At 51.2% G+C, this 56453-nt stretch carries 59 protein-coding genes (2 of these 59 running past the window's edge); 40 read left to right on the top strand and 19 right to left on the bottom strand.

Annotated elements, in window-relative coordinates; genetic code table 11:
- Nucleotides 1-50, top strand: partial view of a hypothetical protein gene (locus M4D81_RS22650; protein WP_260068126.1) — the end only. Its footprint begins 841 nt before the window's first position; only the last 50 of its 891 coding nucleotides appear in the window; its start codon lies beyond the left edge, outside the window; it ends in the stop codon at nucleotides 48-50.
- Between the two features lie 81 nt (nucleotides 51-131).
- Here M4D81_RS22650 and M4D81_RS22645 read toward each other — a convergent pair whose 3' ends face one another.
- Complete coding sequence (locus M4D81_RS22645; protein ID WP_220684079.1) at nucleotides 132-1049, bottom strand: molecular chaperone DnaJ; 918 nt, start codon at nucleotides 1047-1049, stop codon at nucleotides 132-134.
- 270 nt (nucleotides 1050-1319) lie between these two features.
- Between M4D81_RS22645 and M4D81_RS22640 the strand changes: the two genes are divergently transcribed.
- From M4D81_RS22640 to M4D81_RS22620, 5 genes are all read left to right on the top strand, one after another.
- Nucleotides 1320-2069: a DeoR/GlpR family DNA-binding transcription regulator gene (locus tag M4D81_RS22640; protein ID WP_260068125.1), complete on the top strand. Its 750-nt coding sequence runs from the start codon at nucleotides 1320-1322 to the stop codon at nucleotides 2067-2069.
- On the top strand, nucleotides 2069-2980 hold the full coding sequence (pfkB, locus tag M4D81_RS22635; RefSeq protein ID WP_260068167.1) for a 1-phosphofructokinase: 912 nt from the start codon (nucleotides 2069-2071) through the stop codon (nucleotides 2978-2980). The genes M4D81_RS22640 and pfkB overlap by 1 nt, the downstream gene beginning before the upstream one ends.
- A gap of 86 nt (nucleotides 2981-3066) precedes the next feature.
- The gene (locus tag M4D81_RS22630; protein WP_260068124.1) at nucleotides 3067-5034 is read left to right on the top strand and encodes a PTS fructose transporter subunit IIABC; all 1968 of its coding nucleotides are present in this window, start codon (nucleotides 3067-3069) and stop codon (nucleotides 5032-5034) included.
- A 146-nt stretch (nucleotides 5035-5180) separates the two neighbouring features.
- Nucleotides 5181-6032 (top strand): MBL fold metallo-hydrolase, encoded by an 852-nt coding sequence (locus tag M4D81_RS22625; protein ID WP_260068123.1) that lies wholly within the window; start codon nucleotides 5181-5183, stop codon nucleotides 6030-6032.
- Between the two features lie 122 nt (nucleotides 6033-6154).
- A complete protein-coding gene (locus M4D81_RS22620) occupies nucleotides 6155-6760 on the top strand; it encodes a YitT family protein (protein ID WP_071217891.1) in 606 nt (201 codons plus the stop codon).
- Between the two features lie 96 nt (nucleotides 6761-6856).
- On the opposite strand, the gene M4D81_RS22615 is transcribed toward M4D81_RS22620, so the two are convergent.
- The 3 genes from M4D81_RS22615 to M4D81_RS22605 all read right to left on the bottom strand — a co-directional run bounded on the left by M4D81_RS22615 (nucleotide 6857) and on the right by M4D81_RS22605 (nucleotide 8916).
- Entirely contained in the window at nucleotides 6857-7525 is a 669-nt protein-coding gene (locus M4D81_RS22615) for a bifunctional 2-keto-4-hydroxyglutarate aldolase/2-keto-3-deoxy-6-phosphogluconate aldolase (protein WP_260068122.1), read from the bottom strand.
- Nucleotides 7526-7586: 61 nt separating this feature from the next.
- The gene (locus tag M4D81_RS22610; protein WP_071217893.1) at nucleotides 7587-8549 is read right to left on the bottom strand and encodes a sugar kinase; all 963 of its coding nucleotides are present in this window, start codon (nucleotides 8547-8549) and stop codon (nucleotides 7587-7589) included.
- 160 nt (nucleotides 8550-8709) lie between these two features.
- Complete coding sequence (locus tag M4D81_RS22605) at nucleotides 8710-8916, bottom strand: DUF1657 domain-containing protein (RefSeq protein ID WP_071217894.1); 207 nt, start codon at nucleotides 8914-8916, stop codon at nucleotides 8710-8712.
- A 161-nt stretch (nucleotides 8917-9077) separates the two neighbouring features.
- On the opposite strand from M4D81_RS22605, the gene M4D81_RS22600 reads away from it, so the two are divergent.
- Nucleotides 9078-9938: a DUF421 domain-containing protein gene (locus M4D81_RS22600; RefSeq protein WP_260068121.1), complete on the top strand. Its 861-nt coding sequence runs from the start codon at nucleotides 9078-9080 to the stop codon at nucleotides 9936-9938.
- Between the two features lie 170 nt (nucleotides 9939-10108).
- On the opposite strand, the gene M4D81_RS34865 is transcribed toward M4D81_RS22600, so the two are convergent.
- The 6 genes from M4D81_RS34865 to M4D81_RS22575 all read right to left on the bottom strand — a co-directional run bounded on the left by M4D81_RS34865 (nucleotide 10109) and on the right by M4D81_RS22575 (nucleotide 15189).
- Complete coding sequence (locus M4D81_RS34865) at nucleotides 10109-10192, bottom strand: putative holin-like toxin (protein WP_223260591.1); 84 nt, start codon at nucleotides 10190-10192, stop codon at nucleotides 10109-10111.
- A gap of 228 nt (nucleotides 10193-10420) precedes the next feature.
- Nucleotides 10421-11536 carry a spore germination protein gene (locus M4D81_RS22595; protein ID WP_260068120.1) on the bottom strand — a complete coding sequence of 372 codons (1116 nt, stop codon included), beginning with the start codon at nucleotides 11534-11536 and terminating at the stop codon, nucleotides 10421-10423.
- A gap of 62 nt (nucleotides 11537-11598) precedes the next feature.
- Entirely contained in the window at nucleotides 11599-11802 is a 204-nt protein-coding gene (locus tag M4D81_RS22590) for a hypothetical protein (protein WP_071217897.1), read from the bottom strand.
- A 12-nt stretch (nucleotides 11803-11814) separates the two neighbouring features.
- Nucleotides 11815-12990 carry a Ger(x)C family spore germination protein gene (locus tag M4D81_RS22585; protein WP_260068119.1) on the bottom strand — a complete coding sequence of 392 codons (1176 nt, stop codon included), beginning with the start codon at nucleotides 12988-12990 and terminating at the stop codon, nucleotides 11815-11817.
- Complete coding sequence (locus M4D81_RS22580) at nucleotides 12990-14450, bottom strand: spore germination protein (protein WP_260068118.1); 1461 nt, start codon at nucleotides 14448-14450, stop codon at nucleotides 12990-12992. The genes M4D81_RS22585 and M4D81_RS22580 overlap by 1 nt, the downstream gene beginning before the upstream one ends.
- Nucleotides 14451-14661: 211 nt before the next feature.
- A complete protein-coding gene (locus M4D81_RS22575) occupies nucleotides 14662-15189 on the bottom strand; it encodes a DUF2062 domain-containing protein (protein ID WP_216530561.1) in 528 nt (175 codons plus the stop codon).
- Nucleotides 15190-15414: 225 nt separating this feature from the next.
- On the opposite strand from M4D81_RS22575, the gene M4D81_RS22570 reads away from it, so the two are divergent.
- The 21 genes from M4D81_RS22570 to M4D81_RS22470 all read left to right on the top strand — a co-directional run bounded on the left by M4D81_RS22570 (nucleotide 15415) and on the right by M4D81_RS22470 (nucleotide 36538).
- Nucleotides 15415-15783, top strand: coding sequence for a PadR family transcriptional regulator (locus M4D81_RS22570; protein ID WP_260068117.1), 369 nt, complete (start codon nucleotides 15415-15417; stop codon nucleotides 15781-15783).
- Nucleotides 15767-16447, top strand: a complete 681-nt coding sequence (locus M4D81_RS22565; RefSeq protein ID WP_071217902.1) for a permease prefix domain 1-containing protein — start codon at nucleotides 15767-15769, stop codon at nucleotides 16445-16447. The genes M4D81_RS22570 and M4D81_RS22565 overlap by 17 nt, the downstream gene beginning before the upstream one ends.
- A complete protein-coding gene (locus M4D81_RS22560) occupies nucleotides 16444-17016 on the top strand; it encodes a DUF4825 domain-containing protein (protein ID WP_260068116.1) in 573 nt (190 codons plus the stop codon). Before M4D81_RS22565 ends, M4D81_RS22560 begins: the two co-directional genes overlap by 4 nt.
- A gap of 42 nt (nucleotides 17017-17058) precedes the next feature.
- On the top strand, nucleotides 17059-18381 hold the full coding sequence (locus M4D81_RS22555; protein WP_260068115.1) for an LLM class flavin-dependent oxidoreductase: 1323 nt from the start codon (nucleotides 17059-17061) through the stop codon (nucleotides 18379-18381).
- A gap of 166 nt (nucleotides 18382-18547) precedes the next feature.
- The gene (locus tag M4D81_RS22550; protein ID WP_260068114.1) at nucleotides 18548-19528 is read left to right on the top strand and encodes an aldo/keto reductase; all 981 of its coding nucleotides are present in this window, start codon (nucleotides 18548-18550) and stop codon (nucleotides 19526-19528) included.
- Nucleotides 19529-19605: 77 nt separating this feature from the next.
- Nucleotides 19606-20946 carry an LLM class flavin-dependent oxidoreductase gene (locus M4D81_RS22545; RefSeq protein WP_260068113.1) on the top strand — a complete coding sequence of 447 codons (1341 nt, stop codon included), beginning with the start codon at nucleotides 19606-19608 and terminating at the stop codon, nucleotides 20944-20946.
- 5 nt (nucleotides 20947-20951) lie between these two features.
- Nucleotides 20952-21728 (top strand): ABC transporter permease, encoded by a 777-nt coding sequence (locus tag M4D81_RS22540; protein ID WP_260068112.1) that lies wholly within the window; start codon nucleotides 20952-20954, stop codon nucleotides 21726-21728.
- 40 nt (nucleotides 21729-21768) lie between these two features.
- A complete protein-coding gene (locus tag M4D81_RS22535; protein ID WP_260068111.1) occupies nucleotides 21769-22782 on the top strand; it encodes an ABC transporter substrate-binding protein in 1014 nt (337 codons plus the stop codon).
- Between the two features lie 21 nt (nucleotides 22783-22803).
- Complete coding sequence (locus M4D81_RS22530; protein ID WP_260068110.1) at nucleotides 22804-23577, top strand: ABC transporter ATP-binding protein; 774 nt, start codon at nucleotides 22804-22806, stop codon at nucleotides 23575-23577.
- A 36-nt stretch (nucleotides 23578-23613) separates the two neighbouring features.
- The gene (locus M4D81_RS22525; protein ID WP_260068109.1) at nucleotides 23614-24456 is read left to right on the top strand and encodes a sulfurtransferase; all 843 of its coding nucleotides are present in this window, start codon (nucleotides 23614-23616) and stop codon (nucleotides 24454-24456) included.
- Nucleotides 24457-24587: 131 nt separating this feature from the next.
- A complete protein-coding gene (locus M4D81_RS22520) occupies nucleotides 24588-25367 on the top strand; it encodes a helix-turn-helix domain-containing protein (protein ID WP_260068108.1) in 780 nt (259 codons plus the stop codon).
- A 163-nt stretch (nucleotides 25368-25530) separates the two neighbouring features.
- Nucleotides 25531-26427: a phytanoyl-CoA dioxygenase family protein gene (locus tag M4D81_RS22515; RefSeq protein ID WP_260068107.1), complete on the top strand. Its 897-nt coding sequence runs from the start codon at nucleotides 25531-25533 to the stop codon at nucleotides 26425-26427.
- Nucleotides 26428-26628: 201 nt separating this feature from the next.
- Nucleotides 26629-27477 carry an AraC family transcriptional regulator gene (locus M4D81_RS22510; protein ID WP_260068166.1) on the top strand — a complete coding sequence of 283 codons (849 nt, stop codon included), beginning with the start codon at nucleotides 26629-26631 and terminating at the stop codon, nucleotides 27475-27477.
- A 288-nt stretch (nucleotides 27478-27765) separates the two neighbouring features.
- Nucleotides 27766-28536 carry a beta-glucanase gene (gene bglS / locus M4D81_RS22505; protein ID WP_260068106.1) on the top strand — a complete coding sequence of 257 codons (771 nt, stop codon included), beginning with the start codon at nucleotides 27766-27768 and terminating at the stop codon, nucleotides 28534-28536.
- 223 nt (nucleotides 28537-28759) lie between these two features.
- Nucleotides 28760-29638 (top strand): AraC family transcriptional regulator, encoded by an 879-nt coding sequence (locus M4D81_RS22500; protein WP_260068105.1) that lies wholly within the window; start codon nucleotides 28760-28762, stop codon nucleotides 29636-29638.
- Nucleotides 29639-29766: 128 nt separating this feature from the next.
- Complete coding sequence (locus tag M4D81_RS22495; protein WP_071217916.1) at nucleotides 29767-30726, top strand: ABC transporter permease; 960 nt, start codon at nucleotides 29767-29769, stop codon at nucleotides 30724-30726.
- 22 nt (nucleotides 30727-30748) lie between these two features.
- Nucleotides 30749-31642, top strand: a complete 894-nt coding sequence (locus M4D81_RS22490; protein WP_260068104.1) for a carbohydrate ABC transporter permease — start codon at nucleotides 30749-30751, stop codon at nucleotides 31640-31642.
- Between the two features lie 73 nt (nucleotides 31643-31715).
- Entirely contained in the window at nucleotides 31716-33383 is a 1668-nt protein-coding gene (locus M4D81_RS22485; RefSeq protein WP_260068103.1) for an extracellular solute-binding protein, read from the top strand.
- A gap of 104 nt (nucleotides 33384-33487) precedes the next feature.
- Entirely contained in the window at nucleotides 33488-34480 is a 993-nt protein-coding gene (locus tag M4D81_RS22480; RefSeq protein ID WP_260068102.1) for an N-acetylglucosamine kinase, read from the top strand.
- Nucleotides 34465-35781 carry a 6-phospho-beta-glucosidase gene (locus M4D81_RS22475; RefSeq protein WP_260068101.1) on the top strand — a complete coding sequence of 439 codons (1317 nt, stop codon included), beginning with the start codon at nucleotides 34465-34467 and terminating at the stop codon, nucleotides 35779-35781. Before M4D81_RS22480 ends, M4D81_RS22475 begins: the two co-directional genes overlap by 16 nt.
- A 238-nt stretch (nucleotides 35782-36019) precedes the next feature.
- A complete protein-coding gene (locus tag M4D81_RS22470) occupies nucleotides 36020-36538 on the top strand; it encodes a DinB family protein (RefSeq protein WP_260068100.1) in 519 nt (172 codons plus the stop codon).
- Between the two features lie 83 nt (nucleotides 36539-36621).
- Here M4D81_RS22470 and M4D81_RS22465 read toward each other — a convergent pair whose 3' ends face one another.
- A complete protein-coding gene (locus tag M4D81_RS22465; RefSeq protein WP_260068099.1) occupies nucleotides 36622-37650 on the bottom strand; it encodes a LacI family DNA-binding transcriptional regulator in 1029 nt (342 codons plus the stop codon).
- Between the two features lie 326 nt (nucleotides 37651-37976).
- On the opposite strand from M4D81_RS22465, the gene M4D81_RS22460 reads away from it, so the two are divergent.
- Complete coding sequence (locus tag M4D81_RS22460; RefSeq protein WP_260068098.1) at nucleotides 37977-39026, top strand: 2,3-butanediol dehydrogenase; 1050 nt, start codon at nucleotides 37977-37979, stop codon at nucleotides 39024-39026.
- A 219-nt stretch (nucleotides 39027-39245) separates the two neighbouring features.
- Here the strand turns inward: M4D81_RS22460 and M4D81_RS22455 are convergent, their stop codons facing one another.
- On the bottom strand, nucleotides 39246-40250 hold the full coding sequence (locus M4D81_RS22455) for a FecCD family ABC transporter permease (protein ID WP_260068097.1): 1005 nt from the start codon (nucleotides 40248-40250) through the stop codon (nucleotides 39246-39248).
- 2 nt (nucleotides 40251-40252) lie between these two features.
- Complete coding sequence (locus M4D81_RS22450; protein WP_260068165.1) at nucleotides 40253-41293, bottom strand: FecCD family ABC transporter permease; 1041 nt, start codon at nucleotides 41291-41293, stop codon at nucleotides 40253-40255.
- Nucleotides 41294-41444: 151 nt separating this feature from the next.
- Here M4D81_RS22450 and M4D81_RS22445 point away from each other — a divergent pair, with 151 nt between their 5' ends.
- The 3 genes from M4D81_RS22445 (at nucleotide 41445) to M4D81_RS22435 (ending at nucleotide 43782) form a co-directional block, all read left to right on the top strand.
- Entirely contained in the window at nucleotides 41445-42461 is a 1017-nt protein-coding gene (locus M4D81_RS22445) for an iron-hydroxamate ABC transporter substrate-binding protein (protein ID WP_071217926.1), read from the top strand.
- A gap of 144 nt (nucleotides 42462-42605) precedes the next feature.
- Nucleotides 42606-43313 carry an RNA polymerase sigma factor gene (locus M4D81_RS22440; RefSeq protein WP_235612954.1) on the top strand — a complete coding sequence of 236 codons (708 nt, stop codon included), beginning with the start codon at nucleotides 42606-42608 and terminating at the stop codon, nucleotides 43311-43313.
- Nucleotides 43314-43407: 94 nt separating this feature from the next.
- Nucleotides 43408-43782 carry a VOC family protein gene (locus tag M4D81_RS22435; protein WP_071217928.1) on the top strand — a complete coding sequence of 125 codons (375 nt, stop codon included), beginning with the start codon at nucleotides 43408-43410 and terminating at the stop codon, nucleotides 43780-43782.
- A gap of 150 nt (nucleotides 43783-43932) precedes the next feature.
- On the opposite strand, the gene M4D81_RS22430 is transcribed toward M4D81_RS22435, so the two are convergent.
- Nucleotides 43933-44076, bottom strand: coding sequence for a hypothetical protein (locus tag M4D81_RS22430; RefSeq protein ID WP_009595787.1), 144 nt, complete (start codon nucleotides 44074-44076; stop codon nucleotides 43933-43935).
- 251 nt (nucleotides 44077-44327) lie between these two features.
- On the opposite strand from M4D81_RS22430, the gene M4D81_RS22425 reads away from it, so the two are divergent.
- The gene (locus tag M4D81_RS22425) at nucleotides 44328-45092 is read left to right on the top strand and encodes an exodeoxyribonuclease III (RefSeq protein WP_071217929.1); all 765 of its coding nucleotides are present in this window, start codon (nucleotides 44328-44330) and stop codon (nucleotides 45090-45092) included.
- A gap of 97 nt (nucleotides 45093-45189) precedes the next feature.
- On the opposite strand, the gene M4D81_RS22420 is transcribed toward M4D81_RS22425, so the two are convergent.
- The gene (locus M4D81_RS22420) at nucleotides 45190-46089 is read right to left on the bottom strand and encodes a LysR family transcriptional regulator (RefSeq protein WP_071217930.1); all 900 of its coding nucleotides are present in this window, start codon (nucleotides 46087-46089) and stop codon (nucleotides 45190-45192) included.
- Nucleotides 46090-46233: 144 nt separating this feature from the next.
- Here M4D81_RS22420 and M4D81_RS22415 point away from each other — a divergent pair, with 144 nt between their 5' ends.
- Together M4D81_RS22415 and fabV are read left to right on the top strand one after the other, a co-directional pair.
- A complete protein-coding gene (locus tag M4D81_RS22415; protein WP_071217931.1) occupies nucleotides 46234-46983 on the top strand; it encodes an SDR family NAD(P)-dependent oxidoreductase in 750 nt (249 codons plus the stop codon).
- Between the two features lie 225 nt (nucleotides 46984-47208).
- On the top strand, nucleotides 47209-48399 hold the full coding sequence (gene fabV / locus M4D81_RS22410) for an enoyl-ACP reductase FabV (protein ID WP_071217932.1): 1191 nt from the start codon (nucleotides 47209-47211) through the stop codon (nucleotides 48397-48399).
- Nucleotides 48400-48517: 118 nt separating this feature from the next.
- Here fabV and M4D81_RS22405 read toward each other — a convergent pair whose 3' ends face one another.
- On the bottom strand, nucleotides 48518-49210 hold the full coding sequence (locus tag M4D81_RS22405; protein ID WP_071217933.1) for a GyrI-like domain-containing protein: 693 nt from the start codon (nucleotides 49208-49210) through the stop codon (nucleotides 48518-48520).
- A 94-nt stretch (nucleotides 49211-49304) separates the two neighbouring features.
- On the opposite strand from M4D81_RS22405, the gene M4D81_RS22400 reads away from it, so the two are divergent.
- Nucleotides 49305-49796, top strand: a complete 492-nt coding sequence (locus M4D81_RS22400; RefSeq protein WP_260068096.1) for a GyrI-like domain-containing protein — start codon at nucleotides 49305-49307, stop codon at nucleotides 49794-49796.
- A 135-nt stretch (nucleotides 49797-49931) separates the two neighbouring features.
- Here M4D81_RS22400 and M4D81_RS22395 read toward each other — a convergent pair whose 3' ends face one another.
- A complete protein-coding gene (locus tag M4D81_RS22395; protein WP_260068095.1) occupies nucleotides 49932-50786 on the bottom strand; it encodes an AraC family transcriptional regulator in 855 nt (284 codons plus the stop codon).
- Between the two features lie 152 nt (nucleotides 50787-50938).
- Nucleotides 50939-52036: a DUF3626 domain-containing protein gene (locus tag M4D81_RS22390; protein WP_260068094.1), complete on the bottom strand. Its 1098-nt coding sequence runs from the start codon at nucleotides 52034-52036 to the stop codon at nucleotides 50939-50941.
- Nucleotides 52037-52262: 226 nt separating this feature from the next.
- Between M4D81_RS22390 and M4D81_RS22385 the strand changes: the two genes are divergently transcribed.
- Together M4D81_RS22385 and M4D81_RS22380 are read left to right on the top strand one after the other, a co-directional pair.
- Entirely contained in the window at nucleotides 52263-53024 is a 762-nt protein-coding gene (locus tag M4D81_RS22385; protein ID WP_260068093.1) for an SDR family NAD(P)-dependent oxidoreductase, read from the top strand.
- Nucleotides 53025-53075: 51 nt separating this feature from the next.
- Nucleotides 53076-53525 (top strand): YdeI/OmpD-associated family protein, encoded by a 450-nt coding sequence (locus M4D81_RS22380; RefSeq protein ID WP_260068092.1) that lies wholly within the window; start codon nucleotides 53076-53078, stop codon nucleotides 53523-53525.
- 181 nt (nucleotides 53526-53706) lie between these two features.
- Here the strand turns inward: M4D81_RS22380 and M4D81_RS22375 are convergent, their stop codons facing one another.
- Nucleotides 53707-54438 carry an MORN repeat-containing protein gene (locus M4D81_RS22375; RefSeq protein WP_260068091.1) on the bottom strand — a complete coding sequence of 244 codons (732 nt, stop codon included), beginning with the start codon at nucleotides 54436-54438 and terminating at the stop codon, nucleotides 53707-53709.
- A gap of 173 nt (nucleotides 54439-54611) precedes the next feature.
- On the opposite strand from M4D81_RS22375, the gene M4D81_RS22370 reads away from it, so the two are divergent.
- Both M4D81_RS22370 and M4D81_RS22365 read left to right on the top strand, forming a co-directional pair.
- Entirely contained in the window at nucleotides 54612-55673 is a 1062-nt protein-coding gene (locus M4D81_RS22370) for a suppressor of fused domain protein (protein ID WP_071218141.1), read from the top strand.
- Nucleotides 55674-55823: 150 nt separating this feature from the next.
- Nucleotides 55824-56453 carry the 5' portion of a diaminopimelate dehydrogenase gene (locus tag M4D81_RS22365; RefSeq protein ID WP_071217940.1) on the top strand. Its footprint extends 354 nt past the window's final position, so only the first 630 of its 984 coding nucleotides appear in the window; the start codon lies at nucleotides 55824-55826; its stop codon lies beyond the right edge, outside the window.

Raw genomic sequence — 56453 nt, 5'->3', positions numbered from 1 at the left:
GATTTGCCACGCATGCCTTTACATCTTTGAGCTCGATCGTTAATCAATAATGTTCGCAAAAACAGCCTCTGCTGTTTGGCCATAAGGCTAAGCAGCGAGGCTGTTTTGTTATTCATATCGGATGGATGCATTCATTGTTGCTTGGACGTCTCCAAATATTGCTTAATAAAGCGCAGTGCATTTGCGTCACGTTCCGTGCCTTCACGAATGCCCGCAAACATTTCTTTCTTAAGGACAGGCAGTTGTTCGCCAAGCGGGCTGCCCATAATATCCACGGCATACACATGCTCCGAACCGTCTTCCTCATTTTTACCCTTTACCAGCATCTCCGGCGTGAGCAGTTCCTTCAGCTCGCCTTCAACCTCGGCTTCGAGGGGGCGCACCATCCCTTGATTGCCAACCCAATCAAAGGCGGTCTGATCCATAATGTACAGGTCCGGGCGCTCTGTGGACAGTACAAGCAGTGCCTTTTGCAGCATGGCTGCGTCCTGCGGATTGTTGGAATCCAGAGGCGGTACATAGTTAATGTTAACGGTTACGCGTTTCCAATCGGGGAATTGCGCCAGAATCGCATCCTCGATTGGTTTGAGGTCCTGTCCACCATCCTGGTTCATATAAGATCCGAGGAACATGACTTCCAGATCAACCGGGGGCAGATTGGCCAACCGTTCTTTCTCGGCCTGATGGTTGAAAATACTGATCACGATATAAATGAGGACGCCGACTAGAGCAATACCGCCGAGCACATGGAATTTATAATAACGGAAGAAATGATCGGTTTTCTCCGCTGTCCCGGCAAACCTTTTATATTTGCCGTACCGTTTCTGATTCATCTCTTCCAAAGCTTTACGGTTCTCTTCTTCCAGGATGAATTTATAGGCTTTGGTGATGTCGGCAAACTCGGCTTCGATCTCCTCCGCCCGGTCCGGCTCCCGCCTTTGATGTGAGCGGGTTTGGCGCATGAGCAGCGTGTACCGGTCGTCGAGCTGTTCCTTGGTTGCATCCTCCGGTAGACCCATTCGCTCATAGGCTTCTTTCAGTTGGTCCATTCATGTCACCTCTTCTATACTGTGAGAGTTTCCTATTTACCAGTATATAGTGTAGAGGCGGCAGGTTACAAACGTTTATGTGATGTTTCGACACGAGTTGTCTTGATAATGGGTAAACTGTCAGGAATAAGGAAGAAACGCGAAAATGGATATCATGGCGTATGGTAAATGATTCATTGTCTTCCTGAATGATTGTGAATGTTTTTGAAAGTTTTAGATTGTTTTTTGATATGTTTATGTTACTATATGCTTTGAGGGGGAATTCACATTATGCTGACGGAAGAAAGATACCGAATCATATTAGAGCGCTTGCAAGAACGTGGCGTCGTGAAGCTGCAGGAATTGGTTGAACTCCTTGAAGCTTCGGAATCAACGGTACGGCGTGATTTGATCGACCTTGAAGAACGTCAATTATTAAAGCGCATTCATGGCGGAGCTGCGTTGCCGAGCCCAAAGATACAGGAACCTGGAATTGAGGAAAAAACGTTCAAAAACATTCAACAGAAACATACCGTTGCCCGGTTAGCGGCAGCACAGGTGGAGGATGGAGAAAGCATCTACCTCGATGCGGGAACGACCACGCTGGCGATGATACCGTTCATCGACGCGAAGGACGTTACGGTGGTAACGAACGGTTTATCCCATATCGAAGCGCTGGTAAGCAAACGAATCAAAAGTTATCTACTGGGCGGCATGATGAAAATTCATACCAAAGCCGTCATCGGAAGCATAGCGCTTCAAAATATGGACAACTTCCGCTTTGACCGCTGCTTTCTCGGCACGAACGGTGTGGATGTAGAGATGGGCTATACCACGCCCGATCCGGAAGAAGCCTTGATTAAGCGGCGAGCCCACCAGCTGTCCGCCTCCAGTTATGTCCTTGCGGATTCAAGCAAAATAGGTGAGGTTTCCTTCGCCAAATTACTGGATCTGAACGAAGCGACGCTGATCACGGAGTCCTTATCGGAATCCTGGAAGAAGGCTATTTCACAGAAAACCAAAATAATTGAGGGATCATGATGATATATACGGTAACACTGAATCCTTCCATCGATTTCATCGTGGAAGTTGAGCATATCGAGCTCGGCGGTTTGAACAGAATGACCCGGGACATGAAGTTTCCGGGCGGTAAAGGAATTAATGTATCGCGGGTGTTGAACCAGCTTGGAGCTGATAATACGGCCATCGGTTTCCTGGGCGGATTCACCGGTCGTTATATAGACGAGATGCTGGGCAAGGAAGAAATCCGCACCGATTTCGTGAATATCGCGGATGATACCCGCATCAACGTCAAACTTAAGCATGGCGACGAGACCGAGATTAACGGCCTGGGTCCTGTCATCCGCGAGGAAGAAACGAAAGAACTGCTTCATAAGTTGTCACAGCTTCAAGCAGGGGACATCGTGGTGCTGTCCGGCAGCGTTCCGCCTTCGCTGGGTCCTGACTTTTATGGCCTTCTTATCGAAACGTGCCGGAAGTGCGGCGCCGAATTCGTGATGGACACCACTGGAGAGGCGCTGATGAAGGCTTTGGCCTGGAAGCCGCTCCTCGTAAAGCCGAACCATCACGAACTGGCCGAATTATTCGGCGTTGTTATCGATTCAAGCGAGAAGCTTGTGGAGTACGGCCGAAAGCTGCTCGAGGAAGGAGCGAAGCATGTTCTTATCTCCATGGCCGGCGAAGGGGCGCTGTTCATCACGGCAGATCGGGTATATCACGCGAGCGTACCGTCAGGTACAGTCCGTAATTCCGTCGGGGCCGGTGATTCGATGATTGCCGGATTCGTCGGTACGCTTGCGATGGGCAAGGATCCGATCGAGGCATTCCGGACAGGGGTCGCCTCGGGTAGCGCGACGGCGTTCTCGGACGATTTGGCTGTGCGGGAAACGATTGATCGACTTCTTCCGCAGGTTAGGATCACGGAGTGGTAAGCCGCTTTACATCGATTACGCGGTTATGATGCGGCCGGCTATGGCGTGGCAGTCATCACGAGGATATCAAGGGAGTGTGAACCAGCATGAAAATTACGGATTTAATGATACAAGAAACGATGATCATGGACCTGAAGGCGGTCACGAAGGAAGCAGCCATTGATGAACTGATCGCAAGCCTGGCTGCAAGCGGGCGGATCAACGATCCGGTCTTGTTCAAAGAGATGATTCTGAAGCGTGAAGCCGAATCCAGTACGGGGATCGGAGGCGGCATCGCGATGCCGCACGCGAAGACAAAAGCGGTTAATGAACCGACCGTCGTGTTTGCCAAGAGCAGTCAGGGCGTGGATTTCGAAGCGCTGGATGGAGAGGCGGCGTATGTGTTTTTTATGATCGCAGCTCCGGAAGGAGCCGGAAATACCCATCTCCGCACGCTTGCCGCACTATCGCGGCTGTTGATCGATACCGAATTTATCGCACAATTGATGAATACGAAGACGCCCGGGGAAGTAACGGCGTTATTTGATTCGAAACAGGCAGTAGAAGAAGCTGCCAAGGCGGAGAAGGAAGCGGCCAAGAGAAGGGAAGCGGCAAAAAAGGAATCGGAGAAGGCTCCGGAATCCGATGTCATTTCCGAATCTGACCCCATGAAGGTTCCTGACGGAACCTCGGATGCTTTTGTTGTTGCCGTAACGGCGTGTCCGACCGGTATTGCCCATACGTTTATGGCTGAAGATGCCCTGAAGAAGAAAGCTCAGGAAATGGGCGTCGAGATCCGGGTGGAGACCAATGGCTCGGAGGGTGCGCAGAACGTGTTGACGGAAGAGGAAATCCGCAGGGCGGCAGGCGTCATCATTGCCGCCGACAAAAATGTGGAAATGGCCCGCTTTAACGGAAAGCCCGTGCTCCAGCGGCCGGTCAGCGACGGTATCCGCAAATCGGAAGAGCTGATTCGCAAAGCGATGAGCGGTGATGCCCCCATCTACCGGAGCGAAGGCGGCAGTGAGTCGCAGGCGAAGGACTCGGAGAAGGGCAGCATAGGTACGAAAGTGTATAAGGACCTGATGAATGGTATTTCGCATATGCTGCCATTCGTCGTGGGAGGCGGTATTCTTCTGGCTATCTCCTTCCTGATCGAGCAGCTTGCAGGTGACAATCATCCCCTCTTCCAGCTGCTGCAGACGATTGGCGGGGGAGACGGCGCCTTCCACTTCCTCATTCCGGTTCTGGCCGGATTCATTGCGCTCAGCATAGGTGATCGTCCGGCATTGATGCCCGGCATGGTCGGAGGGCTAATGGCCCTGAATTCTAATTCGGGATTTCTTGGCGGGCTTGCGGCAGGTTTCTTGGCGGGTTATGTGGTGATCCTGCTGCGCAAAGCCTTTGCCGGTCTGCCCAAAGCGCTTGACGGCTTAAAGCCGATTCTGTTGTATCCGGTTGTCGGCCTTCTTGTCACCGGAACGATCATGTTCTACCTGTTTGATCCGTTCTTCAGCTGGATCAATCTCGGCCTGATTGATATTCTGAACAATCTGGGTACCGGCAACGCGGTCATTCTCGGTCTTATTCTGGGTGGAATGATGTCGATCGACATGGGCGGACCCTTCAATAAAGCGGCTTATGCATTTGCGATCGGCGTCTTTACATCCAGCGGCAATACGAACGGAGCCATGATGGCCGCGGTTATGGCCGGCGGTATGGTTCCTCCGCTTGCTATTGCGCTGGCGACGACGTTTTTCAAGCATAAGTTTACGGAGCAGGAACGAAAGTCCGGCGTGACCAACTACGTGATGGGTCTTTCTTTCATAACAGAGGGCGCGATCCCGTTCGCCGCTGCCGATCCGCTGCGGGTGCTGACATCTTGTATCCTCGGCTCGGCGGTTGCCGGCGGGTTGACGCAGCTGTGGAGCATCAACGTCCCCGCTCCTCACGGGGGGATTTTTGTTGCCGCTCTGGCCAACCATGCGCTTCTGTTCTTGCTGGCCGTCCTGATTGGCGCGGTGATATCAGGCCTGCTGCTTGGTCTGTGGAAGAAGCCGCTTGAGCGTAAATAGATTCATACAGATGAGACAATACGAGTTTGGAGTGGGCATTTCTGCTACTTCGGACTCGTTTTTTTCATAGTCGGTTGGATCATTTCTGCAGATGACCGCATGTTATAATCTAGTCATGATCGAAAATGGAAGGAGAGAGAATAGAGATGATGGAACAGAACAGCAAGGGTCGAGGTCCCGAGCGGCTTATCGAAGAAATCAACCGGACATCTACAGCCGAAGGGATGGCGGCGGTATGGTTTCTGGGGCAGGAGAGCGTTGTCTTTAAAGGCGGGGAGGTTGTCATCTATATCGACCCTTATATGTCCGATGATCTGGAACGCAAAGCGGGATTCAAGCGCGCATTTCCTGCACCGTTGACCCCGGAGCATATCACGAATGCAAACGTGGTACTGATCACCCATGAGCATGACGATCATATGGATCTGGGTACGATTGCGGTCATAGCCAAACAGAATCCGGAGACAGTTTTTGTCGCACCGGCTTGCTGCCATGAAGCGATGAGAGAGGCTGGCGTCGAGCCGGAGCGTTTGTACGCGGCGGAGTGCGATGAATGGCAGCAGTTTGAGGGCTTCCGTCTCATGGCAATTCCGGCTGCCCATGAAACCTTGGATGAGCATGAACAGTTTGGGCACCGATATGTCGGATATCTAGTGGATATCCAGGGTGTGTTGATTTATCATGCAGGAGATACCGTCGTTTATCCTGGTTTGGTTGAAAGGTTACAGGCACATTCGATAGATATCGGGATGGTGCCGATCAACGGGGGAGATGCCTTCCGCCGAAACGACGGGATCGTTGGGAATATGGGTTTTCGGGAGGCAGCGGAGCTTGCCGCGTCATCGGGATTCGATCTGACCATTCCGATGCACTACGATATTTTCCCTTGGAATGGAGAGAAGCCGGGGTATTTTGTGGATTATTGTTATGAGAACTATCCATATATGAAGACCAAGGTGATGGCACGGACCGAGCGTTTGATTTATGTAAAAGATTAATAGCGAAAGGTATCCGAATCGAGCTCGGTGGAATTTTTTTCAAATGCAGGACAGCAAGTCCGCAATTTTTCGAAATGACAAGCATATAAATGAGACATGCCCTTATAAATGGAGATGGGGAAATGGTGTCATTTCGAAAACATGTCATTATCGTGATCGGTAGTTTTCTGATCGCGATGGGGACCAATTTTTTTCTTGTCCCGCATAAAGTTTTGGATGGTGGAGTTATCGGCATCGCTCTGATAGCTAACTATGTGTTTGATCTACATATCGGATTCGTCATCATTTTGTGCAGCATTCCCATGTTTATCGCAGCCTGGATATTAAATCGCGAAATTTTTTACAATAGTCTGTCAGGCATGCTGATATCTTCATTTATCATCGATCTGCTTTCACCGCTGCAATCGGATTTTTTGCGATTTTTTGCCCCGAATGTCATCCTGAGCGCGCTCCTGGGCGGGGCTTTGATCGGAGCCGGACTTGGATTTATGCTAAGACACAATGCAAGCACGGGCGGAACGGATCTGCTGGCGCATTTCCTGGCTAAATATTTGCCGTTAAATGTAGGCGTCATTATTTTGCTGATGGATGCCGTGATCATTGGTTTCGGAGGTTTCCTGCTGTCTGGAAGCACCTTCATGTATTCTGTTCTGACGATCGTAGCGGGCGGCTTTACGACAGGAATGTTCACTCAGAAGCGTTGGTTCAAAAAGAGACGGATTAAATAAACAGACAAGCCTATCAAGTCGACTCTTGATAGGCTTGTCTGTTTATGAAAATAGCGACATTCGGAGAAATCCTATACGAAAACCGTACAGCATTTTTTATCTTTGCGATTGAGCTTCCTTAAAGGCGTTGATATATGCGCGTGCCTTTTCTGTTATCAGATTGTAGTCACCGCTCTTCAGTGCGTCCTTGGTCAGATCCGATCCGATCCCGACCGCAAACGCGCCGGCCTTGATCCATTCATGCAGATTGTCCAGATTTACGCCTCCGGTTGGCATGATGTTGGCCTGCGGGAGCGGACCCTTCAGAGATGGAATGACGGATGGAGAGTACAGATTGCCCGGGAAGAGCTTGATGACATCGACGCCAAGCTCAAGAGCGGCAACGATATCATGAACGGTTACGGCGCCCGGCATAACCGGGATGCGGTAACGATTGCTGAGCATAATCGTATCGCGGTCGAAGCCCGGCGAGACTACAAACTCAGCACCGGCAAGAATGGTGATTCGAGCTGTTTCAGCATCGAGAACCGTGCCTGCGCCAATGATGGCATAGTTATCCGCTTGCGGATCTTTAGAGGAGTACATTTTGGCCAGCGTCGTAATGGCTTCGGTAGCGAACGGTACGGTCATGGTTACTTCGATAATCTTGATACCGCCTTCAATCGCACGTTTGGCAATCTCGACAACCTCTTCGGGGGAATCTCCGCGAAGGACAGCGACGACACCCGCATGATGAATTTGTTCGATCAGTCTTAGCTTTTTCATGTTACACACTCCTTCTCGTCTATGAATGGATTAGAAAGATGGCTCGTTTAAAGAACAGGAGTTAACGCTCGATATGAGCAGCATTTCCGCGCCGCTGTTGTACCTCTTCCCAGGTCGGAAGTGCTTCCCAATCACCTGGTGCTTGGATCACCAGCGAACCGGTTAAGCCGCCCAGCGAGAGAGCCTCTTCAGGTGTCCAGCCCTTGGCGATACCAGCAAGGAAACCGGCACAGAAGCCGTCGCCTGCTCCCACGGTATCCACCACTTGATCCACCTGTTCAAAAGGAAGGGAGTAGGTGTGGCTCTTGTGGACAATGACATTGCTCCCATTGAAACTTTTGATAACGGACATTGCGGGAAGCTGTCGCAGGCGATCCAGGATCGCCTGCTCGTCCTCTGTTTCGAACAGCAGCTTGCATTCATCATAGCCCGGAAGAAAATAATCACAGGCTTCCGCAAGCTCCAGCAATACAGGGCGAGCTTCCTCGATATTCCATAGCTTGAGCCTGAGGTTAGGGTCAAAGCTGATCAGGACGCCATGCGCTTTGCATACGGAAATGACATGCCGTATCGTCTCCAGGCAGCTGCTGCTTAGAGCTGCGGTGATGCCTGTAAAATGAAGGATGCGGGCATTGGCTATGTATTCGGAGTCTACATGGTCCGGCGTCATGTGACTGGCCGCGGAGCCTTTACGGTAGTAATAGACGGAGGATTGACCGCGAACGTTCTGGCGCAGCATAAGTCCGGTCGGTGCAACATCCGTTTGTCTGGCGGCGGAAATGTCGACACCTTCTCCTCGAAGCGTTTTCAAAATACCGGTTCCGATCGGATCGTTACCGAGTTGACCGAACCATCCGCTGCTGCAGCCAAGCCTGGAAAGTCCGATGGCGAGATTGCTTTCGGCACCGCCGAAGGATTGTGCCATGCTTCCTCCTTGTCCTATGCCCCGTGTGCCTTCCGGATATAGTAATCCCATCGATTCACCGAACGTGATGACATCGATAGGACGCGTAGCATTCTTCATAGAATCTACCCCCTTATATTCAGTTCTCCGTTATTATCACTTTACCCTGATGGGGAGGATAACTCAATAATAAATAACACAATATAAACAACCTCCTATCAGGGTAGGATAGGAGGTATGCATGGGTTTACATGTTATGGAGCAAACAAAAAACTAATGGTTAGAAACCTTTATACTGAGGCTCTTCCTGTTCAAGCTGCTGAACCCGCTGGGTCACTTGGTCCACGACTTGTTGTGTTTGTTGTGCTGCCGCCGTAAACAAATCTTTGGCATTTTGATCTTGCGTGGACAGTGCAAATTGCTCCAGGCTGGCCTGGGCGCTTTTTAAGGATGAGAGACATGTTTTGACGTCTGATGCTACGGTCATTGGTTTTTATCACTCCTTTCATGCGTAATAATGTACGCATTTTGCAGAAGAACATGCATGGAGCATGGGCTGGGAAATAATGGTGTGATTTCTAAAGGGATATTTGACAATAATCTATAGAGTGATCATCAAGTCAAGACATCAAATAAGGAGGCTTTATTGTGGCCGAGTGGTTGGAAATTGTACTTAGAACCTTATGTGCTGTGGTTGTGTTGTTTCTGATGACAAAACTGCTGGGCAAACGGCAGGTTACGCAGCTTTCTTTTTTTGAATATTTAACGGGGATTACGATCGGCAGCTTGGCGGCTTATATCTCCTTGGATCTTGATGCGAACTGGTATTTAGGATTAGTAGCGCTGGGCGTATGGGTAGCCTGTTCATTACTTATTGAAGTCCTGTCAATCAAGAGCAAAAAGGCCAGGGACTTTATCGATTTTAAGTCGACCGTGCTCATCAAAGATGGCAAGATATTAGAAGATAATTTAAAGAAAGAAAAGCTGTCTGCCGATGAGTTAATGCAGCAGTTGCGGCAAAAGAACGTATTTCAGGTCGCTGACGTGGAATTTGCCATCATGGAGTCAAGCGGAGAGATTAATGTTCTGCAGACGCGTGAGAATCTGCCTTTAACTCCTAAAGATCTTGGTATCCAGGTAGCGCCGGAAAAGCCCGGACAGGTTGTCGTCATGGATGGTGAAGTCATGGATGAACCGCTGCGCGTCGCAGGCTTCAATCAGGGATGGCTGGTGGAAGAACTGGACAAGCAGGGCGCTAAGATCAAGGATGTATTTCTCGCCCAGGTAGACACTTATGGACAATTAACCATCGATTTGTATGATGATCAGATTCAGGTTCCCCAAAATGAGGAGCGGAAACTGCTTTATGCGAATTTGAAAAAATGTCAGGCGGATTTGGAGTTGTTCAGTCTCAGTACGAAGAGTAAGAAGGCAAAGAAAATGTATGAGGAAAGCTCCAAACAGATTGAGAAAATTATAGCCGAGGTAAAGCCAATCCTAAATACTTAATTTGGGAGCCACCGAGTCATAATTCCGTAAAAATCGGAATAGGATATTTTTGTGTATTACAAAAGGAGCCGGTTGCCGCCGACTCCCCGCACAGCAGATCATCACCTGCAAGGTGGATATTTGCTTGCAACCAGACGTAAGAAATAGATTCATCTGTACAAGGGACGGGTCTATTTCTTATTATGGAAGGCAAGGATCGAGACGACCAGAGTGGCGAACGATATCATTAAAGCCAAAGCTTCATTCACGCCCATGCCTATCACCTCCTGCTGCCACCCTGCCAGCTGGTCTACTGTACTATATAATATGCCAATTGCTTACAATAAAAGAACCTTTTTGTAGGAAGCGCTTTCATAAAATGTTGATTTTTTGACGAGATAAATATGTATATACTTCAAGTAGGTTTGATCGAGAGGCTAAGAGAGCGGCAAATGCAGCTCTCTTATTTCGTTTTCATTAGGATATCGATACAGTTTCAAGATTCAAGCGGGTTTATGATTGGCTTTAGGTTTTTGTTTACGCTTGGGTTTGCGTTTGCGGAACAGGGAGACAATCCAGTAGAAAATAGGGATAAACTCCATAAGAATAAAGAACATCGCCATCCCGAAAGAATTGAAGTCCTGGAGAAAGAGGATCGGATTTTGGGAATATTGAAATGCAATCACGATAGCCGTTCCCCCAATGATGGCAATCAGCGGCCCATCCATTTGCTTCAGATGAAGCAGTTTGGCAAGACATCTTACACTTACATGGATGAGAAAGGCGCTATGGAAAAACATCGAACTGCTCCATAATCCGATGATAAGCGGATCAGAATTGCCAAGAAACCCACTGGCTGCACGCATTAATTCAACAAGTGGATATTGCATCTCCCGCCCTAAATAAGGACCGAAATTCAGTAAAGCCGAGGCCCATTGGAGCAATATGCCTATAGTTACCAATATCCCTGATGCGGCGAGGTTTCGAAACGATTTCCGATTAAATTGGATATAGGGAGCGAGAAAGAGGAAGACGATCCATTCCGCAAAGAATGATAAACAGAACAAGGCATCCTTAACTGCCGACTCATAATTGTGATGCCTGACCATCGCAATCATCATATCAAAATGGGCTTCCTTGAAGAAAAACATGTTCATGGACACGATCGCAAGGACAATGACGAGAAACAGCCCGTCCGAAATATAAATCATCGTCTCCATGCCCCATCTGGCGGTGATCATAACAACCAGACCCACGATCAGGAGCACGAACCATTGAGGAGACTCCCGCATGTAATTGGTGTCGAAGAATAAGGTGAAGCTTTCGATATCCATTCCTATGTAATTGATCGACCAGAAGAAAACCAAAGCGACGACCGGGATATGAATCCATTTGCTGACAAGTTTACTGCCGAAGTCGATCCAGGGTTTCCGAGTATCCCACAGCGCGAGCTTTACCGTAAACCACAGGAAGATTAAACTCATGGCATAGCCTCCCAGAATCGCAGCCCATCCTAAATAAGCAGAGTTCCACAATAAGGGACTGATCAGAAATCCGGTAGGTATGGCGTTAAGGTAGACAAATCCGAAACGGAACAGCTGCCAGGGAGTATTGCGCATGTTGGGTTCGTACATCCTTTCCGTTATTGATTATAGTAAAAGTACGCCGATAGGTGTTTACATTATATGTTTTCAAGCCAACCGAACAGCAGCATAATCAGATGGTTGGGGGTCAGCCGCTCGTAAGAATACAAGGCGAATAAATTCCAGACGGTAAACGCAAGAATTAGAAGGAGAACCGTCCATTTTTCACGAGGTGCTTTTGCCTTTTTCTTCGCGAAATACCATTCCACCAAGGAGTATACGAGGAACAGAAGAGCGAGCATGGGCATGCCTCCTTATTTGGGATTCATTTTAAGCACTGACCCGAAGTTTCGAACTTTGATGTCGGTAACCACCTGAATCTCAACTTCGTTTTTGTAATAATCGGGCCAGTTGGCACTAACCTCGTGCCAATGATCCGGATAGTTCCAATCGACCAGCATGCCAAGCTGCAGGATGTCTGCTCCTGTTTGTTGCGATGTACGAAGAGCCTTCCTTAAATGTCCGGCGATTTGATCATTGAGCTCACGCTCGATGAGCTCTTTCACCTGAAGGGTATCAAGCTGCTTCTGCTTTTGTTTATATATGACATCACCCGTTCCGTATAGTTTTACCGTAAATACCGGATGGCCCGAAACCATGCGAACGGACTTCTTGGAGCTTGATGTGATGATAAACACGCTTGCCTTCTCTCCTTCTTTCCATGAAACGGTATACAGAGGACCCTTTACTTCGTTTACTGCCCAACTGACAGCAAGCGACTCCTTCATCGGGAGTGTGGCCACGAGTTTATGATGACGGAAAAGCGCCGTGCCCTGAATGCCTGCCCAGGGTTTCAGTTTCTCTTGTTCGGCCACCATAGGCTTCAAGCCTGCTGACAAATAGTTCAAAGCATAACCCTGATTGCCCGATTCGGCGTAGAGGCAGTCCTTTAAGTTTGTTGTGATCATGTTGTGTTGGTCCGCAAAACGGATGAGTACCTCCGAGGGCATCTGCTCAAAGATTGGCGTCAGCTCCGCCACTTTTTTGGCGTCTCCGGGCGCGACCATTAAATAAGTACTCAGGTTGGTTGTCGGCTCTCGCTGCAGCCAGTCCGTAAGCTCCTCTAATCCCGCCTCAGCGTAGCTTTTACCGACGACAACGACCTTGGTGTGACTGAAGTCAAAACGTCTGGAAAGATCCCGTTGAATCAGGTGCAGGGCATCCTGCACGGTACCGGATGACTTGGTTACCATCGCATAAGGGTCGCCACCGCCTTTGCCGCCTGCTTGGCTTCCAGACGTGAGCCGATTTGGCAGGGGGGCACTGATCGTAACTTCTACGGTGTCTTCTTGCTGACCTTTATTCACATACATGGCAAATACAAAGGTTGATTCATTGATTTCAACCTTGGTCATCGTGAAACCGCAACCTGTCAACAGAGTCAGGGGAAGCACTAATTTGAATACGTTAAACAATTTGAGTAGAGGCATTATGGCTTTCTTCTCCTTAAATTGTTGGATGACGCATAGGTCTTAGGCCGTTTCTTCATCAGCATGGATGGCGCTCGCAAGAAGGTATCCTTCCATTCCGATAACACAAGCGGTGCAATGGGCTGTAAATATGGCGTATTAAACGACTTTAGGGAAGCCAAATGGCCATACACAAGGAAGGCAGCCGCAAATACGCCAATGAGACCGAGTGTCCCCCCGAGAATGAGAATGGGGAATCGCAGCAGGCGGAACGCAAGCCCGAGCTCGAAGTGCGGAATGATGTAAGAAGCGATACCGGTTATGGACACCACGATGACCATCGGGTTGGACACCACACCGGCTTCTACTGCTGCCTGACCAATGACGATGGCGCCGATAATGGATATGGTCTGCCCGACGGGCTTCGGGATCCGGGTGCCGGCTTCCCGCAACGCTTCGAAGGTCAGCTCCATGATCAGCGCCTCCATTAAAGCGGAGAACGGAATATTTTCTCGCGATGCCGCAAGGGTGATCAGCAGATCGGTTGGTATAATGGATGGTTGAAACGTCGTGATCGCCACATATAACGAAGGCATTAGTAATGAAATAACCGCGAACACGAACCGGACGATCCGAATCCAGCTGGAGGAGAAGAAGCTGTGATAATAATCCTCGGACGATTGCAGCAGGGAAAATAAAGTGACGGGCACGATAAGTGCCGACGGCGTTCCATCCTGCATGATGCCGACCCTGCCTTCAAGCAAAGAAGCGGCTACGGAATCCGGTCGCTCCGTGTATTGGAACTGTGGAAAAGGGGATTTCACGCCCTCCTTCATTTGTTCGGACAAGGTGCTGATCCCGAAGGTGCCATCGATGGATATGCTATTCAGCCGACTGTCCACTTGAGCGACAACTTCGGGTTTGCATAAGCCGTCGATATACACCATATATACGGCGGTCTTGGAATAGTCACCAATCTGATAACGCACAGTTTTGAGATCCGTATGCTTGATTTTGTGCCGGAGCAGCGATAAATTCGTGCCAATGTCTTCGATAAAGGCTTCCTGCGGCCCGTTCACCACCAGCTCGTTCTGGGATTCCGATACCGCCCGTTTTTGATACAATGCGATGTCGAATAGATAAGCCTCTGCCAACTGCTCCACAACCACTACGGCTGTGCCTTCGACAATCATATTAGCGATATAATCCGCCGAGGAAGAGCGCTGAAATGGAACCGACAGTATATCACCGCGATCCATGCGGTCAATGAAGTCGTTAAAATTATGCTGAATCAACGCGGCTTCCTTAATCAGCGGTTTAACGATATGTTCGTGCAGGGTGCTGATATCTACGATGGATTCAATGTAGATAACGCTGCAGGTAGATCCATGAATACGTAAGGATTGATAGATGACGTCCTCGCAATTCGCCAGCCGTTCTTTAACAGGGTCAAGCAGTATGTGCTGCGCCTTCGGTTTCATTTTCGTTCTCTCCCTCCTTTGCCGGTACGTAGTAAAGGCTCATCCTTTTTAGAATGCCGTAATTTTAGCAACTTATACCGGATTTTCCAGAGAAACCGGTCAGGGACTGAAGAAGAGTTGAGATCCGGCAGGGACAGAACAACTTAATTCTGAAAAATAAAAAAGCGCCTGGGATGAGGGTTCCAGGCGCTTTTCAATGTGAGTTTTTTAATTAAGACTTCGATTTACCTCTTCGAACGGATTCTTTGATTTTGTGAAGCAAGGGTCTGCGGTAAAAGGAGAGCAAGATGCGCAGTAAAATATAGAGGATTAATGTAGAGAGGATGCTATTGATGAGGGCACCGACAAGAAAGTTGACGCCCATATCGCCTAATCTGCCAAAATGGTTCGTCTCAATCCTATAATCCGTCTCAGGGACAGGTACCGAGAGAGCATCTTCGATTTCAAAGGTTTTGGGAAATGTGGTGAACAGATGCACAAATACCCCGATTCTATAGTTTAAATAGAACAGGATCGGCCACAAGACGGAGCCTGCCGAAGCTGCAAGGAAGGCGGAAGGAATGTTAGCCCGAACCATGCGAGCGAGCAGCGGAGCCAGCAGCAGATCAATGCCGAAGGTTGGATACCAGCAAGGGAAGAAGCCAACGGCAAAACCGAGCGCAATTCGATGATCGCTATTTTGCATGCGGAGAGTCCGGAGAATATAGTATTTCAGTCGTCGAATGTATTTATGAAGCAAAACCGTCTCCTCCTGCACGTACTAAAAACAATAATGAAGCGATTGGAACCCATATCGAATCGTAGGGATTCTATTTATAGTAGTAAGAACTTTCAAAATTATATAGTAGTGCTTGTAAACCGTCAATCGAGGAAAGAAGAAATATATGTATGTAATATTACTTTGACATGCATAGTAATGTGCGTTATATTATTCCCATTCGTTACGTTAAGGAGGTCCGGGTATTTGATAGAATCCATACATAACAGCGATTTGATACGTGGAAATATTGATACCTTTATTTTGCGTGTGTTATCGGACGGAGATAATTACGGTTATCAGATCATTAAAGAAATCTCGCTGCGAAGCGGGAATCGATTTGAGCTGAAGGAGCCTACATTGTATTCCAGTCTGAGAAGGTTAGAGAAACAGGGACTGATCCTATCCTATTGGGGCGAAGAAACCCAGGGCGGAAGGCGCAAATATTACACCCTCAGCCAGGAGGGACAGGGGCGCTTGCGGCACAATCAGGAGGAGTGGAAGGCTGCGCGCGAGATTATTGATGTTCTGATCGGAAACGGAAAGGAGCTGACAGACAATGACCAACAGGCATGACTTAGAGATCTTTGTGGACCGTCTATTTGCGAATCAACGCAAAACCAAGGAAGTGGTAGAGCTGAAGAATGAGGTTCTCAGTAATTTGGAGGCTCGGGTTACGGATTATATGGAGAATGGGATGGAATATCAATCGGCCATCAGTCTGGCCATCGATAACATCGAAGATATTGAAGCCCTCATTGACGATAATCAAAAAGTTTACAGCTACCGTTTCCGCTATGAACTGGTTCAGAGCGCGCTTATTTATTCCTTGCTGGCGTGGATCGTCACGATCCCGGCCCGATTTTTGCCAAGCGGTATAGGGGTGAACACCCTTCTGTTATGTCTCGTTGTCTTATCCGGTGCGGTGTATCTTTCCATGTCACGGCATCTGAAACGGTATGAGAAGCAGACAGCTGTGATCAACGCAGGCAAATTGGCCAAATGGAGCAAAGGGGCATGGTGGCTGTGGTCGATATTTATCGTAGTTGTATCGATGTACTCCTTCCTGATTCAATATGGCAGCGATCTATGGTTTGGGCGAGAATTGCGGATCGATGGGCCCTATTCGTTCTACGTGACCGTCATGCGATATGCCATCCCGATGACGTCGGTCATCATTCCGCTGCTTGTCCAAAAAGCTTGTAAATTAACTCTTCAACTTGAGGTGAATGAACCATGAGCAAAAAAAATGGGCTGATCGTTATACTGCTGCTTATCGGCGTAGTGGGTATGGCTGCACTGGAGGGTTTCATCAAGCCCAAGGCAGACGAACAGGCCGTTCAATATGAAGCGGAGCAGAATGATCCGTTGACGCATGATATCCGGAATTCGTTAAGCTTTGCGAGCCCGTATATGGGGAATGCCGGGAACCTGATCAATTTGAATGCATCGCTTCCCATGCGTGACATCGAACGTACATTTCAGCTGTACCCGGAGGAATTGACGGCCGAGATCCGATTCCAGGCCAGGGCCGTCGATCTGCAAGAGGAAAAGCTGAAGCAGCTGCTGGTCTATAATTCCACTGCTAATTTTGCCATGATTGATAATTTGGAGAAACTGATATTCGCCTTTGAAGACCAAACCTTCACCATCAGGCGGGATGAGGTGGAGTCGTGGTTTGGCAATCAGGTCACACTTGCTTCACTACGGGATGCCGGGACATGGGAGAAGGAGGTTCAATCCCGTCTTGATGATATGAAGTTTGTCGGTGATTACGTAGAGAACCTGGTTGAGCGTAAGTTTCTGTAGAGGTGAAGCTTTAGAAGAGATAAAGCGAAGGGGAGTATAGAGATGGGTGCGGAGCGACGCCAATTAAGTCTGGGTGCTTTTCTAATGAATTATGGCCATCATATTGCCGCTTGGCGGCATCCTGGTTCGGCGGGGGTCGGAGCCGTGGATTACGATTTCTATAGGCGCTGCGCTCAAGCAGCCGAACGCGGGAAATTCGATATGGTATTCCTTGCGGACAACAACTCGATTCCGTTGATCGAGGATTTGCGGACGAATGTCAGCTTTCTTCAGCCTGAAGCGCTGACCATGCTCAGCAGTCTGGCCGGCGTCACGGAGTATGTTGGATTAGCCGGCACGGCATCTACCACATTCAACGAGCCCTACGCATTGGCAAGGCGCATGTCCACGCTGGATCATATCAGTGGCGGCAGAGCCGCGTGGAATGTGGTGACCTCCACGAAGGATGCCGAGGCGCGCAATTTCGGCTCGGTGGAATTAATGGAGCATGGAAAGCGATATGAACGGGCGGAGGAGTTTCTGCGGGCTGTGATGGCATGTTGGGACAGCTGGGAGGACGATGCCCTTGTGTTGGATCGGCAGAGAGCTGTTTTTGCGGATACGACCCGGATTCATCGGGTTCATCATGAAGGAGCATTTTTCAGGGTGGAAGGCCCATTGAACATGCCCAGATCTCCGCAAGGCAGGCCCGTTATCATTGAAGCGGGAACCTCGGCAGCGGGAAGGAGGCTGGCCGCCCAAACAGCCGATGTTGTGTTCACGGCCTGTGAGAGTAAAGAAGATGCGATAAGGTATTACCGCGAGTTTAAGGAGTTGCTTAAGGAGTATGGACGGGAAGGGGGAGAGGTGAAGGTTCTCCCGGGATTGCTGATCTTCCTCGGAGAGAGCGAAGCCGAGGCTTTGGCGTATCACCGGGCATTCAGCGAGCTGATCTTGCCAGAAGCAGGGGTAAAATATCTATCTCAATTGCTGAATACGGATTTGACTGAATATCCGGTAGAGGGTCCGCTACCTGATCTGCCGAGGGAAGGGAACAGCAGCCGGGCGATTATGATTATGGATATGGCCGCGAAATCAGGCATGAGCATTCTGGAGCTTGGCAGGCATTACGCGGTCGCCAGAGGTCATATGACGATGATCGGAACCCCGCAGCAGATTGCCGATCGGATCGAGGATTGGTTTCGAAGCGGGGCTTGCGACGGATTCAACATTATGGCCCCTTTGCTTCCGAGTGGTCTCGAACAGTTTGTGGATAGCGTAGTGCCGCTGCTCCAGCAGCGCGGACTGTTTCGCGAGGACTATACAGGCAGAACGTTACGGGACCACCTTGGTCTCAACCGGCCGGAAACCCAACATGAAAAATAATTGACGACAAAATTAGACGGTGCTATAATCCTACTTAACATATCGGAAAAAATAGGATTTATGCATATTCTACCGGACAGCCGGAGATGCATCCTTGGATCAACTAGTGATCCGAGGTGTGTCTTCGGCTGTCTTTTTTATGAATCTTATGAGGAGGCTGCAATGTATGAAGTATAGACCACTGGGCAGAGCGGGAGTTCAAGTGTCGGAGGTGAGTCTCGGGACCATGGCTTTCGGGCGTTGGATCGATGAGAGGGCTTCGGCCGCCGTATTGGATGTGGCGCTTGCTTCTGGAATCAATCTGATCGACACGGCTGACGTATACGGCACGGGTATGGATAACGGGAACGTAAATCAGCTTGGGGAGTCGGAAGAAATTCTGGGAAGGCTGCTGAAGGAGCGAAGACAGGGCATTCTCCTGGCTACGAAGCTGCATAACCGGACCGGGCCCGGCATCAATGACCAAGGCCAAAGCCGTTATCATATTTATCGCGCGCTGGAGAACAGCCTTGTCCGGCTCCAAACGGATTATATCGATCTTTATCAAGTGCACCGGTTTGATGAGCTTACCCCGCTGGAAGAGACGCTGGAGGCGCTCACGGATCTTGTGCGACAAGGCAAGGTCCGCTATATCGGCTGCTCGAACTACGCTGCCTGGCAGCTGGCCAAAGCTCATGGCATTAGTGCGCTCCATGGTCTTCGCAGGTTCGAAAGCGTACAGCCGGAATACAGTCTCATTACAAGAGATATTGAACGTGAATTAATTCCCTTTGCCCAGTCCGAACACGTTGGGGTTATCGTGTACAGCCCTCTGGGCCGGGGCATATTGTCAGGGAAGTACCGGGCGGGGGAAGCTCCCCCATCGGACTCGCGCCTTGCTGCAGGCGAACAGAGACTGCAATTGCTGCTGAACCAGCGGCATGCGCTTTCCATCGTCGAAGGGATCCGGCCTTTGGCCGAGCAGCGGGAATGGACGCTTCCGCAGTTCGCTCTGAACTGGGTGCTTAGCCGCCCGGGCATCACGTCAGCCATTGTCGGAGCATCCAGGCCGGAGCACATTGCAGATACCTTGGAATACTCGGATGAGCGGCTGACAGAAGAAGAACTGAAGGAAATTGATCGTTTATCGGAGGAAATCCGTGGATAAAGCAGATATAGCGAAATACCTATACGGCACGATAATGATCAATCGTAACCAATATGGATCAGGAAGGTGACACAACTATGAGTTCAAAACGTCGTCAATTGCATCTTGGATTGTTTTTATTCGGGACAGGCTATCATCCCGCGGGCTGGAGACTGCCCGAAGGCAAAACGGACGGGGCTTACGATCCCCAGTTCCTGAAGGAAGTCGCCCGGAAGCTTGAAAAGGCCAAGTTCGATTTCTTCTTCCTGGGGGACCGATTGGCCACGAGCGCGGACATGCAGCATTTATTCCCTTCGCAAATGACGCGGCTGGAGCCGTTTACGATGCTGTCCTATCTGGCGGCGGCAACGGAAAAAATCGGTTTGATCGGCACGGTGAACACCACCTATGCCGAGCCTTACAACATCGCACGCTTCACGGCATCACTGGATCATCTTAGCCAGGGCCGTGCCTCATGGAATGTCGTGACGGGCTCCGATCCGCGGGCAGCGCTGAATTTCAGCCGGGAGAAGCATTGGGATAACGCCAAGCGGTACGACTACGCCGAGGAATTCATCGAAATTGTCAGCGGGCTGTGGGACACCTGGGAGGACGACTCCCTACCGCGGGATAAAGCAAGCGGCGTATTCGCCGACGGAAGCAAGGTGCACACTCTGGACCATGTCGGTGAGCACTTCTCCGTTGCGGGTCCGCTGAACATTCTGCGCCCGATTCAGGGGCAGCTTCCGTTGATCACGGCGGGAACCTCCCTGCGCAGCCAAATGCTGGCGGCCAAATATTCCGACATGGTCTTCACCGGAACGAATGTGAAGGAGGTTGCCGTCAAATTTTACAAGGATGTGAAAGGCCGACTGCCGGAGTATGGAAGGGCAGCTTCGGATTTGAAAGTTCTGCCGGGGCTGGTTCCGATCGTGGGCAGGACGGAGGAAGAAGCACGGGCCAAATATGCGGAGCTGAATGAACTGGTTGTGTCCGATTACGATCTGGGTCCGCTGTCGGATAAGATCGGGATCGATCTAAGAGGATTCTCATTAGAGGATCCTCTGCCGGATGTATCGGCTTCGGAAACGGCCCTACACTGGGCCGACTTGGCCAGAGCGGCCAACGGGCGCGAGGATATTACGATCAGGGATCTGTTCTATTTCTTTACCGTCACGGTCCGCGGGCATCTGCTTGTTGTCGGCAGTGCGCAGCAGGTGGCGGATATCATCGAGGAATGGTTCCGGGATGAAGCGGCCGATGGATTCAATGTGTGCCCGCCTTATATGCCGGGTGGACTGGATCTGTTCCTGGAGCTGGTGGTACCCGAGCTTCAGCGTCGTGGCTTATTCCGCATCGAATATGAAGGCAGCACCTTCCGGGAGCACTTGGGACTAAGCCGCCCGGGGAACCGATATGATCTGATTGCGAAGGGGTGAGCCTGATGGGAACGAGGCATGCCAGGAAATACCGCGGCATCTGGGCGGGGCAGGCGGCTTTGCTGCTGATCATATTGGGGATTTGCGAGCTCCTGGTTCGCGCGGAGATCATCAGCAGCCTGTATCTGCCTGCGCCATCGCAGGTATTCCGTGAGCTGTTCAAACTGTTCGGTGACGGGGAGATTTGGAAGCACCTGTACGTCACGCTGGCCGAATTCGTTACGGGCTACAGCATTGCTGCCCTTGGCGGTTTGGCCGTCGGCACGGCTCTGGTGCTGATCCCTTGGGCGGAGCAGTTCTTCCGACCGTATCTTTCGGCGCTGATGGCGATTCCGAAGGTGACGATCGTGCCGCTGCTTGCGCTCTGGCTCGGGATCGGGGTTACGCATAAAATATCGATTGTGTTCCTGTTCTGTTTCTTTACGATCACGGTCAATACGATGACCGGGATCAAACAGACGGCGGATAATCACCTGAAGGTCGCCCAGGTGTTCGAAGCGACGCGGAATCAGACCATCATGAAGGTGATTTTGCCATCGGCTGCGCCGACTATTTTTGCGGGTCTTCGTTTATCGGCTGCAACCGGACTGGTTGGGGCTCTGTTCGGGGAGATGCTGGCGTCGAAGGATGGCCTTGGCAATATACTCGTGAAGGCGACATCGCTGTATAATACCGCGCAGGCCTTTGCCATTGTAGCGCTGGTTACCGTCGTATCCGTACTTATTATTTCATTGATCGATTTGTTGGAACGCAATGTGTTTTTGAAATGGAAATCATCATAATCCATCAGAAAGAGCGTCACATACAAGGGGAGAGATTCATATGTACAGAAGAAAAATACGTCCATACATCATAGCGCTTGCGGCGTTATGGTTAATCGCCATAACGGCCGGCTGCGCAAGCGGCACGGATAGCGGCAAGGGAGCAACCCCCACAGAGGCCGGAGAAAGCGCTGCGGGAACCAAGCTGGAGAAGATCCGTTACGCGCCGCTTAGCGGCGTCAGCGGATTGGCGGTGTCCTTCGGGGCGGAGAAGGGATTCTTTGAGGAGGAAGGACTCGACGTCGAGTTCATTACCACCAAGGACCCGATAGCCGGTCTGACCAGCAAGGACATTGACGTGGTTGACGTAGCCACGACGACAGCGATTGTGGCAGCGGGCAAGGGTGCTCCCGTCAAAATCGTCTCCTCCATGTTCCGGACCAAAGGACCGTTCTACCTGATTGCCTCGCCGGAGATCAAGACGGTGGAAGGCCTGAAGGGCAAGAAGGTGGGCATCGCCGTGTTTGGCAGCGGGCTGGAGGTGTATGCACGAGTCATTCTGAAGGAGCATGGCTTGAAGCCGGAGGATGTAACCTTCATTGCTAACAGCACGCATCAGGCGGCTTATGTGAGTTTGGAAACCGGACAGGTTGACGCCACCATCATCCATGAGCCGTTCGCTTCTCTCGCGGAGAAGCAGGGAAAAGGCCATATCATCGCTACAGGTTGGGATTACCTGCCGACCTTCCACACCGGAGTACTGGCGGCGCGTGACGGCATATTGAACGAGAAACCGGAATTGGTCGAGAAGCTGCTGCGGGCCTATTTTAAATCGCAGGAATATGCGAAGAGCCATCCTGACGAGTATAAGGCGTACTATCTGAACCATATCGAGATTGATCCCGAGGTGCTGGATCTGGCGCTGGAACGTGAAGAGGTGCTGTGGGAGAACAACCCGGACGTGGACATCAGCGCGCTGAACGATACTCAGCAGATTCAGAAGGAGTTAGGCTTCCAGGATGAGATTTACAAGGTGGAGGACATTCTGGACCTGAGGTTTATTCCGAAAAAATAAAGTGTGGCAGGAGGCGTTCATATGTCCGGATTTACGGTGGAAAATGTCTCAAAGGTCTATGACGGTGATCTTCCTACGATCTCGCTTCAACATATTAACTTGCAGGTCCGTGATGGCGAATTCCTGTGCATCCTCGGGCCGAGCGGCTGCGGGAAAAGCACGCTGCTCGAGCTGCTGGCGGGGTTGCAGCTTCCGACGGAGGGCGAAATTTTGCTGGATGGCGCGAAGGTTCAAGGACCCACGCGGAGCTCAGGTGTCGTATTCCAGGATGCATCCCTGTATCCGTGGCGTACCATCTCGCAGAATGTCGGCCTTGGGCTGGAGCTCGCAGGTATGAAAAAAGCGGAGCGGCAAACGCTCGTAGACAAATATTTGAACATGGTCGGTCTGCAGGGATTCGGTTCCAAGTATCCCCATCATCTGTCGGGAGGCATGCGGCAGCGGGCAGGGATCGCTAGGGCGCTTGTAAGCAGCCCCAACATCCTCCTAATGGACGAGCCTTTCGGCTCGGTGGACCATTTGACCCGGCTTCAGCTCCAGCAGGATCTGCTCCGCATATGGCAGGAGGAGAAGAAGACGGTGGTGTTTGTGACCCACGACGTATCCGAAGCCGTTTTTCTTGCAGACCGGGTCGTCCTGCTATCCCCGCGTCCCGGGCGCATTCACCACATTTTCGACATTCCCCATGAGCGTCCGCGCAAGCGGGAGGATGTCGGTCTCCTGAAGATTCAGAACGAGATCTACTCTGCGATCTATGACGTAAAGACAGAAGAGGATTTGGAGTTTACGATTTAAAAACAGCCGCTGGAAATCAGAAGGGATGTGGAGCTATTGTCAAATCTCGTAAGCAAGGAATGGGTGCTGAAGCAGCTGGAGTCGAACCCGGATCAGCTGGTTATCGCGGATGTCCGATTCAGCCCGGGCAATGAGGGATACGGCCTCGAGGCTTATCAGCGTGAACATGTGCCCGGGGCTGTATTCATTGATTTGAAAAAGGATCTGATGGATCCGCCAGGTGAGCATGGCGGCCGGAGTCCGCTGCCGCAACCGGATGAGCTGGCCAGGCGACTCGGCAATCTCGGAATCGATACAAATACGCCTGTCGTTGTCTATGACGATGACCTCCGCCCGGAAGGAGCGCGGTTATGGTGGATTTTGAAATACCTGGGCCACGGTTCGGCCTTTATATTGGATGGAGGTTACGCAGGCTGGAAGTCAGCCGGATATCCGCTTATCTCGGGTAAAATCGAGGTGACGCCGCGTTCTTTCCAGGCAAGCGTGCAGGAGGATTGGCTGGCTGATGTGAACGAGGTAAGGGTGAAGCTCGGCGCAGCTGGCGTGACCCTGCTCGATTCAAGGGATTGGAAGCAGTTCACGGGAGAAACGGCGCCGCTGGATCCGGTAGCCGGACATATTCCGGGGGCGGTGCACGCCTATTGGAAGGATGGGGTTGATGAAGACGGGACGCTGAAGGGAGCTGAGCGGCAGCGGGAGCGTTTTGCGGGAATAGATCCAGATCATGAAGTGATTGTGTACTGCGGCTCCGGGCTGTCCGCGTGCCCGAACGTGCTGGCTTTGCGAGAAGCGGGATACCGCAATGTGAAGCTGTATGCAGGTAGCTGGAGCGACTGGATCAGCTATAAGGAGAATGAGATTGCAGCAGGTGAAGCTTGATCATGCTGAGTTTACCTGAGTCAAGGTACATCTCGCAGATTTCCCCCGACTTGACGTAAGGTTTATCGACGGTATAGTTGAAATCATAATCGTTCGAAAATCACATGCGGCAAGGGGGAACACCGACCTAGATGGAATGTAAAAGTTTTATTGGCGCACATGATGAACATTGGGAAGACGACGGCTTGAGAAGCCATCAGGAACTGGAGATCACGCTGATCATGGAAGGAAGCGGTCGCTTTTGCGCGCACGACAGGGAAGCGAGAGTGGAGCCCGGAAACGTGATTCTCATACCGTCTGAAGTGCCCCATTCGTTCCACGCTTTGTCTCCCATACGATTCGGCGTGCTCTTGGTCGACGGCATTCCGCCCGAGGTGAGAGAGCTGTTTGACAGACTTATTCAGGATGACCGCACTCGTATTATTGCCTTATCCCATCTGGATCGGGATCGTTATGAACGGTTGTTTCGCGAATGGCTGAGAATCCATTCGTCCCCGTTGAAAGACCCGCTTCGGAATTATCTGGTTTGGGTGGAACTGCTGCTATTATTTCTGAGCGAACACTCCCATTCCGATCATCAAGCGTTGTCCATCTCGTTTATCGGCGACTTCATTCGTCAGCATATCCGGGATCCAATGCATGTCTCTACCCTGGCGGAGATGGCGGGACTGTCCGAGGACGGGTTTCGCAAGCAGTTTGCCAAAATATACGGCATGACTCCGAAGCAGTACCAGCAGCAATGCCGGCTTGCGGAAGCGAAATGGCTCCTAAGCTCCTCCGATAAAGACCTCCAGACGCTTGCCGAATCGGTCGGCTTCTCCCAGCTTCACTCGTTCTCGCTCTGGTTCAAAAAAATGGAGGGCTGCCCCCCATCGGAGTGGAGAAACCGGCAGCGCTTATATCATCACTGATTCGCTAACGATACACCTACCGCAAAGGCAGACGGGTTATGCGTAAATTTGGTTCGGTTTTCAGTAACGACTTCCTCTTCCGGATCCTCTAGGATAAGGATACATGAAGCGTGAATGTTTTCGCTTCAGGTTGATCCTGACGGACAAGAAGGGGAGGTTCGCTATGAAGGTGACCATCGGACAACGGGAATTGGAGTGGGGTGGCAAATATCTCACGGAATTAAGAGACTGCAATGACATTCTGGAGGAACCGGAAGCGCTGCGAAATCGGCTGCAGGAGGATGGATATCTCCTGATTCGCGGATTCCATAAGCGGGATCAGGTCATGAACGCAAGAATGGAGTTTTTGCGTAAGCTGGAGGCCATGGGCAGGCTGGATCCCCATGCCCTTGTCGAAGACGGCGTCATCGGAGCGGAGAATAAGAGCGGAATGTGGGGCGGCGGTACCGAGCAGTTGCAGCCCGACTTCCCTCAGTTTTTGGACGTTGTCAATTCGCCGGCGGTGCTGGACTTTTTTGGACGATTGCTGGGCGGACCCGCGATGACATACGACTATAAGTGGCCGCGCGCTGTCGCCCACGGAGGCAATACCGGCGCTCATTACGATGTTGTGTATATGGGCAGAGGCACGAAGAATCTGTACACCATGTGGACGCCGTTTGGGGACATCCCTCTTGAAATGGGAACGTTGGCGATGTGCCTAGGCTCCCAGCATTTTACGAAAATCAAGCAGACCTACGGGGAAATGGACGTTGATCGTGACAATATCGCTACGGGCTGGTTCTCCGAGGATCCCGTCGAGATTGTGGACCGTTACGGCGGGCAATGGGCGACGACCGCTTTTGAAGCCGGCGACGCCATTATATTCGGAATGTATATGATGCACACTTCGCTGAATAACAGCACCAACCGTTACCGTATCAGCGCGGATACCCGCTATCAGCTTGCATCCGAACCGGTGGATGAGCGATGGATCGGCCGCAAACCCAAAGGGCATTATGCTTGGGGACGCACACCCCAGAAGTCAGTTGCTGAAGCGCGCAAGGAATGGGGAGTATAAGCGATCGAATGGCTTAAACTCGGATTGCGAGTGGAGTACAACGCAAAAAAGAACGCAAAGCTCGTCGACCAGATCACTGGAGGCATGGCCATGAAGCCGTGCCTCTTTGTTGTTTTTATGCGGTGAAGGCAGGCGTATCATGCCAGGGTTCCAAGGTAGCAGGAAACATTTTTTGTAAGGGAGGGATATCGTGTGAAGGAAATGGTCTTCGAATATGCCGATATGAAGTACTCCATACCTTCGGATATGGAAAAAGGGGGTGGAATCTGGATTCTGCGTACAGGCCGGAACCGGGTCAAACCCCACTATTTCGTAGGCCCTAAAGTATCCGAAAATTATGCGCTGCATTTTGTTCTGAACGGAATGGTTTCACTGGCTTACGGGGACGAGGAGGTTACGCTGTCGGCAGGGGATGTCTTTTGCCTGTTTCCTCATACGAGGTACAGCTACTGGGAGCCGAACGGCCATCTCGAACCGGCGCTGCGCATGCAGTGGGTCGTTTTGGATGGAGGATTGACCGACATGGCTTTGAGCCGGATCGGGCTGCATGCGTGCAAGCCATATGTGCGTAACGCGATGAAGGGTGAGCTGCAGGCGGTGCTGGATCAAATGAACAGGTGCGTTGACAACGAAACCGTCGGAAACGAGTTTGCACGACAGAAATGGTTATACCGTCTGTTTGAGCTGCTGGCGGGTGCCGCGGTCCAAAAAGGGAGTAAATCGAACTGGCTTGAGCAAAGCGTCTATTATATGGATTCCCATTATATGGAGGGGATCACCGTTACGGATGTGGTCGAGCATGCCGGCGTACACCGGACGCATCTGTACTGTGAATTCATTCGAATGTACGGCATCAGTCCAAGCCATTATCTCATGAAGCTGCGGATGGAGCGGGCAGCGGTGCTGCTGACTGAAACCGATGTATCCGTCACGGAGGCGGCTTTTTCGCTGGGATACTCCAACCTCCACACGTTCTCGAGAGCATTTGCTAAATATCACCACGTGTCGCCTACCTCGTATCGGCAGCAGCATGTGCCGGTTCCGATTTAGTAGTACATAGGAGAGGATATGCATAACAAGACTGTAACAGGGAGAAGCAAAACCTGCTGCAGTCTTTTCGCTTGGAAAGGCAGCAAGTGCCGTTAAATAGTGTCGTTTTATCCTTAAAATGGCTGAGATTTCCAAAATATTTGTGTGTACGATAGAATTGATCCACCATTCCCGGTGGTTATTTACACCCATTTGATGGAGGGAGGTCTTAAAGAGATCAGAGATTACGGAGGCACGAATTTTCTTGCTTGCATTCACTCACTACATTTCAAGAAAGAGGTGTTGTTCATGAAAAAGCTAAGTGTGTTCAGAAAGAAAATGACGACTGTACTTATGGCTGGCAGCTTGTTGTGCGGATTGTTGGTACCGATTCAAGCGTCGGCTGCCGACGTTGCATTTAATGAGCCGCTGAATGGCACAAACCCTAATCTGTTCTACACTTCCGATGGATGGGCGAATGGTCCGGATTTCGGGGTGGGCTGGAAGGCGGCAAACCAGGAGTTCTCAAACGGAATTATGGCTTTACGACTGGACAATGCGGGATGTCCTGCGAGCTGCTCGGGCAAATCCTATGCTTCCGGTGAATATGCGACACATCTAAAGTACGGTTACGGCCGTGTTGAAGCGCGGATCAAAGCGGCCAAGGGAACGGGCTTGGTTACGAGCCTTTTTACGTATTCCGGTCAAGCCACAGGCACGTCCAATGACGAAATTGATATTGAAATCCTGGGGAAAGACACCACGAAGATGGAAACAAATTATTTTACCAATGGGGTAGGTCAGCACAGCACCATCATCAATTTAGGGTTTGATGCGTCGCTCGATTTCCATAACTATGCGTTCGAATGGTCGCCATCATCCATCAAGTGGTATGTAGACGGCCAACTGGTCCACACGGAGAATGGCTCACGCGGGGCGCTTCCGACTAGCCCGGGCCATATCATGGTTAACCTATGGTCGGGATCGGGACCGGCCGAGATATGGACCGGGAAGTTCAATTACCCGGGTTCGCCGGTCCGTGCGTACTATGACTGGATCAAATTCACGCCGGCCAACTAGTTTATCGGGTATTCAGCAGGTTTTGATCAGGTATGTTGAAGTTTCCTTGATCAGCATCCGCTTATTGTTCTGGAATCATCGCACCAACAAGCTGCCCCAGGTCAGAAATGACATTTGGGGCAGCTTTTTATTTACAACTATGGAACATAGATGATAGAGTCTTTCACAAGAAATGTATGGATGCAACGCTTACAAAAAAATATCGGTTATGGAGGGATTTATCATGCCATCGATCATGCGGGAAGAAGCGATACCGAAGGAAAAAGTAATATTAGCCAAGAATTATCCGGTTTTTGTCGCCGATACGATTGGCGTGACCAGCCCCTATCAAAAGCTTCATTGGCACAATGTGCTGGAGATAAATTACATTAAATCCGGTACGGGTTACTACATCATCAATGGGCAAAAATTCGAATTCCAGCAAGGGGATGTACTGCTCATCAACTCGAATGATCTTCATTGCGCTTACGAGACGAAGGATCTTGTCATGACCGTCATTTCATTCGATTCGACTTGGTTTATCCATAACCTCCGGTTCGATCCGGAGCTGTTCAGCCCGTTCCGCGAGATGGGCAAGCATTACATGAACCTGATCCCCCGCGACCACCCGGCGATGGGTAAGCTGCGTTCGCTGCTGTTTGAGCTGCAGAAGGAGCATGTGGGGGAACAGCGGTCTTACGCTACGGTAGTTTACTCGCTTCTGCTTCAATTTTTGGCCACTGTAAACCGGGAGTGCCGGATCGAAGGGGAGGGCGGGAGCGAACCCAGCATCAGCGAACGGCAGCTGGAGAAAATGCGTCAAGTCATCATGGTGATGGAGCAAAATTTTGCCCACCCCTGGACGCTGGAGGAATTGGCTTCCTTGGTCTATCTCAGTCCTTCCAGGTTCAGCGAAATATTCAAGCGTGCGGTCGGCATGCCGCCGCTCTTGTACCTGATCCACATTCGGCTGGAGCAGGCGGTTACGATGCTGGAAGGAGGCCATATGAAAGTGATGGACGTCGCCCTGGAATGCGGCTTCCGTACGCTGACCAACTTTAATCGGCTGTTCAAAAAGCACATCGGCATGACGCCGAAGGCTTCACAAAAGCAACATTCCTAAAAACCAGTGAAATAGTGCTGGTTTTTGCTTGTTTTAGCAGAGAAATGAGCCTGGTCAGGCGATACAATAAAGTGGCAAGCATCTCAAGAATATGTCAATAAACCTAACACAAAATATTAAAGGGGGAGATGCCAGTGCCGCAAACCGGGATCGACAGCAGGGCGGAGACGCATGTGAAGAAAGGGCGCTTGCGCCGCTTTCTGAAGCAATGGGATATACAGCTGATGGTGCTTCCGGCCATGATGTTCATTCTGGTTTTCAGCTACATTCCCATGTACGGGGTGCTCATGGCGTTCCAGGACTACAGTTTGTTCAAGGGGTTTCTGAACAGCCCGTGGGTCGGCTTCAAGCATTTTGAGATGTTCTTTGGGGCTCCGGAGTTCTGGACCATTATACGGAACACTCTGGTCATCAGCTTGCTGAAGCTGTGCATCGGGTTTCCTGCACCGATCTTGCTTGCGTTAATGCTGAATGAAGTAGGGAGGCATTCCTTCAAAAGAATCGTCCAGACCATCAGCTATCTGCCTCACTTCTTGTCGTGGGTTATCGTCTCGGGCTTCGCGATTTCTATTCTGTCCACGGACAACGGCAGTCTGAACATTCTGCTGCAGAAGCTGAGCCTGATCGATGAACCGATCAATTTTCTATCGGAGCCGAAGTACTTCTGGAGCATCTTGACGGTAACGAATGTGTGGAAGGAGATCGGTTTTTCCTCCATTGTGTATTTGGCGGCCATTGCGGGCATCAATCCCCAGCTGTATGAAGCGGCATCAATTGACGGTGCAAGCCGTCTGAAGCAGATCATCTCCATCACGATTCCGTCCATCATGCCGATTATCGTCGTGTTCTCGATTTTGGCGATCGGCAATTTCCTGAATGCCGGTTTTGAGGACATTTTGCTGCTGGCCGGCAATCCGGTATTGCGGGATGTCAGCGACGTGCTGGACACGTACGTCTACCGGATTGGCATTCAGAACAGCCGATTCTCCTATGCTACGGCGGCAGGTCTATTTAAGGCAATCATCAGCGTATTGTTATTGGCCGGAGCCAACTACTGGGCCCGACGATCGGGGAACAGCCTATGGTAGGGAAGAAAGGGGAGAGATGCATATGAGGCTGTCAAACGGAGACCGGGTATTCGTTGGGTTCATCTACGGCTCTTTGGCATTGCTGGCATTTATCGCGTTGTACCCATTCTGGAACGCGGCCATCATCTCGTTTAACTCGGGGACTGACACGATGATGGGCGGCATTACGTTCTGGCCGCGCGAATTTACGCTGGAGAATTACCGCGTCGTGTTCAAGGACGAGCGCCTCATTGACGGGTTCGTCATCTCGGTGCTACGCACGGTCATCGGTACTCTTCTATCCATTGTAGCAACCGCCATATTCGCTTATGGCATATCCAAGCGCGAGTTGATGGGCCGAAATTTTTATATGGTCACTTGCATCGTAACGATGTACTTCAGCGGCGGACTCATTCCGAATTATTTGCTTATTCGGGAGCTGGGCCTGATGAACACGTTCTGGGTGATGGTCATTCCAGGTATCATCAGCGTGTGGAATATGATCATATTCCGGACGTTCTTTAAGGGCATCCCGCCCGGCCTTGAGGAGTCGGCCCATATCGACGGTTCCTCGAACTGGGGCGTATTCTTCCGAATCGTGCTTCCGCTATCGGGACCGGTCATTGCGACCCTGTCGTTGTTCACGGCCGTATATCATTGGAATGATTGGTTTGCGCCAAGCATTTACATATCCAACGCGGATCTGCTGCCGATACAGACGAAGCTTCAGCAGATCCTCAATGCCAATATCATGATGGAACAAATGCAGAACATGGATGCGGCGGCGCAGGGCCGGATGAGCGCGATGAAGGCCGTAACGACCAAGTCCTTGTCCATGGCGACCATGATGGTGGCAACCGTCCCGATCCTGTGCGTATATCCATTCGTTCAGAAGTATTTTGTGAAGGGTGTGTTAATCGGTTCTTTGAAGGAGTAATTCACCAGCAACCTTGCCAAGGGTTTGAAGCGGCAGCTTTGACCATAGATGAATCATGAAGGGAGCACTTGGAATGAAAAAAAGGGGAAAAAGGCTTCTATCTGCATGGTCAGTCACGCTTGTCATCGTTATGGCTTTAACGGGATGTTCGGGCTCAGGAGGTAACTCAGCAAGCCCGGAGAATGAGAGCCCAGGCTCGCAAAACAAGGAGAAGCCAGCCGGAGAGGATACCTTTGTGCTGGGAGAGAACCCGCTGGAATTTTCGTTCTACGGCCACTATGACTGGTATACCATGCCGGATTGGGGTGCGGATCCGGCAACCAAGTGGATCCTGGAGAACAAGAAGGTCAACGTGGTCCCGGTCAGCTCCGGCGGCGTTGCCAAGAACAAGCTTAGTACGATGATTGTGTCCGGGGAGCTGCCGGATGTCATATGGATGGATCGGGGGGCGGAGGTTGAGAGGCTTCGTACCGAGGGCATGTTGGTGCCGTTCGACGATTATTTGGATAAATACCCGAATTTGAAAAAATGGGCCGGGGAGTCCACGCTCGATTTGCTTCGCTCGCCGGACGGCAAGCTGTATCAATTCCCGAACTGGTATACAACGCAGCCGAACGGCAATGCCGGCTATCTCGTCAATAAAAAGATTTACGAGGAGCTCGGATCGCCAAAACTGGAAACGCCGGATGATCTGTACGCCTATCTGAAGCAAGTGAAGGCGAAGTATCCGAATGTCGTTCCGCTGGAGGTAGGCCAATCGGCAGCGGGCGTGGACATCATGGTGTCGGCTTTTGCCGAGAATCGCCCGTATACGTTCAACAGTATGATTGCCGTACCCCAAGGGGATCAACTCGTATCGCTGTTCACGGATCGCGTTTATCGCGAGCTGCTTCAATATATGAGCCGATTGTACCGCGAGAAACTCATTACGCAGGATGCCTTCACACAGAAGCTGGAGCAAGTTGAACAGAAGATTCTGAGCGGCAATGTGGCAGTATATGTGGCATCCAGCCCTACCGAGTTCGGTTCCAAGGGCAACAATCTACTGAAGGCACAAGACCCCGATGCTGGTTACATCATGATATGGCCGGTCCACAAGGAAGGATTGGATCGCAACAAAATTTTCCCGGGAGACTACAAACAGCTTGGCTGGAACGTCAGCGTCATTACGCAAGCGGCAAAAGATCCGGAAGCTATTTTCGCGTTCCTGGATTGGTTTACCGGTCCCGAGGGCCAGCGGACGATCATGTGGGGACCTGAAGGTTTGTACTGGGACGGGACGGACGAAGAGGACATGCCGCTGTTCACCGATAAATTCACCAGCGATGCGAAGGGACGCGATGAGCTGATGAACGCCACGGTCAACTTCCAGTGGAACGGCAACACGGTGTATGTCGACAATTCCAAGATGAAATTCGAATCCACGCTCCCGCCGGAGAAGCGGAACTTCGAAACGTATTGGCAATCGGAGATTACCTGGAAGACGCAGATGAACACGACAGAGTATATTAATCTCGATCCGGCAGGCGATTCGGAGGAAGGTATTATTGCGCAGCGGGTGTTCGAAATTTATGAGCAGGTTAGAGCGAAAGCGATCAGCTCGGCCTCCTCAGATCAGGAAGTGCTCTCGCTTCTGGATAAGGCAGAGGCGGATGCGCAAAAAGCGGGTTATGACAAGCTATTGAAGTACAAAACGGCAAAATGGCAGGAGAACAAGCAGAAGCTGGAAGCATCGAAATAAACGTCACGGCGAAGCCGTCGTTCTTTCAGGGGCTTGCGGAATATCCGCTGGCATTCCTTGGGCAGGACGGCTTCATGAGCCGGGCATCATAGGAGAGATCATACTTGAATTACTACTTGGGAGTCGATGGCGGAGGAAGCAAAACGCTGGCCGTCGTGGCGGACGAGACGGGACGAATCGCAGGAAAGGGAATGGGCGGCTGCGGCAACCATCAGCTTGGGGCAGCGCATGCGGAAGCAAGCATCAGGCAGGCTGTGGAGGAAGCGCTTGGGCAGGCGGGACTACAGCGGGAAAATATCGCCTGTGCGTCTTTCGGGCTCGCAGGAGCCGACCGCGAGGCGGATTTCCGCATCTTGCGGCCCATGATCGGCGCCATGGGCTTCAAGAAACACCATATCGCATGTGATACCGTCATTGCCATGAGAGCCGGTACAAGACAGAGGGACGGCGTCGTCTTAATATGCGGCAGCGGAACGAACGGTTACGGCGTCAACGCGGCAGGCGAGGAGGTTCAGATTGGAGGATTCGGTTATGCGTTCGGCGATTTCGGTGGAGGCGCTGACCTTGCCGTCGAGGTGTTTCGGACGGTCGTTCGTTCCTGGGAAGGCCGCGAGAAGCCGACTTCTTTGACGCCGCTCACGCTGGATGCGCTTAGATTCAGCAGCGTGGAGGAGATGTTTCACCGATTTTTGGACGAGGGCAGAAGGGCGCCGCATACATTGGCGAAGCTGCTGTTTCAAGCTGCACCCGTGGATGAGGCTGCAAGAAAGATATTGGAGAGACAAGGGATGGAGCTGGGGAAGGTCGCCAGCGCGGTTATTCATAAGCTTAACATGGGCAATGACGCCTTCGACGTCGTGCTGGCTGGCAGCGTCCTGACCAGGGGAGAAAGGGAATATGTCGTTCCGTATATCGAGTCTCAGGTTCTTGCGGCAGCCCCGAATAGCCGGCTGCGTATACTGGCCCTTGAGCCGGCAGCAGGTGCCGTCCTGCTCGCAATGGATGATAGCGGCGTCGTTCCGGGCACTGCCGTGTATGAACAATTGCAGCAAGAGCTTGCCGTGAAGGAGAGGAATGTGGAATGGGCACTGGATTGAAGGTTGCTGTTATCGGTGGTGGATCCTCGTATACCCCAGAGCTGATTGAAGGTTTCATCCGCCATTATGCGTCGTTTCCGGTGACGGATATCGTCCTCGTGGATATCCCGGAAGGCCGCCGTAAGCTCGAAATTGTAGGCGGCTTGGCCCAGCGGATGATTGAGCGAAGCGGATTGCCGATTCGGATTACGCTAACCTTGGACCGTAAGGAAGGTCTGAAGAATGCCCATTATGTATCGACTCAGATGCGAGTCGGGCTGCTGGAGGCAAGAGGCTGGGACGAAACGATTCCCTTGAAATACGGAATGCTCGGGCAGGAGACGACCGGAGCCGGCGGCATGATGAAGGCTCTGCGTACGATACCGGTGCTTCTGGATATATGCAAGGACATGGAGGCATTATGTCCGGACGCCTGGCTGTTGAATTTTACCAATCCCGCCGGGATGGTAACGGAAGCCATCATGAAGCACTCCGGCATCCGCTCCATCGGTTTGTGCAACTCCCCCATCGCCGCTTACAAATGGTTGTCCGGGCTTTACGCGGTGCCGGCGCAGCGCATCTACTGCGAGTTTGCCGGATTGAATCATCTGCACTGGATCAGCCGAATTGAGGTTGACGGGGAGTCGAAGCTGGAGGAGCTGCTGGCTGCAGGCGGGAGCTATTCAGCCGGCAACGTGCCTCAGTTGGCCTGGAATGATACGCTGATTCGGGCGATGGGTGCGATTCCGTCCTATTATTTAAAATATTATTACCTCCATCGCGAGATGCTGGAGGAGCAGCAGGCTGCCGCGGTAAGAGGGGAGACAAGAGCCGAGACGGTCCAACGTCTTGAGGAAGAGCTGTTCGAGATTTACGAGCAGCCGGGGCTCGCGGAAAAGCCGAAGCAGCTTGAGCAGCGCGGCGGTGCTTATTACTCCGAGGCGGCCGTCAATCTGATGAAGGCTATTCATACGGATAGCGGTGAGATTCAGACGCTGAATGTCATGAACGGAGACACGCTGGACTTCCTGCCGGTGGATGCCAGTATCGAGGTGAATTGCGTCGTGACGAAGAACGGTGCGTTTCCGGTGCCGGTCGAGCGAGTACCGGCTGCGGCGGTGGGCCTGATCCAGGCCGTGAAAACCTACGAAAGTTTGGCTATCGAAGCGGCAGTAACGGGAAGTAGAGAGAAAGCGCTGCTCGCACTTAGCGTTCATCCGCTCATCGATTCCGTTGGTGCCGCGGAAGCGATGCTGGATGAGATGCTGGAGCGGAACCGTTCGTATCTGCCGCGATTTTTTCAGGAGCAAGAAGTTCAGTAAGCGGTGACTGACGTTTAATACATGAAGGCGATCCCCTCGTTTCAACCGAACACGTTGAGTCTGGTGCGATTAAATGGGGCGTTTGATATGTTTTTTTATGCTAGAATAGGATCAGATTATTTTCAGGAGGCGTTCGAGATGAAAACAACAATCGTTCACGGGCAAACTTATAAGGGGATTAACGCATAATTGCCCTTAAACTGCGTGCTTCCCCGCCTATGAAAAGGGGAACAACGATTTGAAAACATGGATATTGCAGCAGTATGATTATCACGTATGGGCTAACCGGAAGGTTTGCGAATATTTGCAGGGGCTTTCGGAACAGGTATACCGCAAGGAGATTGTCAGCGTCTTTCCATCCATTTATGACACGATGGTGCACATCTATGTCATTGATTCCGGTTGGCTGGCATTCTTTAACGAGGGCGGGGTCACGGAGATGTCGCCTGCGTACTTGGAGAGTCTGAAGGATTCGATTGCTCGGTTGGTTGCGGAGACGGAAGGCAAGCGAATCGAAGAATTGGGCCAGTTAATGGACGATCTGGCGGTGCGCTTCAGGCTTTTCATTGAGCTGCATGAGGATTTGGAAACCGTCTATCCTTCCGGAGACTTTAAAGCCAACTGCCTGGAATATATTCAGCATTTGGTCAATCACGGGACGTACCACCGAGGGAACGTAACCGCCATGCTCCGCCAAATCGGACATCCGGGAACGCCCACCGACTACGGCTATTACTTATATACCTTAAGTCATTAAGCGTCTAATATTCTTAAAGAGCGGCAAAAAGAGCCTGGAACTCCGCGTTCCAGGCTCTTCTTTATGGGCTTGGTTCCTTCATCCTAGTCGGTTGTTGCGTTTCGTATAACGGATACGCTGGATTCCCTGACGATGAGCCTCGGTTCGAATTGCACGCGCTCGTATTGGCCGGACTTTTGCTCGCGAAGGCGCTTGAGCAGCAATTCCGTAGCCAGCCGGGCTACTTCATCGCCCATGATGGACACCGAGCTGATCTGAGGCGTCGTGACGGTGGTCCATACATTGTTATCGATGCCGACGACGGCCACATCATCGGGAACCCGGATCTTCAGCTCTTTAAAACGGTTGACGATGCCGATCGCAACCATATCGTTTACCGCATAGATGGCGTCCGGCATATGCTTCAGGCCATAGAAATAGTCCGCCGCACGAACCCCCGTTTCAAACGAGAAATCCTCCCCGAAATAGACAAGCGACGGATCGACTTGCGTCAGCGACTGCTCATAGGCCCAATACCGCTCTTCGATTTTATCTTTAGGCGCACCCGCGTAGGCAATGCGGGTCCGACCGATTTTCAGCAGATGCTCCATGACAAGCCTGCCCTCCTGGCGTGCCAGGCCGACGATATCGGCTTTATACTCATCTCCCAGCTGTTTCCCGTAATTAATGATCGAGACGGGGAGGCTGGATTTGTTGATCAGGTCGCCCAGCGTTTTCGGATAAGCCAGCGGCATGATAATTAAGCCGTCTACGTGCAGCTTCTTGATATCTCTCACGATTTCAAGCTCGTTACGGGCATTCCCGGCCGTATTGATCTGAACGACCCGATATCCGTGCTGCTTGGCGGTCTGTTCCACCGACCAGGCGATTTCCGGGATGATTGCATTTCGGATGTCAGGCACGGCCAAGGCGATTTGATTCGTCTGCCGAACCTTCAGGCTTTGAGCCGATGTATCCGGACTAAATCCGATTTCTTCGATCACCTGCATGATCCGTGCTTTCGTTTTCGGACTGATCCCCTTGCTGTCGTTGATGGCTCGGGACACGGTGGCAATGCCAACGCCCGCTTGTTTGGCGACATCTTCAATCGTCACTTTTTTGGGATTCACCATATTCAAAAAGTCCTCTCTCTATATCGGAAACGTTTCCTGTTATTAATCTGATTCTAAATCCTGATGGAGTAATATCTATATTATAACATTAAGAATACCTTCAATTCATGGAACACCTCGCTAAGAAAAGAGGTGCGGCGGAAGAGGACGCATAAATTGCTGCAACTCCTTAAAAAAGTGATGAACCCTGATCACCGGTTGTCCATGACTTTTCATACATTTTGGTCCATCGTGTTTGACAGATTGTCAAAACTGTGACATATTTGATTTCGGAAACGTTTCCTATTTTGTTTTTATTTTTTCGAACCTATAAGGAGATGAAGACAATGCAAGCATTGCGCTGGCATGGAGTAAAGGATCTGCGTTTGGAGACCATTGCGGAGCCGCAAGTTACGAGTGGAAAAGTGAAAATCAAGGTTGAATGGTGCGGGATTTGTGGCAGCGATCTCCACGAATACGTAGCCGGGCCTATATTTATACCTGAGAATACGCCTCACACCCTTACTGGAGAACAGGCTCCGGTGGTTATGGGCCATGAGTTTTCCGGCCAGGTGGTAGAGGTTGGCGAAGGCGTTACGAAATTCAAGGCTGGTGACCGCGTGGTTGTTGAGCCTGTATTTGCATGCGGAAAATGCGCAGCATGCAAACAAGGAAAATACAATCTGTGCGACGAAATGGGTTTTCTTGGCCTTGCCGGCGGTGGCGGCGGATTCTCCGAATATGTCGCCGCGGATGAGCATATGGTTCATAAAATTCCGGATAGCGTCTCCTATGAACAAGGGGCTTTGGTAGAGCCTTCGGCAGTCGCTTTGTATGCCGTACGCCAAAGCCAGCTGAAGGCAGGGGATCGGGCAGTCGTATTCGGTGCGGGGCCGATCGGTCTGCTTGTCATCGAGGCATTGAAGGCAGCAGGGGCGTCCGAAATTTACGCCGTGGAGCTGTCTGCTGAGCGTAAACAAAAGGCTGAAGAATTGGGTGCCATCGTGATTGATCCGAGGGCTTACGATGTGGTTAAGGAACTTCATCGCCGTACCGGCAATGGGGTAGATGTTGCATTTGAAGTGACGGGTGTTCCGCCCGTGCTGAATCAAGCGATCAACTCTACGAAGATTGGCGGACAGATTATGATTGTCAGCATATTCGAAACTTCAGCTCCCATCGTGCCAAACGATGTTGTGATGAAGGAACGGAATATTACCGGAATCATCGGTTATCGCGACGTATTCCCGGCTGTCATCAGCCTGATGGAAAAAGGGTTCTTCCCGGCGGATAAGCTGGTCACCCAGCGGATCAAACTGGATGAGGTTATTGAACGGGGCTTTGAGGCTCTCCTCAAAGAGAAGAACCAGGTGAAGATCCTGGTGCGTGCTCACTAATAAAGCCGCTGCGTGACGTAGTTGCACAGCTTATGAAAGACCGCGTAATGCGGTCTTTTTGTTTTGCGGAATAAAAAGGTTGCCTCCGAGCTGAGTCAGAGCAGTGCATAGCACTCGCTGATGTACGCCAATCAATCTTTAGCACATGATACAAAACAACGGCGATTGCCTCCGAATGGATTCGGGAGGTGATCGCCGTCTTTTTTTAAACTCATTCAATTAATCCTTGATCAGCAAATAAATAAAGTAGGGAGCTCCGAGGCAGGAGACAACCAATCCAACCGGAATTTCGGAAGGGGCCATCAAGTTCTTGCCGATCATATCGGCCACAAGCAGCACCAGCGAGCCGAGCAGCGCGGAGACCGGCAGCATTCCCTGATGACGGGGACCCACAAGCTTACGCGCCAGATGCGGAGCAACCAGTCCAAGAAACGCGATGCCGCCGCCTACGGCCACGCAGGCGCCAGCCAGGGCAACGGAGATGAACAGCAGCGTTCTTCGCTCGCGTTCTACCGTGGCCCCAAGTCCCGCTGCCGTGTGGTCCCCAAGGTTCAGCACATTCAAATGTTGCGATTTATACACCGCCCAGGGAATCAGCAGAAGGATCCACGGAAGGATCGCAACGACATATTCCCAGCTTGCGCCCCAAATGCTTCCGGACAGCCAGATGGTAGCCTGCATGAAATTGTTAGGGTCCATCATGAGCTGGAACACGATAATAAGCGCGCCGAAAGCCGCGTTAATGCCAATCCCCACAAGCACCAGCCGGATCGGCGTTACGCCTTGCTTCCAGGCCAGCGAATAGATGAGAAAGGCGGCAAGAAATGCACCAAATAGGGCGGCAAAAGGCATGATATAGACAGACCATATGCCGGAGCTGAACGAGCTGCCTTGGAAATAAAAGATATACAGCACAACGGCCAGTCCTGCTCCGGAATTAATGCCTAGGATGCCCGGGTCTGCCAGCGCGTTCCGCGAAACACTCTGCAGAATAGCACCGGAGACGGCGATTCCCGCACCGATCAGGATGGCAATGACCATTCGGGGTAAACGAAAGTGCATCAGAACGGTATAATTTTGCTCAGATCCCGTCCCGTTGAATGCTTTGATGACCTCAGCGAGCGGGATTTTCATCGTGCCCATATTCAGGCTGAACAGAAACACGGCTAATATGGCCAGCAGCAGGATCATCGACACGGACATGATTTTTCGCGTTGTATTCATCGCTACAGCCCCCTCCCTTCCCGACGTGCAAGATAGAGGAAGAAAGGAACGCCGATCATGGCCGTAATTGCGCCAACAGGCGTCTCGAACGGAGGGTTGATCATCCGCGCGCCCACATCGGCAAACACCAGCAGAAGTGCTCCCATGACAGCGGAGCAAGGGATGATCAGCCGATAGTCGGGACCTACGATGAAGCGAACAATATGCGGGATGGCAAGCCCCACGAATCCGATCGTTCCGCCCACAGCTACCGCTGCGCCCGTGAGGAGCAGCACAACGAGCGTGCCCAGGAACTTCACGGTTCCTGTTTTTTGGCCAAGCCCGGTAGCGACCTCTTCGCCCAGGCTCATGACGGTAATGGATCTGCTGAGCGCGAGTGCAATGAGCAGCCCAATGATGGCGACAGGGATCAGAAGCTGCACGTTCACCCACTGCACGCCCGACACGCCTCCGGCATACCAGAAGCTGATATCCTTGGCAACGTTAAAGCGGATGGCAATGGCCGAGGAAATCGAGCTCAGGAGCGCGGTTACGGCAGATCCGGCCAGAGCCAGCTTGACGGGCGTCAGGCCCCGTTTGGATAACGAGCCGATGAGAAGCACGAGTCCGGCCCCAAGGCCCGCACCGGCAAAAGATAGCAGCATGAGCACGGTGTTGGATGGCGACTCCATAAAGGCAAACCCGATCGACATCATGAAAGTGGCACCTGCGGTGACTCCCATAATGGAAGGGGAAGCAAGCGCGTTTCTTGTCATGCCTTGCATGATGGCTCCGGAAACCGCCAGGGAACCGCCGATCAATGCAGCTGCCAGGGCCCTCGGCATGCGCAGTCTCTGGATAATCTGGTGCGAGGTGGAATGGGCATCGAAGCGGACAAACGCTTCCCATATGGTGGACAACTTAATATTCGAAGCACCATAGATAATCGAGGATGCCATCGCGGCAGCCAGCAGACCAAGCCCCAGCAGAATGACGGCCGCGGCTGTCTTGGGGCGGTAGATGGATTTTGCGGTTGATTTGTTAATGGGCTGATTTGCTTGCATAGTCACCTAAACCTTCGTGTTGATAAAAAAATAAAAATGAAAGTATTGTAATTGAGAATGAATTTCATTATCATGGTTATTATTATATCACTTCATCCCAAGATTGCTAGTGATCTAAGCAGAAAAAATATACATAAAGGGGACCTGATTAATGAGTCGGTTCAAGAAAAAAATATGGATAATCGCAGGACTCTTGGCAGCTTTCACGCTGCTTGCAGCTTGTGGAAATAGCAAGGACGCAGCCGGGAACGAGCCAACGGAGGCGCAAACGCCAAACGAGCAGAGCGGCGGCACCGAAGCCAAGCCAAGTGAAGGTGGCGCAGAGACCAAGACGGAACGGACACTGAAAGACGCCATGGGCCATGAGGTGAAAATTCCAGCCGAGCCGAAACGGGTCATCGCTTCTTACTTGGAGGATAACCTGGTGGCGCTAGGGATTACCCCGATCGCGCAGTGGTCGGTCAAAGGCGGAAGCGTCCAGGATTATCTGCAGGATTCATTGAAGGATGTGCCTACGATTGAGCATGATCTTCCCTTTGAAGCGGTAGCGAGCTTCCAGCCGGATTTATTGATCATGGACTCGGCTTCCATGGTAGAAGGCAACAAGTACAGTCAATACGAGAAGATTGCTCCAACCTACGTCATCGGCAATGAGGTCAATAATGATTGGCGCGAAGAGCTGAAGAAAGTGGGGGAAATCTTTGGCATGGAAGAGGAAGCGCAAGCGGCGCTCGATCAATACGAGCAGAAGGCAAAGGAGGCCAAGGAGAAAATCCAGCAATCGATCGGCGGTGAATCTGCTGCAGCGATTTGGCTTGTCGGCGGTAAATTGTTCGTCGTTAGCGAGACATTGTCCAGTGGAGCCGTTATGTATGGCGACTTGGGACTTACGGTACCGGACGTGGTGAAGGAAATTTCGGCATCGGCTACAGGCAACTGGTCCTCCATTTCCCTGGAGAAATTGGCCGAGCTCGACGCGGATCATCTGTTCTTTATTAACAGCGACGGCGAAGGGGCTGAAGTGCTCCAAGATCCGCTCTGGGCGAATATTCCCGCCGTTAAGAACGGCAACATCTATGAATATGGAAAAGATACAAGCTGGCTGTATACCGGTACGATTGCCAACGGCCAGATCATTGATAACGTGCTGGACAGTTTGGTGAAATAAACGTTGTCAGATCGAGCCAATCAGCCGTCTTCCGACATTAGTGGGGAGGCGGTTTTTTTGTATGGGTGCGTATATGGAACAGGGACGGCGCAAACATTCAGCAGGAAAACGTAGGCACTCGCAGAACTAGTTAGCGAGGTGGGAATGATGATGCCGAAGTATATGCCGGACTTATCCAATGTGCAGGCGAAGCTGCACCGGTACTGTATGCGAATCTCAGGAGATCCATGGGAAGCGGAGGATCTGCTGCAGGATGTCATGTTAAAGGTGATGCGAGCCGTTGAAACCGATCCTGGAAAACATCTGTCCAATGCCTATTTATATCGCATCGCAAGCAACGCGTGGAAGGACCGACTGAAGAAGGATAAGCCCGGAATGAGGGTTTCCGAGGATGCGTTAGGAGATAGGGCGGCCGAGGATGACGGCTTGTCCACCAGAGAGCTCTTGGAGGCCTTAGCGGACCGGTTGTCCCCACGGGCGATGGTTATTTTGCTGCTGATGGACGTTTTTGATTTCACGGCCAGGGAGACGGCTGATTTTCTCTTCATGTCGGAAGGGACGGTTCAGGTGTCGCTCGGACGTGCGCGAACCAGGCTGAAGAAGCTGCATCGCTTGCAGCAAACAGGCATGGAACCTAAGCTGCAAGCGAAATCCCGGGCAGGCACAGCGGCAGGACTGGATTTGGATGGGCTTGTGGAGGCTTTTCGGAAAAGGGATCCCAAAGCCATTTGTACCTCGTATCTCCAATTGACGAAGCTGCGAATAAGAATAAGCAAATTGAGCCGGGTTGGCGGAGCCCTTGCATTTTATATGGAAGATCCGGATGGAAACGTATGGAAACTTACGGAATAAAACATTATATTTGGACGCTGTTTGGTTTTAGCCCGAAATTTCGTTACTTATGTGTCAGCAGCTATATAAGCAAATCAAAGAGGAGGAAGGTATTTTGAAAAAATCCCTTTTGTACGGCGTTGGCATCTTTGTACCGGTCAGTGATCTGAAGCGTTCGACGGCCTGGTATACGGATATGCTCGGGTTTGAAGTGATCCATACGGATGAACCGAATGCGGTGGTCATGCGAATGAATGATGAGAAGGTTTCCTTCTGCCTCGTGCGGTCCTATGAAGTGAAGCAGCCGGTTTTTCCCAGAAATGATTATGGCGTGGGGCAATACTTCAACCTGCATACCACGAATGTAAGTGAAATTCATCAACGATTGGTTGCCAAGGGAGCCGACGTGACGGAAATTGAGGATTTTGGCGGGTTCAAGGGCTTCTCCCTGACGGATCCAGACGGCAACCGCTGCGGAGTGACGGAGTAACGACAGCGAGAAGCAGAATGGCTATAACCGACGGGCATCGTGTTTGCCCAGACGATCGATTAGGAAAAACACCCATTCATTGACTTGGCATGGATGGGTGTTTTTGCTGCGGTGATTATCGAATGTACATCAACAGTCGTATCAAATCCGTTATTCCTGATCCCGACAGTGCTCCTCGGCCGCCGAAGTAAACTCTTCCTCATTCTCGGAAGCAAGTTTATCACCGTATTGGTCCAATCGTTCAGGGCTGCTGGAAGGACCGTCGTTCTTAGGTTTGCTGTTTCTGCCTGTCATGCTGTGTTCCCTCCTTATGTGGGGTTCTCATCGATTGCGAACGTACGAATGATCGTACTTTGCGAACGTTTATGTTGTTCCTGATTTGGCTCGGGATTATGCACGCAGGGTCTCATCTTCCGTTTATGAAGTTATGATGAAAGCGCTCGTAGCTGCTTGTTCGTTTCAGCCGTGAATGATACCATAATAGAATTTAGAAGATTCATAGATTCAACACGCTTAAACGATATGGATACCACGGAGGTTGCGATATGAAGCTAGTGTCATGGAACGTCAATGGATTGCGGGCCTGCGTAACGAAGGGATTTATGGATTATTTTCAGCAGGTGGATGCCGATATATTTTGCGTGCAGGAAACGAAACTGCAAGCGGGGCAGATCGAGCTCGATTTAGGGCCGGAATATCAACAATATTGGAACTATGCGGAGAAGAAGGGGTACTCGGGAACGGCGGTATTTACGAAAATTGCCCCATTGTCCGTTCGCTATGGTCTGGAGGAAGACAGCGAGCCCGAGGGCAGAGTGATCACGCTGGAGTTTGAGGACTTCTATCTCGTAAACGTGTATACGCCGAATGCGAAGCGCGACCTGAGCAGACTGGATTATCGGCTGGAGTGGGAGGAGCGGTTCCGTGCTTACTTGCTTCAGCTTGACGAATGTAAACCCGTGATCGTATGCGGCGACTTGAATGTGGCGCATCAGGAAATCGATTTGAAAAATGCCAAGTCTAATCATGGCAATTCCGGCTTCACCCTGGAGGAGCGCGGCAAAATGACCGATCTGCTGGCAGCGGGCTTCATCGATTCCTTCCGCCACTTCTACCCGGACCGTACGGACGTATACAGCTGGTGGTCTTATATGGCCAAGGTAAGGGAGCGGAATATCGGCTGGCGCATCGATTATTTTCTGGCGTCTGCCCGTTTAACCGAGAAGCTGAAGGATGCCGAGATCGACTGCCATGTGATGGGAAGCGATCATTGCCCGGTGAGTTTGACGCTCAGCGAGTCATTGCGTTAAAATTCAGATTTTTAAAAAAAGCCAACCGAAGAGCAGGGGACTGGATAACAGCCTTGCCTACGCCGGTTGGCTTTTATATTGAAAGCAAAGGCTCCGTTCACCCAATCTGATGCTTCAGCTTGTCCAGAAAGATCGAGGCCGGCTTCGACAGATGGTGTGTTCCGGGCTGTACCCATCCGAATGAAGAAGCAGTGTGGCCGGGGGGCATCTCCAGCTCCAGCGTTACGATGTTTCCCGAAGGTACGGGTGTGAAGCTGGAGAAGGACAAATCGACCCCCACCGTGACCGCTACATTTTCTTCGACGACCTTCTGTATGACCCTTGTCTGGTTGGTTGAGAAGAGCAGATCCATTTCCCCGTACTGCTCCTCGAATACATCCATCAGCTTGAACAGACTGTCATCCTTGTAGAGAACCAAGGGATATTTACGCAGTTCTTCGGGCGTGATCGATTGCCGCATGGCAAGTGGAGATTGACGGCTGACCCCCACCACGAATTTGCTCTCCAGCAGCTTGCCGAAGTGAAGTCCGCGGTGTTGATGAATGGTGGAATCATCCACAAAAATCAAACCGATATCCGCATGATTTTGTTTGATATCCTCAATAATATCAAGTGTCGCTTTTTCCGTAATTTCGAGTTTGATCTGGGGGAAGTCCTTTTTGAACTGGATAATGGCATCGATGGACAGCGTTAAGGGGACCGGAACCGTAGCAATCCGCAAAGATCCGCTCAGCAGGTTGGAATATCCTTCGGCTTCTGATTTCAGCTCCTGGAATTGTTCCAAAATGGCATAGGCTTTCTGGAGGATTCGCTGGCCCTCTGCTGTGGGTACGGCACCAAGCCGCGATCGGGTGAACAAGGAGAAGCCGAACTCGGCTTCCAGGCTGGACACTGCTTGGCTGACGGCGGAAAGGGTAACGTTGCAATTCTGGGCTGCTTTGGTTAACGATCCTGTCTTGGCTGTCTCCACGATATATTCCAGTTGTTCAAGATTCATATGACCCCATCCTTAATCTGTAATTAAGTAATATTAATTAGGTTTAAATTTACTTAAATATAACGCAGCGTTACAATGAACACAAGGACATGGACACACAATGTTCAAACAATAACGCTATTATACCCTAGGAGGTCATTGATAATGTCAGAACAACGTGTAGCGGTAATTACCGGCGGAGCGAGCGGAATCGGTCGTCAGGTCTCCCTTAAATTTGCAAGAAAAGGCGATCGTGTCGTCGTTGCCGATTATAATGAGGCAGCTGGTCAAGAGACGGTCGATTTGATCAAAAAAGAAGGCGGCGAAGCCACTTTCGTTCAAGTCGATGTTTCCAAACAAGAAAGCGTCGAGGCGCTTGTGGATAGAGCGGTTGAGCTTTACGGCCGCATCGATGTCATGCACAACAATGCAGGTATTGGCGGGGCTGGACCGGTCCTCGAGCAGAATATGGATCTCTATCATCGCACCATTAACGTGAATCAGCACGGGGTGGCTTACGGTATTATCGCAGCAGGCAGAAAGATGAAAGAGCTTGGCATTAAAGGCGTGATCATCAATACAGCATCCGTATTCGGATTCCTGGCTTCACCGGGAACGTTTGCTTATCACGCTACAAAAGGCGCCGTCATCATGATGAGCAAATCCGCTGCGCTTGAACTGGCACCATATGGCATTCGCGTCGTTGCCGTTGCTCCTGGAGCAGTGGATACACCGATTATCCAAGGTTATAAGGATTCCGGGATGCTGGATTCCATGAGAGCCAAAGTCATGGGCGGTGAATTAACACAGCCTGAGGTTGTTGCGGATACCGTGTATCTCGTGTCACTGGATGAAGCCGCTGCGATTACAGGCAGCGTGGTCATGGCTGACCAAGGTTACGCTTCATTTAAATAATGTAACGGTCACATAATGGATTGCTAATTATCAATATACGCTAATAAAAACCTCTCTTTTGAATGGATGCTGGCTGCAGCCAGCATGATTCGAAGGAGAGGTTTTCTTGGTTTTCCTGTCAAAAGATTTCCTCTCTCCACAAAAAACAGGTAAAATAGAAAGGAAATTTAAAAGACCATACATATGGTGTCAGACGATGAATACTAAGAAGAGAGGTATATAAATATGATCATTAAACCTAGAACACGCGGATTTATTTGCACAACATCCCATCCTGTAGGCTGCGAAGCCCAGGTGCAGGAGCAGATTGATTATGTGTTACAACAGCCTGGCATTGAGGGCCCGCGTAATGTGCTGGTTATCGGCGCTTCCACCGGGTACGGCTTGTCGGCCAGAATTGCTGCCGCATTCGGCTCCCGGGCAAATACTGTAGGCGTGTATCGTCCCAGCCAGGCAACCGAGAAGCGGACCGCTTCGGCAGGCTGGTATAATTCGGTCGCATTCGAGAAGGCAGCGGAGGCTGCAGGCTTAAAATCGTTCAGCGTGACAGGAGATGCTTTCACGCAAGAGACCAAAGCCAAGACGGTTGAGCTTATCCGCAAGGAGCTCGGAAAGGTTGATCTCGTGGTGTACAGTGTTGCTTCGGCCCGCCGTACGCTGCCTGACACGGGTGAGACGGTCAGCTCCGTATTGAAGCCGATCGGACCGGCCTATACCAACAAGACGGTAAACTTCCATACGGGTGAAGTGACGGAGGTAACGATTGAGCCGGCCACGGAAGAGGAAGTGAAGAACACCGTAGAGGTGATGGGCGGCGACGATTGGGAATTATGGATGAATGAGCTGGCGGAAGGCGGCGTGTTGGCTCCTGATGTGACCACGATTGCGTTCTCCTACATCGGCTCCGAGATTACCAAAGCCATCTACCGGGATGGATCCATTGGACAAGCCAAGGATCATCTGGAGGCAACCGCGCTGAAATTGAACGAGAAGCTTGCTGCCGGAGGCGGGCGAGCTTATGTAACGGTCAGCAAAGCGTTAGTGACCCAATCCAGCTCGGCGATCCCCGTCGTTCCGCTGTACGTATCGGCGCTGTACAAAGTGATGAAGGAGAAGGGGCTTCACGAAGGCTGCATCGAGCAGATCTATCGTCTATTCTCCGACCGCCTCTATAAAGGGCAAGAAACGCCGGTGGATGAGAAGGGTCGCATCCGTATCGACGATTGGGAGCTTCGCGAGGATGTACAGGCCGAGGTAGCCGAATTGTGGAGCAAGGTAACAAGCGAAAATATTGAAGAATTGACTGACCTTGCCGGTTACCGCCGCGAGTTCTTCCAACTGTTCGGCTTTGAAACCGATGGCGTGGATTACGATGCGGATGTTAATCCAGTCGTCGATAATCCGAAAGCCATTTAATAAGTACAAGCGAGAGTCCAGGATCATATCCAGGACTCTCTTTTTTATATCATCAAGGCCGAATTCTTTATTCTCATATTGTTCCGTGACAAATGTGTTTGGGAAGCCTCTGATTCATTCAGGTTATAGGTATGTAGATTTGGGCCTTAGAGGCATGTACCGAGGTTCTCAGCTCCAAGCTGTAGAGCGACGGGTTTGGCGTAAGGGCACGTTGTTTCAACTGCTGGATAACATAGGCATAGGACTGGTCGGTATCCTCCCGGTCGGAATGCCCCTCATGGATGTACATGGCATATTCCTGTGTCGGCAGGGTTAAACCCACCATCCGCTCCGGCGTATCACGAATCGTCGTTACCTCCATTCCGGCTACATAGTGATAGATCTGCTGTCGATTCAAAACAGCGGCAATATACAAGGGCTTCGACGTTTTCTTGCGGATATATGGAATTTCCTCCATACGGTCCTGGAGTTCCTGCCAGAGCTTTGGCTTGAGGGCTTGGGACATATAATAGGCCGTAAATGGAAGCTTCATCTCCAGGCCGACGATCAGCGTTTGCGGTTTGATGATCCGCTGAATAGATTCATTCGTCTGTGCGGAACGTTCTCGCTTTTGCCGCGATGTCAGAATGGAGTAGCCGCCGTTTTTCCCCTCATTGGCGTATAAAGGGACACCTAAACGAGACAGCTCATGAAGATAGCGGAGCATCGTACGGTACGATACCGAGAATTCTTCGGCTAATTCGCCAACAGTGAAGTTTTGCCGTTCATACACCCGCTGCATGACCTTAAGGATGCGTTCGGTTTTGGGCATGTTTTCGCTCCTGTGATTTTTTTATACTGTGACAGTTTCTGGCATAGTTCAAGTATATAATGAAACCAAATACAGGATAAAGGAGCATTTACTGATGACAATCGATCAACGAAACGAAGCAGCGGTTACGACTAAGGAAGCTTTTCAGGCGATAGGATTGAAGTGGGAAGGCACATTTGCCGAGGCGGGTGCAGGCGGGATACGTGCAGTGCATCGGTTGATGCAAGAGCGGCTCGCGGAGATCCCCCATGCCGTGCATACCGACACGCTGCTGGGGCTATCTTATCACGCTGTTCCCGGTGGTGACGGATTTATTCACTACGCGGTCGTGGAAGTGGAACGGATCGACGAAGTGCCGGAGGGGATGGTTACGATATCCGTTCCCGCATCAACCTATGCCACTTGTACTCATCGGAAAGAGCAGCACATCGATCAATCCTATAACAATATCTATGCCTGGATCAAAGAACAAGGTTACTCGGAATATAACCCGGATCATTTAACGCATTTCGAAAAATATCCGATGAGCCAGGATCCCTATGCGGATGACCCCGAATTTATCATTATGATTCCTGTTCAAATATGAGAACATGAAAGTCCTCGAAGGATTGGGGACGCTGGGCTTGTTTCATATAGGCGGGGAAAAATGATGGAGTGCTCACCGCACGATATAGATCTTCGTAGCGGTGAGCAAAAAATACGTCGTTACTGCGGAGTTGTATTAAGCCTTTCTAATCACGGGAATCCATAACTCGTTCTTATGCTCGTCCGGAGGAAGATAGCATTCGATGGCGGGAAGCGGCGCGAGATCATAAGTTTGGGATGGTATCCACTCCGTATAAAGACGTTTCCACATCTCTGCAATGCCGCTTGGATCTCCTTCCAGCTCGAATACGGCCCAAGTGGCGGCAGGGAAATGTCGCTGTACCATCGGTTCCTGAGGCGTATCCGTGGATACGACGGACATGATGTAGTCAAAATGCTCATTCTTCCCGTAGTCACCGTCTGCACAAACACCCAGTATTCCGCGGATCGGATGGTCCTGCACACGATAGTTCCATAATTCCTCGAAAATGCCCTTCTCCTGGGCCTCTATCCAGAGACGGGGAACGTCTTCATAAGCACGCTGCGTGCTTACCTTCTCCTTGAAACCGACAACGGAAAACTCCTTCATTTCTTCGATTCTGTAATTCATTTCGGCAGCCCCTCGCATTGAGAATTGAAAGGAGATGCGGGGATAGGCCTTCAGTTTGGTGCCGGTCTGGCGTGCAGCCGTCGGCGTTGTGCCATGCATGTTCTGGAACGCACGCGCGAACGCCTCCGGGGAATCATAACCATATTTAAGCGCCAGATCAATTACTTTGATATCGCTGTTTTGCAGCTCGTAAGCGGCCAGTGTCAGCCGGCGTCTCCGTATGTATTCGGACAGCGACACATCCGTAATGAACGGAAACATGCGTTGAAAATGATAAACGGAGCAGCATGCGATCTGAGCAGCTTCAGCGTAATCGATCTCCTCGGTTATGTGCTCTTCTATATAGCCTATGGCCTCATTCATCCGCTTTACCCAATCCATCCGGTCATCATCCTTTCTAAGATCAATATATAAGAAGCTGCGTTTGCTAGGCCTAGCCGTTGCTGAACGGATTCCGCTAGCCCGGTTATCTAAATCAAACCATCATTCCAATGCAGCTACTAGGCAAAAAATACAGCTTAGCGGTTTGGCGTCTACGGATACGAATGTCCATACTTTACGAGCACATGCCACAGCTGTTTGAGATGCTGGAAGGTTTCATCATATGTTCCCCAATCGCTCCATTCGCTTGAATCATGGTGCAGTTGGGCAGCCGCTTTGCCGATAATGGCTGCATCCAGCATGCCCAGCGAGCCTCCAAACCGTTGATCGATCCGCTTGGCGAGCGGCGGCATGGCGGGTCCCCGAAAATCATCCGGAACATCCTGTACAGCAAGGCAGAAGCCGGGATGCCAGGACAAGGTGAGGTTATACCGTTCACATAAAGCATGAAGCAAATGTCCAATTGGGGTGTTCCTATAGGAAGGATCGGCTACCAGGGCCTCCACATCGCTGGACAAGTCGATGACGCCATGGATCTGCGCTTCAATATAATCATCCAAGGAACGACCGACAGGCACGGAAGAACCGATATACGATGAAGGCAGATGAAGAAGCCGTTCCAGCATGGATGGAATGTCCACATTCGGGGAACCCAGGGCCGAGCCAGTGGACTCAACTTGATGCAAGAGTGCAGCGAGAATGGAATCCCACCGACGGAGCGTGCCTACATACTCGGGACCTGCATGACTGTCTCCGAACGTAAAGGTACAGCGGTTCAATACGTTAGGGGACAGCACCAACAAACAGGAGCCAAAGCGGGGAGACGCGCCATCGACATAATTCATAAGATTAAGTCCTCCGTATTTCGGCCGCTCGTCGTTAAGCACACCGGGCTGCTGGTAGGCTCCGCCAAACAGGAGCCGTTCCCATTGGTCGCGGTCACCGCCCGGATAAGCGGTCTTGCTTCCATTGGTCACGCTCGTGGTGAACTGGTTATGATATATGCCTTCTGCCAAGAGGGATTCGATGACAGCGTGTCCGGCGGGCAGTATCCGATCCGGATGGAAATTCAACGTGACGCGGGCAGATTTTTCGATATGGGTTAACAGTGAGCCGATCGTTACGAAATCTTTTCCATGCTTCCGCAAGATGTGCTCCGTCATTTTCAAGGCGGCCCTTCGCTGGCCCGCCGCTGTTGATTCGACATGAAGAATCGCTTGTTGCTGCGCTTCAGATAACTGTTCGTTCATACTTGGATTTCCTCCATACTCTCCATACTAAACAACGATCGCATTGATCCTCATCATTTCTAGTCCACGGGCTGTGATTCCTCTATTGCTGCTGCAAATGAACGTATTCTTAGTACTTAACGGGATGAATTTATAGAGAAGGGGGACGGGCAAAGATTGCTGCTGACCAGCCATCATGCTTTAATGAAACTAACATAAATGTATATAAGAGATGGAGGTATTATATATGCAGCCTAATTTCAGCATACAGGATAAGATCGCAATCGTGACGGGGGCCAGCAAAGGCATCGGTTATGGACTAGCCCAAGCGTTGGCAGCGGCAGGGGCCAAGGTTGCCGTCATGGCACGAAGCACGGACCTGCTCCATCCATTGGTTGAGGAAATCTCTCAGGCAGGAGGTCAGGCCAAGGCATATGAGCTGGACGTCCGGAATGTGGAGCAGATCCGATCTGTATTTGGTCAGGTAGCCAAGGATTTCGGCCGGCTCGATATCGTGGTCAATAACGCGGGTCTGGGAGAGGGGGTGCTGGCGGAAGACATCACGGAGGATTATTGGGATGAGATGATGGACGTGAATTTGAAGGGCGTATTTTTCTGCTGTCAGGCCGCTGGCCGTATCATGCTTGAGCAGGGGTTCGGAAAAATCATTAACGTCAGCTCCCAGGTGAGTGTCGTTGGGATTACGGAAGGGGCAGCCTATTGCGCCTCCAAAGGCGGCGTAAATCAGCTGACGAAGGTGCTGGCGCTGGAGTGGTCCAGCCGTGGCGTGAACATTAATGCCGTCGGCCCTACGTTCATCCATACGCCGGGAACAGCCGAGCGTTTGGACTCCCCTGATTTTCGTGACGGCGTCCTGGCACGGATCCCGGCAGGGCGGATCGGCACCATAGGCGATGTGGCCGGAGCCGTTATTTATCTCGCCTCCCCGGCATCTGATCTCGTTACAGGCACTCTGCTTCTTGTGGATGGCGGCTGGACGGCACAATAAAGCTGCGTTGGTGTAGATGTAACCCATGATTTTTAACTGGAGGATACAGAAATGGAATTTCGAACGAAAATAGTGCTAGGCAGTAAGACGGCAACAGGGTTTCAGGTACCGGATGAAGTGGTGGAAGGCCTCGGTTCCGGCAAAAAACCCAAAGTTACGGTCACCATCGGCAAGCATACCTATCGCAGTACCATCGCCCCTATGGGAGGCGTATTCATGCTGCCGCTTAGCGCAGAGAACCGGCAAGCAGCGGGAGTTGCGGCGGGTGACGAAGTGACCGTTCAGATTGAGCTTGATACCGAGCCGCGCGAGATCACGGTACCCGATGATTTTTCCGCGACTCTGGATCAAAACTCGGTGGCACGACAATACTTCGATGGTTTGTCCTACAGTAATAAACGCCGCTTGGTGCTGTCGATCGAGGGGGCCAAGACGATGGAAACCCGGCAGCGGCGAATCGAAAAGACCATCACGATGCTGAACGAGGGACGCTCACAGTAGAGATATTGCCGAATTAATGGGGGATATCATTCTGGTCGAGAAGCCGGATCATTATACGTTGCAGTATGCCCTCAAGGGTCCTGCGTCATAGATATTCATGATTAATATCCTTTGTTAATAGAAGAACCCGGTCTTGCTATTGGCAAGTTACCGGGTTCTTTGACGGTTGTATGGGGCTGGGTTATTTTAACGGAACCTGCTTGGACAATGCTTCAAATTGTTCCAGGTGAGGATTCACTTTGCTTTGAATGCTCTTGAAATAACGAATCGCGGCGTCATTTTGACGCTGTTCAGCCGCCGAGTTGGCAGGGAAGATCGAAGATTTTTTGTTGATGTTGCCGTTTTTGTAGTGAACGCTGAACATCGTTCCGGCGGCCCAGGCTTGCTTCATGTTTCGATTGAAACCCATGATTTCGAGCGATTCCTTGCCTTTCTTGTAGGTAAAGCTGTAGTCGGGATCCGCGACGGCATGAATGACATCGTATCCGCTTTGGAAGACGCCTGCCTGGAATGTCCCCTTCTGGATCTGATTCCATCGAACGGACCCGTCAGGCAACGTCACCTTATGCGTCAGGATGCCTTCGCCATCCATTTTGTCGTTGTTCCAGCGGCCGGTATATACCACCTTATGCGTCTCACCGTCTAATTGGTATTCGTTAATGTATTTACCGTTTCCGGTGCGCTTCCCGTTAATGAATTCGCCGGAATATTGTTTGCCATTTCCCCACTTGATCGTACCGCGACCATTGGGCTGGCCGTTGGCTGCTTCACCGTAATAGGATGTCCGTTCGGAGATCTGTATCCATTCCTTGGCGGAGGCCGCATCGACGGAACCCGGCAGCGGGGCTAGCGAAGTGGCTATAAGCGAAGCTGAAAGTGTTAAGGTTACGGATAATGCCGTTATTTTTTTCATGAACATGTAGGCTCCTTTGTTGAGATGGTTCTATTATACACTTCGCTGGTTACTTCTTCATTCCTCTATGCGTCCTATATAATGAAGCGGAAGAGGATGGTGACTTGAATGATTGGGCCTACTCGGATATGGTTATATTTTTGGATGCACAGGATAACGGGAGGGAACAGGATATGACACATGAAGAAAACGCCGCAGGCTGGGACGCAATTGATGAGCAGCTGTTGAAGCTGTACGGGGAGCAGGAGCCGAAACATTACGGAGCCCTAATTCCTTATGCTCTTGGAGGACCCGATCCGCTGAATGGAATCAGCGCTTATACGTCGAATGCCCCTTTTCCCCATTGGCATATGGTCACTTATGGCTTTAGCGAGCTGTATGACAAGGAGTCGGACAATCCGGAGGAGAGCGGTTACGGATTCGAATTGACGTTCAGGCTGGCTAAGCGGGAGGACGAGGAAGAGCCGCCGGCGTGGGCGCTAAATCTGCTTCAGAACATGGGGAGATACGTGTTTAACAGCGGGAATGTTTTTCGCTCGGGGGATTATTTGGATGCCAATGGGCCGATCTGCCTGGGAGCCGATACGCAATTGACCGCACTTGCCTTCACCCTGGATCCCGAGCTGCCGGGGATGGATACGCCGAATGGTCGGGTAGAATTCCTGCAGATGGTTGGCATCACACGTGAAGAGCTCGAGGCGATGCAGACATGGAATACGCTTGGCGTATTACAAGCTTGTGCGGAGTATATGCCGCAGTACATAACGGATCTGGATCGGGATTCGCTGCTGAAGGTGCCTTCGATTTTGGAAGCCGTTGATCGGGGGAGAAAACAAGAGGGCTCGAACACCGGATTTCTCTACGTGAGCCAGCTGGCTTTTGAACCGGGGAAGAAGGGCTGGTTAAGTAAAACCCCGGCTACCTTACAAATAGGCGCCAAGCAGGCCGAAATTATCGGGAAGCTGCTGCAGGGCCGAATTCTGAAAGATAACAAACTGAGCCTTGTAGGCTCGGATGTTCGGGTCGTATTTGAGCCGGGGGAAGAGAGCCGCTGGACTGCAGAGGATGGAGATGTTACCCTTGTTTTGGACGATCGGACCGCGGGTGAATTTTCAAGCCGATTGCTGCCGCAGGTCAGCACCTTCGAGCTTTCTGGCTTGCAAGGAATTCGGATTGAAGTCCTGAAGACGGAAATCAAGGATCAAGAAGGAAATGTTGTACAAGTTATCGGATAGTACGGTGGAAAATAAGAATAACACAGATAGAAACAATTTCCTGTCCATATAAAATAGTTTACAATTTGAGTGATGTCTATATACTTATACTTTAAAGCGGTACATAAACATCATGCTACAGGAAATGGTTCTGACAAAGGGAGGATTACATTGAAAACATCTATTAAAGTAGGGATCGTAGGTTATGGAAATTTGGGCAAAGGCGTACAGAAAGCCATCGGGCAAAATCCGGATCTGGAGCTGGTAGCCATCTTCACGCGCAGAGACCCGCAGCAAATGCCGGCCAATTCCGGTGCTCGCTTCGAGCATATATCAGCGGCAGAGCAATATATCGGCAAGATTGACGTTATGATTCTGTGCGGCGGTTCGGCTACGGATTTGCCTGAGCAAACACCACAGCTTGCCAGCATGTTCAATACGGTAGACAGCTTTGACACACACGCGAAAATCCCTGAGTTTTTCGAGGAAGTCAACAAAGCGGCGATGGGCGGAGGCCATGTCAGCGTCATTTCGACAGGCTGGGATCCGGGCTTGTTCTCCATGAATCGTCTGCTTGCCGAAGCGATTTTGCCGGAAGGTAAGGATTATACCTTCTGGGGCAAAGGCGTGAGCCAGGGCCACTCGGATGCCATCCGTCGTGTTCCCGGGGTAAAGGCGGGCGTTCAATACACGGTTCCAGTAGAAGAGGTTATCAACCAAATCCGTTCTGGTGAAACACCGGAGCTTGCCACACGCGAGAAGCACCGGAGAGATTGCTTCGTCGTAGCGGAAGAAGGCGCG

This window comes from Paenibacillus sp. p3-SID867 (assembly GCF_025142895.1).
GTDB lineage: Bacteria > Bacillota > Bacilli > Paenibacillales > Paenibacillaceae > Paenibacillus_AQ.
Note: the sequence above shows the minus strand (reverse complement) of the source record. Positions and strands in the feature narration are given on the sequence as shown.

What these genes read in the sequence shown, in the direction of transcription:
- M4D81_RS22645 (WP_220684079.1), bottom strand. Translation starts at nt 1,049, where the DNA reads ATGGACCAACTGAAAGAAGCCTATGAGCGAATGGGTCTACCGGAGGAT.
- M4D81_RS22640 (WP_260068125.1), top strand. Translation starts at nt 1,320, where the DNA reads ATGCTGACGGAAGAAAGATACCGAATCATATTAGAGCGCTTGCAAGAA.
- pfkB (WP_260068167.1), top strand. Translation starts at nt 2,069, where the DNA reads ATGATATATACGGTAACACTGAATCCTTCCATCGATTTCATCGTGGAA.
- M4D81_RS22630 (WP_260068124.1), top strand. Translation starts at nt 3,067, where the DNA reads ATGAAAATTACGGATTTAATGATACAAGAAACGATGATCATGGACCTG.
- M4D81_RS22625 (WP_260068123.1), top strand. Translation starts at nt 5,181, where the DNA reads ATGATGGAACAGAACAGCAAGGGTCGAGGTCCCGAGCGGCTTATCGAA.
- M4D81_RS22620 (WP_071217891.1), top strand. Translation starts at nt 6,155, where the DNA reads ATGGTGTCATTTCGAAAACATGTCATTATCGTGATCGGTAGTTTTCTG.
- M4D81_RS22615 (WP_260068122.1), bottom strand. Translation starts at nt 7,525, where the DNA reads ATGAAAAAGCTAAGACTGATCGAACAAATTCATCATGCGGGTGTCGTC.
- M4D81_RS22610 (WP_071217893.1), bottom strand. Translation starts at nt 8,549, where the DNA reads ATGAAGAATGCTACGCGTCCTATCGATGTCATCACGTTCGGTGAATCG.
- M4D81_RS22605 (WP_071217894.1), bottom strand. Translation starts at nt 8,916, where the DNA reads ATGACCGTAGCATCAGACGTCAAAACATGTCTCTCATCCTTAAAAAGC.
- M4D81_RS34865 (WP_223260591.1), bottom strand. Translation starts at nt 10,192, where the DNA reads ATGGGCGTGAATGAAGCTTTGGCTTTAATGATATCGTTCGCCACTCTG.
- M4D81_RS22595 (WP_260068120.1), bottom strand. Translation starts at nt 11,536, where the DNA reads ATGCGCAATACTCCCTGGCAGCTGTTCCGTTTCGGATTTGTCTACCTT.
- M4D81_RS22590 (WP_071217897.1), bottom strand. Translation starts at nt 11,802, where the DNA reads ATGCTCGCTCTTCTGTTCCTCGTATACTCCTTGGTGGAATGGTATTTC.
- M4D81_RS22585 (WP_260068119.1), bottom strand. Translation starts at nt 12,990, where the DNA reads ATGCCTCTACTCAAATTGTTTAACGTATTCAAATTAGTGCTTCCCCTG.
- M4D81_RS22580 (WP_260068118.1), bottom strand. Translation starts at nt 14,450, where the DNA reads ATGAAACCGAAGGCGCAGCACATACTGCTTGACCCTGTTAAAGAACGG.
- M4D81_RS22565 (WP_071217902.1), top strand. Translation starts at nt 15,767, where the DNA reads ATGACCAACAGGCATGACTTAGAGATCTTTGTGGACCGTCTATTTGCG.
- M4D81_RS22560 (WP_260068116.1), top strand. Translation starts at nt 16,444, where the DNA reads ATGAGCAAAAAAAATGGGCTGATCGTTATACTGCTGCTTATCGGCGTA.
- M4D81_RS22555 (WP_260068115.1), top strand. Translation starts at nt 17,059, where the DNA reads ATGGGTGCGGAGCGACGCCAATTAAGTCTGGGTGCTTTTCTAATGAAT.
- M4D81_RS22550 (WP_260068114.1), top strand. Translation starts at nt 18,548, where the DNA reads ATGAAGTATAGACCACTGGGCAGAGCGGGAGTTCAAGTGTCGGAGGTG.
- M4D81_RS22545 (WP_260068113.1), top strand. Translation starts at nt 19,606, where the DNA reads ATGAGTTCAAAACGTCGTCAATTGCATCTTGGATTGTTTTTATTCGGG.
- M4D81_RS22540 (WP_260068112.1), top strand. Translation starts at nt 20,952, where the DNA reads ATGGGAACGAGGCATGCCAGGAAATACCGCGGCATCTGGGCGGGGCAG.
- M4D81_RS22535 (WP_260068111.1), top strand. Translation starts at nt 21,769, where the DNA reads ATGTACAGAAGAAAAATACGTCCATACATCATAGCGCTTGCGGCGTTA.
- M4D81_RS22530 (WP_260068110.1), top strand. Translation starts at nt 22,804, where the DNA reads ATGTCCGGATTTACGGTGGAAAATGTCTCAAAGGTCTATGACGGTGAT.
- M4D81_RS22520 (WP_260068108.1), top strand. Translation starts at nt 24,588, where the DNA reads ATGGAATGTAAAAGTTTTATTGGCGCACATGATGAACATTGGGAAGAC.
- M4D81_RS22515 (WP_260068107.1), top strand. Translation starts at nt 25,531, where the DNA reads ATGAAGGTGACCATCGGACAACGGGAATTGGAGTGGGGTGGCAAATAT.
- M4D81_RS22510 (WP_260068166.1), top strand. Translation starts at nt 26,629, where the DNA reads ATGGTCTTCGAATATGCCGATATGAAGTACTCCATACCTTCGGATATG.
- bglS (WP_260068106.1), top strand. Translation starts at nt 27,766, where the DNA reads ATGAAAAAGCTAAGTGTGTTCAGAAAGAAAATGACGACTGTACTTATG.
- M4D81_RS22500 (WP_260068105.1), top strand. Translation starts at nt 28,760, where the DNA reads ATGCCATCGATCATGCGGGAAGAAGCGATACCGAAGGAAAAAGTAATA.
- M4D81_RS22495 (WP_071217916.1), top strand. Translation starts at nt 29,767, where the DNA reads ATGCCAGTGCCGCAAACCGGGATCGACAGCAGGGCGGAGACGCATGTG.
- M4D81_RS22490 (WP_260068104.1), top strand. Translation starts at nt 30,749, where the DNA reads ATGAGGCTGTCAAACGGAGACCGGGTATTCGTTGGGTTCATCTACGGC.
- M4D81_RS22485 (WP_260068103.1), top strand. Translation starts at nt 31,716, where the DNA reads ATGAAAAAAAGGGGAAAAAGGCTTCTATCTGCATGGTCAGTCACGCTT.
- M4D81_RS22475 (WP_260068101.1), top strand. Translation starts at nt 34,465, where the DNA reads ATGGGCACTGGATTGAAGGTTGCTGTTATCGGTGGTGGATCCTCGTAT.
- M4D81_RS22465 (WP_260068099.1), bottom strand. Translation starts at nt 37,650, where the DNA reads ATGGTGAATCCCAAAAAAGTGACGATTGAAGATGTCGCCAAACAAGCG.
- M4D81_RS22460 (WP_260068098.1), top strand. Translation starts at nt 37,977, where the DNA reads ATGCAAGCATTGCGCTGGCATGGAGTAAAGGATCTGCGTTTGGAGACC.
- M4D81_RS22455 (WP_260068097.1), bottom strand. Translation starts at nt 40,250, where the DNA reads ATGAATACAACGCGAAAAATCATGTCCGTGTCGATGATCCTGCTGCTG.
- M4D81_RS22450 (WP_260068165.1), bottom strand. Translation starts at nt 41,293, where the DNA reads ATGCAAGCAAATCAGCCCATTAACAAATCAACCGCAAAATCCATCTAC.
- M4D81_RS22445 (WP_071217926.1), top strand. Translation starts at nt 41,445, where the DNA reads ATGAGTCGGTTCAAGAAAAAAATATGGATAATCGCAGGACTCTTGGCA.
- M4D81_RS22440 (WP_235612954.1), top strand. Translation starts at nt 42,606, where the DNA reads ATGATGATGCCGAAGTATATGCCGGACTTATCCAATGTGCAGGCGAAG.
- M4D81_RS22430 (WP_009595787.1), bottom strand. Translation starts at nt 44,076, where the DNA reads ATGACAGGCAGAAACAGCAAACCTAAGAACGACGGTCCTTCCAGCAGC.
- M4D81_RS22425 (WP_071217929.1), top strand. Translation starts at nt 44,328, where the DNA reads ATGAAGCTAGTGTCATGGAACGTCAATGGATTGCGGGCCTGCGTAACG.
- M4D81_RS22420 (WP_071217930.1), bottom strand. Translation starts at nt 46,089, where the DNA reads ATGAATCTTGAACAACTGGAATATATCGTGGAGACAGCCAAGACAGGA.
- M4D81_RS22415 (WP_071217931.1), top strand. Translation starts at nt 46,234, where the DNA reads ATGTCAGAACAACGTGTAGCGGTAATTACCGGCGGAGCGAGCGGAATC.
- fabV (WP_071217932.1), top strand. Translation starts at nt 47,209, where the DNA reads ATGATCATTAAACCTAGAACACGCGGATTTATTTGCACAACATCCCAT.
- M4D81_RS22405 (WP_071217933.1), bottom strand. Translation starts at nt 49,210, where the DNA reads ATGCCCAAAACCGAACGCATCCTTAAGGTCATGCAGCGGGTGTATGAA.
- M4D81_RS22400 (WP_260068096.1), top strand. Translation starts at nt 49,305, where the DNA reads ATGACAATCGATCAACGAAACGAAGCAGCGGTTACGACTAAGGAAGCT.
- M4D81_RS22395 (WP_260068095.1), bottom strand. Translation starts at nt 50,786, where the DNA reads ATGGATTGGGTAAAGCGGATGAATGAGGCCATAGGCTATATAGAAGAG.
- M4D81_RS22390 (WP_260068094.1), bottom strand. Translation starts at nt 52,036, where the DNA reads ATGAACGAACAGTTATCTGAAGCGCAGCAACAAGCGATTCTTCATGTC.
- M4D81_RS22385 (WP_260068093.1), top strand. Translation starts at nt 52,263, where the DNA reads ATGCAGCCTAATTTCAGCATACAGGATAAGATCGCAATCGTGACGGGG.
- M4D81_RS22380 (WP_260068092.1), top strand. Translation starts at nt 53,076, where the DNA reads ATGGAATTTCGAACGAAAATAGTGCTAGGCAGTAAGACGGCAACAGGG.
- M4D81_RS22375 (WP_260068091.1), bottom strand. Translation starts at nt 54,438, where the DNA reads ATGAAAAAAATAACGGCATTATCCGTAACCTTAACACTTTCAGCTTCG.
- M4D81_RS22370 (WP_071218141.1), top strand. Translation starts at nt 54,612, where the DNA reads ATGACACATGAAGAAAACGCCGCAGGCTGGGACGCAATTGATGAGCAG.